General features: G+C 40.4%; 51 protein-coding genes and 1 riboswitch (1 of these 52 running past the window's edge). Of the genes, 45 read left to right on the top strand and 6 right to left on the bottom strand.

The annotated features are described in order from the left end of the window. The 7 genes from FC90_RS03280 to FC90_RS03250 form a co-directional block, all read left to right on the top strand. A protein-coding gene (locus tag FC90_RS03280; protein WP_057907883.1) for a ribonuclease J crosses the window boundary here: on the top strand, window positions 1-1,646 show its 3' portion. It extends 73 nt beyond the left edge of the window; 1,646 of the gene's 1,719 nt are visible here — the last part of the coding sequence; its start codon lies beyond the left edge, outside the window; it ends in the stop codon at window positions 1,644-1,646. A gap of 76 nt (window positions 1,647-1,722) precedes the next feature. Continuing rightward, on the top strand, window positions 1,723-2,667 hold the full coding sequence (locus tag FC90_RS03275; RefSeq protein WP_057907882.1) for a hypothetical protein: 945 nt from the start codon (window positions 1,723-1,725) through the stop codon (window positions 2,665-2,667). Between the two features lie 219 nt (window positions 2,668-2,886). After that, a complete protein-coding gene (tuf, locus tag FC90_RS03270; protein WP_057907881.1) occupies window positions 2,887-4,077 on the top strand; it encodes an elongation factor Tu in 1,191 nt (396 codons plus the stop codon). Between the two features lie 198 nt (window positions 4,078-4,275). After that, entirely contained in the window at window positions 4,276-5,571 is a 1,296-nt protein-coding gene (gene tig, locus FC90_RS03265) for a trigger factor (RefSeq protein ID WP_057907880.1), read from the top strand. 205 nt (window positions 5,572-5,776) lie between these two features. Further along, complete coding sequence (gene clpX / locus FC90_RS03260; RefSeq protein ID WP_057907879.1) at window positions 5,777-7,030, top strand: ATP-dependent Clp protease ATP-binding subunit ClpX; 1,254 nt, start codon at window positions 5,777-5,779, stop codon at window positions 7,028-7,030. Between the two features lie 198 nt (window positions 7,031-7,228). Continuing rightward, window positions 7,229-7,828, top strand: coding sequence for a ribosome biogenesis GTP-binding protein YihA/YsxC (gene yihA, locus FC90_RS03255; protein WP_057907878.1), 600 nt, complete (start codon window positions 7,229-7,231; stop codon window positions 7,826-7,828). Then, the gene (locus FC90_RS03250) at window positions 7,828-8,121 is read left to right on the top strand and encodes a nucleoside triphosphate pyrophosphohydrolase family protein (RefSeq protein ID WP_057907877.1); all 294 of its coding nucleotides are present in this window, start codon (window positions 7,828-7,830) and stop codon (window positions 8,119-8,121) included. Before yihA ends, FC90_RS03250 begins: the two co-directional genes overlap by 1 nt. A 57-nt stretch (window positions 8,122-8,178) precedes the next feature. Here the strand turns inward: FC90_RS03250 and FC90_RS09410 are convergent, their stop codons facing one another. Next, the gene (locus FC90_RS09410; RefSeq protein WP_164477408.1) at window positions 8,179-8,331 is read right to left on the bottom strand and encodes an SPJ_0845 family protein; all 153 of its coding nucleotides are present in this window, start codon (window positions 8,329-8,331) and stop codon (window positions 8,179-8,181) included. 135 nt (window positions 8,332-8,466) lie between these two features. On the opposite strand from FC90_RS09410, the gene FC90_RS03245 reads away from it, so the two are divergent. The 7 genes from FC90_RS03245 (at window position 8,467) to FC90_RS03215 (ending at window position 18,063) form a co-directional block, all read left to right on the top strand. Then, on the top strand, window positions 8,467-9,930 hold the full coding sequence (locus tag FC90_RS03245; protein WP_057907876.1) for an ABC transporter substrate-binding protein/permease: 1,464 nt from the start codon (window positions 8,467-8,469) through the stop codon (window positions 9,928-9,930). Next, the gene (locus tag FC90_RS03240; RefSeq protein ID WP_057907875.1) at window positions 9,923-10,654 is read left to right on the top strand and encodes an amino acid ABC transporter ATP-binding protein; all 732 of its coding nucleotides are present in this window, start codon (window positions 9,923-9,925) and stop codon (window positions 10,652-10,654) included. Before FC90_RS03245 ends, FC90_RS03240 begins: the two co-directional genes overlap by 8 nt. A gap of 69 nt (window positions 10,655-10,723) precedes the next feature. After that, window positions 10,724-12,502, top strand: coding sequence for an excinuclease ABC subunit UvrC (gene uvrC, locus FC90_RS03235; protein WP_057907874.1), 1,779 nt, complete (start codon window positions 10,724-10,726; stop codon window positions 12,500-12,502). Window positions 12,503-12,675: 173 nt separating this feature from the next. Further along, window positions 12,676-13,515, top strand: coding sequence for a YitT family protein (locus FC90_RS03230; protein WP_057907873.1), 840 nt, complete (start codon window positions 12,676-12,678; stop codon window positions 13,513-13,515). A 198-nt stretch (window positions 13,516-13,713) separates the two neighbouring features. Then, the gene (locus FC90_RS03225) at window positions 13,714-14,214 is read left to right on the top strand and encodes a MarR family winged helix-turn-helix transcriptional regulator (protein WP_057907872.1); all 501 of its coding nucleotides are present in this window, start codon (window positions 13,714-13,716) and stop codon (window positions 14,212-14,214) included. After that, window positions 14,186-16,726: an AAA family ATPase gene (locus tag FC90_RS03220; RefSeq protein WP_057907871.1), complete on the top strand. Its 2,541-nt coding sequence runs from the start codon at window positions 14,186-14,188 to the stop codon at window positions 16,724-16,726. Before FC90_RS03225 ends, FC90_RS03220 begins: the two co-directional genes overlap by 29 nt. Then, a complete protein-coding gene (locus FC90_RS03215) occupies window positions 16,723-18,063 on the top strand; it encodes a replication-associated recombination protein A (RefSeq protein WP_057907870.1) in 1,341 nt (446 codons plus the stop codon). Before FC90_RS03220 ends, FC90_RS03215 begins: the two co-directional genes overlap by 4 nt. 38 nt (window positions 18,064-18,101) lie before the next feature. On the opposite strand, the gene FC90_RS03210 is transcribed toward FC90_RS03215, so the two are convergent. The 3 genes from FC90_RS03210 to FC90_RS03200 are packed head-to-tail and all read right to left on the bottom strand — an operon-like array spanning window position 18,102 to window position 21,733. Beyond that, window positions 18,102-20,039 (bottom strand): PTS fructose transporter subunit IIABC, encoded by a 1,938-nt coding sequence (locus tag FC90_RS03210; RefSeq protein ID WP_057907869.1) that lies wholly within the window; start codon window positions 20,037-20,039, stop codon window positions 18,102-18,104. 24 nt (window positions 20,040-20,063) lie between these two features. After that, window positions 20,064-20,981 (bottom strand): 1-phosphofructokinase, encoded by a 918-nt coding sequence (gene pfkB, locus FC90_RS03205; protein WP_057907868.1) that lies wholly within the window; start codon window positions 20,979-20,981, stop codon window positions 20,064-20,066. Next, window positions 20,978-21,733 carry a DeoR/GlpR family DNA-binding transcription regulator gene (locus FC90_RS03200; protein WP_057907867.1) on the bottom strand — a complete coding sequence of 252 codons (756 nt, stop codon included), beginning with the start codon at window positions 21,731-21,733 and terminating at the stop codon, window positions 20,978-20,980. Before FC90_RS03200 ends, pfkB begins: the two co-directional genes overlap by 4 nt. A 251-nt stretch (window positions 21,734-21,984) precedes the next feature. Between FC90_RS03200 and FC90_RS03195 the strand changes: the two genes are divergently transcribed. From FC90_RS03195 to FC90_RS03145, 11 genes are all read left to right on the top strand, one after another. Beyond that, window positions 21,985-23,079, top strand: a complete 1,095-nt coding sequence (locus FC90_RS03195; RefSeq protein WP_057907866.1) for a DUF871 domain-containing protein — start codon at window positions 21,985-21,987, stop codon at window positions 23,077-23,079. Window positions 23,080-23,231: 152 nt separating this feature from the next. Next, window positions 23,232-24,524 carry a GTPase ObgE gene (obgE, locus tag FC90_RS03190; RefSeq protein WP_057907865.1) on the top strand — a complete coding sequence of 431 codons (1,293 nt, stop codon included), beginning with the start codon at window positions 23,232-23,234 and terminating at the stop codon, window positions 24,522-24,524. Between the two features lie 141 nt (window positions 24,525-24,665). Next, window positions 24,666-26,597 carry an acyltransferase family protein gene (locus FC90_RS03185; protein ID WP_057907864.1) on the top strand — a complete coding sequence of 644 codons (1,932 nt, stop codon included), beginning with the start codon at window positions 24,666-24,668 and terminating at the stop codon, window positions 26,595-26,597. 33 nt (window positions 26,598-26,630) lie between these two features. Continuing rightward, a complete protein-coding gene (gene rnz, locus FC90_RS03180; RefSeq protein WP_057907863.1) occupies window positions 26,631-27,569 on the top strand; it encodes a ribonuclease Z in 939 nt (312 codons plus the stop codon). Between the two features lie 4 nt (window positions 27,570-27,573). After that, the gene (locus FC90_RS03175) at window positions 27,574-28,383 is read left to right on the top strand and encodes an SDR family NAD(P)-dependent oxidoreductase (RefSeq protein ID WP_057907862.1); all 810 of its coding nucleotides are present in this window, start codon (window positions 27,574-27,576) and stop codon (window positions 28,381-28,383) included. A 12-nt stretch (window positions 28,384-28,395) separates the two neighbouring features. Then, window positions 28,396-28,800, top strand: a complete 405-nt coding sequence (locus tag FC90_RS03170) for a LapA family protein (protein WP_057907861.1) — start codon at window positions 28,396-28,398, stop codon at window positions 28,798-28,800. 152 nt (window positions 28,801-28,952) lie between these two features. Beyond that, window positions 28,953-31,538 (top strand): ATP-dependent chaperone ClpB, encoded by a 2,586-nt coding sequence (clpB, locus tag FC90_RS03165; RefSeq protein ID WP_057907860.1) that lies wholly within the window; start codon window positions 28,953-28,955, stop codon window positions 31,536-31,538. A gap of 359 nt (window positions 31,539-31,897) precedes the next feature. Continuing rightward, window positions 31,898-32,080, top strand: coding sequence for a 50S ribosomal protein L32 (rpmF, locus tag FC90_RS03160; protein WP_057907859.1), 183 nt, complete (start codon window positions 31,898-31,900; stop codon window positions 32,078-32,080). Between the two features lie 107 nt (window positions 32,081-32,187). Then, complete coding sequence (locus FC90_RS03155; RefSeq protein ID WP_057907858.1) at window positions 32,188-32,724, top strand: DUF1836 domain-containing protein; 537 nt, start codon at window positions 32,188-32,190, stop codon at window positions 32,722-32,724. Between the two features lie 211 nt (window positions 32,725-32,935). Then, window positions 32,936-34,468: a glutamate/gamma-aminobutyrate family transporter YjeM gene (gene yjeM / locus FC90_RS03150; protein WP_057907857.1), complete on the top strand. Its 1,533-nt coding sequence runs from the start codon at window positions 32,936-32,938 to the stop codon at window positions 34,466-34,468. Window positions 34,469-34,610: 142 nt separating this feature from the next. Next, window positions 34,611-35,486, top strand: a complete 876-nt coding sequence (locus FC90_RS03145) for a hypothetical protein (protein WP_057907856.1) — start codon at window positions 34,611-34,613, stop codon at window positions 35,484-35,486. Between the two features lie 147 nt (window positions 35,487-35,633). Here FC90_RS03145 and FC90_RS09065 read toward each other — a convergent pair whose 3' ends face one another. Then, window positions 35,634-35,810 carry a YjzD family protein gene (locus tag FC90_RS09065; protein ID WP_083482001.1) on the bottom strand — a complete coding sequence of 59 codons (177 nt, stop codon included), beginning with the start codon at window positions 35,808-35,810 and terminating at the stop codon, window positions 35,634-35,636. A gap of 121 nt (window positions 35,811-35,931) precedes the next feature. Here FC90_RS09065 and dnaE point away from each other — a divergent pair, with 121 nt between their 5' ends. The 12 genes from dnaE (at window position 35,932) to FC90_RS03085 (ending at window position 48,683) form a co-directional block, all read left to right on the top strand. After that, window positions 35,932-39,267 (top strand): DNA polymerase III subunit alpha, encoded by a 3,336-nt coding sequence (dnaE, locus tag FC90_RS03140; protein WP_057907855.1) that lies wholly within the window; start codon window positions 35,932-35,934, stop codon window positions 39,265-39,267. 131 nt (window positions 39,268-39,398) lie between these two features. Then, on the top strand, window positions 39,399-40,358 hold the full coding sequence (pfkA, locus tag FC90_RS03135) for a 6-phosphofructokinase (RefSeq protein ID WP_057907854.1): 960 nt from the start codon (window positions 39,399-39,401) through the stop codon (window positions 40,356-40,358). Window positions 40,359-40,439: 81 nt separating this feature from the next. Then, window positions 40,440-42,200 (top strand): pyruvate kinase, encoded by a 1,761-nt coding sequence (pyk, locus tag FC90_RS03130; RefSeq protein ID WP_057907853.1) that lies wholly within the window; start codon window positions 40,440-40,442, stop codon window positions 42,198-42,200. A 162-nt stretch (window positions 42,201-42,362) separates the two neighbouring features. Then, a complete protein-coding gene (locus FC90_RS03125; protein ID WP_057907852.1) occupies window positions 42,363-42,824 on the top strand; it encodes a DUF441 domain-containing protein in 462 nt (153 codons plus the stop codon). Window positions 42,825-42,848: 24 nt separating this feature from the next. Further along, window positions 42,849-43,757 carry a CvfB family protein gene (locus FC90_RS03120; RefSeq protein ID WP_057907851.1) on the top strand — a complete coding sequence of 303 codons (909 nt, stop codon included), beginning with the start codon at window positions 42,849-42,851 and terminating at the stop codon, window positions 43,755-43,757. A 33-nt stretch (window positions 43,758-43,790) separates the two neighbouring features. Further along, the gene (locus tag FC90_RS03115) at window positions 43,791-44,306 is read left to right on the top strand and encodes a Fur family transcriptional regulator (RefSeq protein ID WP_057907850.1); all 516 of its coding nucleotides are present in this window, start codon (window positions 43,791-43,793) and stop codon (window positions 44,304-44,306) included. Between the two features lie 12 nt (window positions 44,307-44,318). After that, window positions 44,319-45,203: a site-specific tyrosine recombinase XerD gene (gene xerD, locus FC90_RS03110; RefSeq protein ID WP_057907849.1), complete on the top strand. Its 885-nt coding sequence runs from the start codon at window positions 44,319-44,321 to the stop codon at window positions 45,201-45,203. 74 nt (window positions 45,204-45,277) lie between these two features. After that, on the top strand, window positions 45,278-45,646 hold the full coding sequence (locus tag FC90_RS03105) for a hypothetical protein (RefSeq protein WP_057907848.1): 369 nt from the start codon (window positions 45,278-45,280) through the stop codon (window positions 45,644-45,646). A gap of 8 nt (window positions 45,647-45,654) precedes the next feature. Next, window positions 45,655-46,407: a segregation and condensation protein A gene (locus FC90_RS03100; protein ID WP_057907847.1), complete on the top strand. Its 753-nt coding sequence runs from the start codon at window positions 45,655-45,657 to the stop codon at window positions 46,405-46,407. Then, window positions 46,391-47,020, top strand: a complete 630-nt coding sequence (gene scpB, locus FC90_RS03095; RefSeq protein ID WP_057907846.1) for an SMC-Scp complex subunit ScpB — start codon at window positions 46,391-46,393, stop codon at window positions 47,018-47,020. The genes FC90_RS03100 and scpB overlap by 17 nt, the downstream gene beginning before the upstream one ends. Next, entirely contained in the window at window positions 47,021-47,785 is a 765-nt protein-coding gene (locus FC90_RS03090; protein ID WP_057907845.1) for a pseudouridine synthase, read from the top strand. A gap of 55 nt (window positions 47,786-47,840) precedes the next feature. Beyond that, a riboswitch (FMN riboswitch) is annotated at window positions 47,841-47,976 on the top strand. 125 nt (window positions 47,977-48,101) lie between these two features. Further along, window positions 48,102-48,683: an ECF transporter S component gene (locus FC90_RS03085; protein WP_057907844.1), complete on the top strand. Its 582-nt coding sequence runs from the start codon at window positions 48,102-48,104 to the stop codon at window positions 48,681-48,683. 60 nt (window positions 48,684-48,743) lie between these two features. Here FC90_RS03085 and FC90_RS03080 read toward each other — a convergent pair whose 3' ends face one another. After that, complete coding sequence (locus FC90_RS03080) at window positions 48,744-48,974, bottom strand: ferredoxin (protein ID WP_057907843.1); 231 nt, start codon at window positions 48,972-48,974, stop codon at window positions 48,744-48,746. A gap of 34 nt (window positions 48,975-49,008) precedes the next feature. Between FC90_RS03080 and FC90_RS03075 the strand changes: the two genes are divergently transcribed. From FC90_RS03075 to FC90_RS03040, 8 genes are all read left to right on the top strand, one after another. After that, window positions 49,009-50,040 (top strand): helix-turn-helix domain-containing protein, encoded by a 1,032-nt coding sequence (locus FC90_RS03075; RefSeq protein WP_057907842.1) that lies wholly within the window; start codon window positions 49,009-49,011, stop codon window positions 50,038-50,040. Next, window positions 50,037-51,482: a RecQ family ATP-dependent DNA helicase gene (locus FC90_RS03070; RefSeq protein ID WP_057907841.1), complete on the top strand. Its 1,446-nt coding sequence runs from the start codon at window positions 50,037-50,039 to the stop codon at window positions 51,480-51,482. Before FC90_RS03075 ends, FC90_RS03070 begins: the two co-directional genes overlap by 4 nt. Window positions 51,483-51,550: 68 nt before the next feature. Continuing rightward, entirely contained in the window at window positions 51,551-52,216 is a 666-nt protein-coding gene (locus FC90_RS03065; RefSeq protein WP_057907840.1) for a LysM peptidoglycan-binding domain-containing protein, read from the top strand. 69 nt (window positions 52,217-52,285) lie between these two features. After that, window positions 52,286-52,945, top strand: a complete 660-nt coding sequence (cmk, locus tag FC90_RS03060; protein ID WP_057907839.1) for a (d)CMP kinase — start codon at window positions 52,286-52,288, stop codon at window positions 52,943-52,945. Between the two features lie 94 nt (window positions 52,946-53,039). Next, entirely contained in the window at window positions 53,040-54,251 is a 1,212-nt protein-coding gene (gene rpsA / locus FC90_RS03055) for a 30S ribosomal protein S1 (RefSeq protein ID WP_057907838.1), read from the top strand. A 186-nt stretch (window positions 54,252-54,437) separates the two neighbouring features. Then, window positions 54,438-55,748, top strand: a complete 1,311-nt coding sequence (der, locus tag FC90_RS03050; protein WP_057907837.1) for a ribosome biogenesis GTPase Der — start codon at window positions 54,438-54,440, stop codon at window positions 55,746-55,748. Between the two features lie 206 nt (window positions 55,749-55,954). Continuing rightward, entirely contained in the window at window positions 55,955-56,230 is a 276-nt protein-coding gene (locus FC90_RS03045) for an HU family DNA-binding protein (RefSeq protein ID WP_057907836.1), read from the top strand. 94 nt (window positions 56,231-56,324) lie between these two features. Continuing rightward, window positions 56,325-57,590: a tetratricopeptide repeat protein gene (locus tag FC90_RS03040; protein ID WP_057907835.1), complete on the top strand. Its 1,266-nt coding sequence runs from the start codon at window positions 56,325-56,327 to the stop codon at window positions 57,588-57,590. The last annotated feature ends 81 nt before the right edge of the window (window positions 57,591-57,671 follow it).

The following is a 57,671-nucleotide window of genomic DNA, read 5'->3' as shown; positions in this document are numbered from 1 at the left end:
ACGACGAAATTTACGTATTAGATTGCGGGTTGAAATACCCTGAAACGGAGTTGTTAGGAATAGACATTGTGATTCCAGATATGACCTATTTAGCAGAGAATGCTGACCGTGTTGCTGGGATTTTCTTAACGCATGGTCACGCAGATGCGATTGGTGCGCTTCCATATTTCTTAAAAGAACATGATGTGCCAGTTTTCGGTTCTGAATTAACCATTGCATTGGCTAAGATCACGGTTAGTAGCGAACCTAAACTACGTAATTTTCAAAACTTCCATGTAATCGATGCGAATACTGCTATTGATTTTGAGCGGGCCACTGTTTCTTTTTTCAAAACGACGCATACCATCCCAGGCTCATTAGGAATTGTAGTTAAGACTGATGAAGGGCAAATTGTGTATACTGGCGACTTTAAATTCGATCAATCAGCGATGCCGATGTACCAAACTGACTATGCCCGGTTAGCCGAAATTGGAAAGCAAGGTGTTTTAGCACTTTTAAGTGATTCTGCAAATGCCGAATCACCATTTGCAACGGTTAATGAACGCGACATTGCTGAATCGATTTTGGAAAATTTCAAATATCAAACTGGTCGGATTATTGTCGCTTCGGTGGCTTCGAACATTATGCGAATTCAACAAGTCATTGATGCTGCATATAAGACGGGGCGCAAAGTGGTCCTAACTGGCCACGATTTAGAAAAAATTGTACGCACGGCAATGAAATTATCCATGATTATCTTGCCGGATGATGCTATTTTAGTGCAACCTAAAGACTTAAATACCCTTGCACCAGAGCAAACAGTTATCTTAGAAACTGGGCGAATGGGCGAACCGATTAAAGCACTTCAAAAAATGGCTACGAGCCATCATCGCTTGATTCACATTGAGCAAGGCGATTTTGTCTACTTAACAACATCACCTTCGCATGCAATGGAAACCATTTTAGCCAAGACAAAAGATATGATTTATCGAGCTGGGGCTGAGGTAAAAACAATTGGCGATGAGTTACATGCATCTGGACATGCTAACAAGAATGATTTGCAGTTAATGTTAAACTTGATGCAGCCGCAATTCTTGATGCCAGTTCAAGGTGAATATCGTCAATTAGCAGCACATGCAGATATTGCCCATGAAACAGGGATGGATTACAAAAATATTTTTATTGTTGGAAAAGGCGATATTGTTGCTTACGAAAAGGGTAAGATGCATGTTGGTGGTCAAGTTGATGCGACTGATGTGATGATTGACGGAAGTGGTGTCGGTGATATTGGTAATATCGTACTGCGTGATCGAAAATTATTGTCTGAAGATGGAATTTTTATTGCAGTAGTGACGATTGATCGCAAGAATAAACAGATTATTGCTGAACCTAAAGTAACGGCCCGTGGTTTTGTTTATGTAAAAACCAGCAAAGATTTAATGACTGAAAGTGCTGAAATTATCAAAAAGGCCGTCCAGAATAATTTAGATAATAAAGAATTTGATTGGAGCCATTTAAAACAAGATGTTCGGGAAAATCTAAGTCATTATTTGTATGAACAAACCAAGCGGCGTCCGGTTATTCTACCAGTAATTATGGAAATTAATCAAAATCACCGGCGACAAAGAAAAGATAATAAAGCGAAGACTGAAAAAACCGTTAAATAATAGCGAAATAAATGGCGTCTGGATCATATTAGTTGATTCTTGACGCTATTATTTTGTTAAGCGAGGATGTGATAGAATGGGCGAAATTAGGCAGTTTCCCAATCAATATGAACGACTGATTCGTTTGGGAAAAGCGGCTTTAAATCAACGAGATTGGCAACAAGCAAGTACCTGCTTTGAAGCCGCTTATCAATTAGATCAGACAATGACCGCCAACTTATTATGGGTTAGCGCGCTCATTGAAGCACGAGATAATCAGACAGCACTCGCAATTGTCGAGGAGCAACAGGATGCCTATTTACAACAGACTGATTTGGCACAGTTTTATTTAGCACTTTTGCTCAACAATCATCACTTTATTACAGCTAATCAAATTTTGGTTGTTTTAAATCATGCAAAAATTGCACCAGAAATGATTAAGATGTTTAGACTGATGATTACGACTGCCGAGCTCGCATATCAGACAAATTACCAAACCACGATTCAAAAAAAGGCACAACGGCTATATAACTTGACAGCATATCCGCTATCTGAACAACTTACTTTATTAAACCAAGCACAGCAATTGCCACGTAATGATTATGTGGACAGTGTAATGCCAATTTTAACGAATCCATATAGTCATGCTTTTGTAAAAACTACTGTAATTGAAACGCTGGTACAGCTCAATCTGAACCAAACAGTTCAAGTCAGTTGGTTTGATCAGGAAAAATCTTTTGTGCCCGCGCAGAGTCATTTGATGGGCGATAGTGTGCTGTTTAACGCGGTGCTTCAAGCATTAAATACACAATTAGCAGCAGAAGATCCGATTTTATTAGCACAAGTAACAGCAGATATTGAGATGGGGTTTGCATATTTATACCCCTTTGAAGCTGAAATCATGTATAATCCAATGGAATGGGCGCAAGCGTGGCTGAAACAGTTACTCGGTTCCGACTATAAGCCAACAATTGTAATTTCAGAAAAGATCCAAGATTGGGTTGAAAAGTTACAAAAAAAGACGGAAAAACTTGATTTTTAGGCTAGAAAATAACTAATTATTGCTTCAATTCTAGTTTTTTTTAAGGATTAAGTGTTTACAAACGCGCTCAGAGCAGATATAATCATTTTTGAATTCTTCAAGTGTAAAAAAACACTTTGATTTTGGCACTTGAAGTATTATAATATTACGTAAAGGATTATCAGTTTAGTAAATCTAAACACTGATTTTTTCTTGCGAAAATACAGGAGGTTCGTTTTAATGGCAGAAAAAGCACATTACGAAAGAACAAAACCCCACGTTAACATTGGTACTATTGGACATGTTGATCATGGGAAAACAACTTTAACAGCAGCAATCACAAAGATGTTGGCAGACAAAGGCTTGGCTGAAGCTCAAGACTATGCAAACATTGATGCTGCTCCAGAAGAAAGAGAACGTGGTATTACTATTAACACAGCCCACGTTGAATATGAAACAGAAAACCGTCACTATGCACATATTGACGCCCCAGGACATGCTGATTACGTTAAAAACATGATTACTGGTGCTGCTCAAATGGATGGTGCTATCTTAGTTGTCGCTGCAACTGATGGTCCTATGCCACAAACACGTGAACATATCTTGCTTGCTCACCAAGTTGGTGTTGACTACATCATCGTCTTCTTAAACAAGACTGATTTAGTTGATGATGATGAATTAACGGACTTAGTTGAAATGGAAGTTCGTGAATTATTATCTGAATACGATTTCCCTGGTGATGATATTCCAGTTATTCGTGGTTCAGCACTTGGTGCATTGAACGGCAATCCTGATGACGTTAAAGCTGTTGAAGAATTAATGGCTACTGTTGATGAATATATCCCAACACCAGAACGTGATACAGACAAACCATTCTTGATGCCTGTTGAAGATGTATTTACGATTACTGGTCGTGGTACTGTTGCTTCAGGTCGTATCGACCGTGGTCAAGTTACTGTCGGTGATGAAGTTGAAATCATTGGGTTAAAAGAAGAAGTTGCTAAGACAACTGTTACTGGTTTGGAAATGTTCCGTAAGACCTTGGATCAAGGACAAGCTGGCGATAACATTGGTGCTTTATTACGTGGTGTTGATCGTGAAAACATCGAACGTGGCCAAGTTTTAGCTAAACCAGGTTCAATCCAAACTCACAAGAAGTTCAAGGGTGAAGTTTATATCTTGAGCAAGGATGAAGGTGGCCGTCATACACCATTCTTCTCAAATTACCGTCCTCAATTCTTCTTCCATACAACTGATGTAACAGGTGTTATCGAATTGCCAGAAGGTGTAGAAATGGTTATGCCTGGTGATAACGTAACATTTACTGTTGAATTAATCTCACCAGTTGCTATTGAAAAGGGTCTTAAGTTTACTGTTCGTGAAGGTGGCCGTACTGTTGGTGCCGGTGTCGTTAGTGAAATCTTAGACTAATTTTCAGTTAGTTGAATATCCGAAAATCCGCTGTCAATTTTGACGGCGGTTTTTTTTGACTAAAAACATCATGGAATCTTAAAAAAATCGCGTTTTATCCGTTTTTGGACCGATAAATATTTACAATTTCATGCAAATAGTTTATGCTAATTAAGTATGCAATTGATAGATTGTGAATATAACTGTCGGAGGGAAATTATGTCAGCAAAATGGGAAAAAAAGGGCGCCAATGATGGTGAACTAACCTTTGAAATTGATTTAAATAAAATTAGTGAAGGTTTGGACATAGCGTTCAAACGTGTTCGTAAAAATATTAACACACCTGGTTTCCGTAAAGGAAAAATGCCACGTCAAATTTTTAACAAGATGTACGGTGAAGAAGCCCTTTATGAAGACGCTTTGAATGCGATTTTACCAGATGCTTATGATGCAGCTGTCAAAGAAGCGGCTATTCAACCAGTGGATCAACCACAAATTAACGTTGAAAAAATGGAAAAGGGCGAACCTTGGTTAATTACTGCACAAGTTACTGTTAAACCAGAAGTGACTTTAGGGGATTATAAAGGTTTAGAAGTACCAAAACAAAGCCGGCGTGTAACAATCAAAGACGTCGATCAAGAAATCGAAAGCCGGCGTGAACGTCAAGCAGAGTTAGTGCTCAAAGAAGACACAGCAGCTGAAAACGGCGATACAGTTGTGATTGATTATGCAGGTTCTGTTGATGGCGTACCTTTTGATGGTGGTCAAGCAGACAACTATTCATTAGAACTTGGCTCAAATTCATTCATCCCTGGTTTTGAGGATCAATTAGTAGGACACAAGGCAGATGATAACGTTGATGTGAAAGTTACTTTCCCTAAAGATTATCAAGCAGAAGAATTAGCTGGTAAGGAAGCAATTTTCAAGGTAACCATTCATGAAGTAAAGGCTAAAGAACTACCTGAATTGGATGATGAATTTGCCAAGGATATTGATGAAAGTGTTGATACACTCGATGAATTAAAAGAAAAAATTCGTGAAGAGTTAAAACAACAAAAAAATGATGCTGCCGATACAGCTATCCAAGATACAGCAGTTGCTAAAGCAACAGAAAATGCAACAATTGCTGATTTACCACAAGCAATGATTGATGAAGAAATCAATAATCAATTACAACAATACTTGGGTAACATGCAGCAACAAGGGATTAATCCTGAGATGTACTATCAAATCACTGGGACAACTGAAGATGATTTGAAAAAGCAATTCGCTAGTGATGCTGATAAACGGGTTAAGACAAGTCTTGTCCTCGAAGCCGTTGTTGAAGCTGAAAACATCGAAGCAACTGAAGAAGAAGTTGCTGCAGAACTTAAGAGCTTAGCTGAACAATACAACATGGAAGAATCTGCCGTTCGCAGTGTCTTGTCAGACGACATGTTAAAGCATGATATTGGTGTTAAAAAAGCCATCGATATCATTGCTGATTCAGCTGTTGAAGTTAAAGACGCTAAGTAAGTTGGTCTAATGAATACAAGCTTTAAATGATGCGAAAAGCGGGTTCAAGGTATTTACTTTGGACCCGCTTTTGTGCCATCTGTAGTGGGTGAGTAACTTTACTTTATTCTAAACTGTAGTTATGCTATAGTCTGAGTTACGTTGTTCGGGGCCATTTTTGGAGTCCCACGACGGAGCGTATATCGAGAAAGGGGAGAATCCCAATATGCTAGATGATACAGAAATAACTAATGGACCCGTTACGTGTTCATTTTGTGGGAAGTCACAAGATCAAGTGAAGAAGATTGTGGCTGGCCCTGGGGTTTATATTTGTAATGAATGTATCGACCTGTGCAAAGAAATTATTGATGAAGAATTTAAAGACGAGGCCTTTAGCGACTTATTAGAAGTGCCTAAGCCACAAGAAATTCTAGCCATTTTGAACGACTATGTGATTGGTCAAACAGAAGCTAAAAAGGCTTTATCAGTTGCTGTTTATAACCACTACAAACGGGTTAACCAAATGTCGGTAGCCGAAGAAGGCGACACAGAATTACAAAAGAGTAATATTGCTTTAATTGGACCAACTGGTTCAGGGAAGACCTTCCTGGCACAAACCTTAGCACGAATTTTAAACGTCCCATTTGCGATTGCTGATGCGACGACTTTAACCGAAGCGGGTTACGTTGGAGAAGATGTTGAAAATATTCTTTTAAAATTATTACAAAATGCAGATTTTGATGTAGACCGTGCTGAACGCGGGATTATTTATATCGATGAGATTGATAAGATTGCTAAGAAGAGCGAAAACGTTTCGATAACGCGTGATGTGTCTGGTGAAGGGGTCCAACAAGCCCTCTTGAAGATTCTTGAAGGAACGATTGCTAGTGTGCCACCGCAAGGCGGACGAAAACATCCACAACAAGAGTTAATCCAAATTGATACCACCAATATCCTATTCATTATCGGTGGGGCTTTTGATGGCATCGAAACGATTGTCAAAAACCGAATAGGTGAAAAGACAATTGGTTTTGGAAGTAACAATGAGCAAATAACTAATGAAGATCAAAGCTTGATGCAACAAATTGTAACCGAAGATTTAATGCAATTTGGGATTATTCCTGAATTTATTGGGCGGATTCCAATTACTGCTGCTTTGGAAAAATTAACTGAAGATGATTTAGTACGCATTTTGACAGAACCTAAAAATGCACTGGTTAAACAATATAGCAAGTTGATGGCTTTAGATAATGTTGAACTTGAATTTACGCCGGAAGCATTGCATGCAATTGCGCATTTAGCAATTGAACGCAACACTGGTGCGCGTGGGTTACGTTCAATTATCGAAGAAGTTATGATGGACATGATGTTTGATATTCCAAGTCGTGAAGATGTCGCTAAAGTTTTAGTGACTAAAGAAGCGGTGGCTGGTACAACCAAACCACAACTCTTTTTAACGGATGGTCAAGAAGCATCGTAAGAATTTATGGAAACTGTCGAGGCAAAGTTACATTTGTTTTGGCAGTTTTTTTGTGATATAAACCATTAAGACGTTGTGATAACACGAATTCATTAATAATATATAGGCGAGTAACCATGAATTTTGAAATATGTCAACGGCGCAATAATAATTTATTTATGCTAAACTAACAGTCGAAGGAAATAATCGGAGGTTATTATGGAAGTACATGATGTTGAAATGGTGATGAGTGCGGTAGCTGCTTCACAGTACCCCACTGATCAATTACCTGAAATCGCGTTATCTGGCCGTTCAAATGTTGGTAAATCGTCATTGATTAATAAATTAATCAATCGTAAGAGTTACGCACGGACCTCTAGTAAGCCGGGGAAGACGCAGACGTTGAACTTTTATCGAGTTGAAAATGAATTATACTTTGTCGACGTTCCAGGTTACGGTTATGCGAAAGTATCTAAAAAACAACGCGAAAAGTTTGGTCAGATTATTGAAGCTTACCTGACTAGCCGCTCAAATCTAAAGGGCCTAATCTCACTAATCGATGGCCGTCATGAACCAACTGATGATGATATCGCGATGTATGTTTTTGCGAAGTATTATGAGATTCCAGTTTTAGTTGTTGCAACTAAGATGGACAAAATTTCAACAGGTAAATGGAATCGTCAAGAAAAGATTATTAAAGAGGTACTTGATTTTAATCCAGTTGATCAATTTGTCTGTTTCAGTGCCCTCACAGGGGCTGGTAAAGACATTGTCTGGGAATGGATAGAAAAGCAATGTGATTTAGGGGGACATGCATAATGGAATTTAATGAGTATCAAAAGTTAGCCAATCGAACGTTATATGGTAATGAACAAGTATTGACTAATTTAGCCTTGGGTTTGGCAAGTGAAAGCGGTGAAGTGGTTGATATCGTTAAAAAATATGCGTTTCAAGGCCATGCACTAGATGAAAAGATGATGTCTAAAAAAATTGGCGATGTTCTATGGTACCTTTCACAAATTGCGGAATGGAACAATGTTGATTTTGATACAGTTGCCCAGGAAAATATTGAACAATTAAAGCAACGATATCCAGAAAAACATGTTGAATAGTGATCATCAAAAAAGGGATTGGACAAAAATCAATTTGTTCAATCCCTTTTTAGGTGCTTATTTTTTATCTTTTTTGGCAGTGTTCGCCTTTTTTAATCTGTCGGCGGTTTCGTTAACCTTTTCTTGAACGGCTTCACGTTCACTTGGTAATGAAGCAAATTTATCGAATAGACCAGTGAGGTCGGTTTTATTAGTTACTTTTAAGCCCATTGTTATCCCCCTTTTCTAACTTATATCCATCATACCAAATAATAACAGTTTCGCCAATTATTCATAATTTATAAATAAATATTGAATAATTATGTAACAAGATGTATTATGGTACTAATTACAGGAGGAGTTAATATGAAGATCAAAAAATTACTCATACTCGTTGGTATTCCATGCATGTTATTAACTATGTATTTTATAAATCATCAACAATCGGTTTTGGCTGCTGGACAAACCGTTAGTCAGGTACAAGCAAAAAAAACATTGATTTTAGGGACTAGTCCGGATTATGCACCATATGAATTTTTAGTGAATAAAAAGGGTAAGAATCAAGTGGTTGGTATGGACATTCAGGTCGCACAGAAATTGGCGCATGATTTAGGGGTTAAATTAGTGGTTAAGTCGATGGATTTCGATGCGTTATTAGTTGGTTTAGAAACTGGGAAAGTCGATATGGTTATTTCGGCGATGTCGCCAACTGATGAACGGCGTAAAAGTGTTGATTTTTCAGACGTCTATTATCTTGGCGGACAGTCAATCTTAATCAATCAGACAGATACGCGGGATTATCATTCCAAAAATAGTTTTATCGGTAAAAAAATCGGCGTTCAAACTGGTAGCTTACAACAAGCATTAACTAAGAAACAAATTAAAGGGGCTCAAATTACGGGGTTAGCTAAAGTCCCGGATTTGGTCCTGGCTTTGAAGAGTCATAAGATTGATGGCATCGTTGCTGAAGAGCCAGTTGCAACTGCCTATGCAAGCAATGATCCAGAGCTTGTTCAAATTGATGGAAAATTTGATTTAGGCACAGATATGCAAGGCTCAGCAATTGCCTTTCCAAAGGATTCGCCAACCTTGGTCGCAGCCGCTAATAAAAGTATCGATCAAATAAAAAAACAAAAATTAATTCCCCAATATTTAAAAAATGCGGGTCAACTCATGAAAATCAACACGCACAACACCAGCATGTGGCATTATTGGGCATACTTCGCTAAAGGAATTGGCTACACACTATTCATCACCATCGTTTCAATTGCGATTGGAATCTTGATTGGTGGCCTTTTGGCATTTGGTCGATTGGCTAAGAATAAGGTAGTGCGGGGGTTGGCACTAGTATATATCGAATTTGTACGCGGGACGCCATTGATGATTCAAATCATGTTCGTTTACTTCGGGATTGGCTTATGGGTTAATATTCCAGCCCTTGTAGCAGGGGTCATCGCCGTTTCTTTAAATAGTGCAGCATATGTTGCCGAGATTATTCGTTCGGGGCTCAATGCGATTGACGCTGGCCAAACGGAGGCTTCAAGGAGTCTGGGTTTGTCACAACGGGATACAATGCGCTATATTGTCTTACCACAGGCACTGAAGAATATCTGGCCAGCTTTGGGGAATGAATTTATTTCCTTAATTAAAGAAAGCTCAATCGTTTCAATTATCGGTGTCACTGATTTAATATATCAGCTAAAGGTGGTTCAATCGGCAACTTATAAAGGGGTTGCACCAATTTTTGTTGCAATGGTGATTTATTTCATCATGACCTTTAGTCTCTCTAAACTTTTGAACTACGTAGAAAGGAAGATGCAACATGCTTAAGATTAATCAATTGGTTAAAAAATACGGTGATAATCTTGTTTTAAACGGTGTCAGTGGTGAAGTTAAAGATGGTCAAGTGATTGTTGTCATCGGGCCTTCAGGTGGTGGTAAAAGCACGTTGCTGCGGTGTTTAAATCGATTAGAAGATCCAACAAGTGGTCAAATTCTCTTTGAAGGGACAGACTTAATGACGTTGTCTGAAAAACAACTTGATCAAATTCGGACGAAGATGGGGATGGTTTTCCAAAACTTTAACCTGTTTCCTAATTTAACAGTACTCGAGAACTTAACGTTGGCACCACAAAAAGTTAAAAAAGAATCACTCGATCAAACAATCGCGAAGGCCAAGGTTCTTCTTGCGCGGGTCGGCTTGGCGAATAAGGCGGATGCTTATAGTGAGCAGCTTTCTGGTGGCCAAAAACAGCGAATTGCGATTGCGCGCGCGCTAGCCATGTCGCCTGATGTTTTATTATTTGATGAACCTACTTCGGCCCTTGATCCAGAAATGGTTGGTGAAGTACTCAAAGTTATGCAGGATTTAGCGCAAGAAGGGATGACAATGGTAATTGTTACCCATGAAATGGGGTTTGCTCGTAAAGTAGCTGATGAAGTTTGGTTCATGGCTGATAGTCAGATTGTTGAAAAAGGGACTCCGGAAGCGATTTTTGATCATCCGCAAGAGCCACGGACCAAACAATTCTTAGCCCAGGTCTTAGCACAATAGTTGCAATTTAACCAAAAACACGTAGAATATAAAAACGAACACTTGTTTTGAATTAAGGGAGTGGTGTTTTTGGCAAGTGAGCACATTGAACATAAATTAGCACTTTTACCCGCATTACCTGGCTGTTATATCATGAAGGATATTAATGCTAAGATTATTTATGTGGGCAAAGCAAAAAATCTAAAAAATCGCGTGCGTTCTTATTTTAAGAGTAGCCATGAAGGAAAAACGGCCAAATTGGTCTCTGAAATTGTCGATTTTGAAACGATTATTACCTCGACAAATAAAGAGGCCTTTTTATTGGAAATTACGTTAATCCAGAAACACCAGCCTTATTTTAATATTAAGCTTAAGCGAGGAACTGGTTATCCATATATTAAAATTACTAATGAGCGTGATCCACGGTTGCTGATTACTGGGGATGTCAAAAAAGATGGTGGTTTTTATTTTGGACCGTATCCTGATGTTTATGCTGCTCAAGAAACGTTACGCTTTTTGCAGCGGGTATATCCATTGCGACGTTGTCAGGGCCATCAAGGCCGGCCTTGCCTGTACTACCATATGGGGCAGTGTTTAGGGGCTTGCTTCAAAGAAGTACCTGAGAGCGTCTATACAGCCCAAATCAAAGAGATCAAACGCTTTTTGAATGGTCAAGTGGATCCAGTTAAAAAAGAATTGACTGCTAAGATGACAATTGCCGCAGAAGCGATGCAATTTGAACGTGCTGCGGAATTACGCGATCAACTGCACTATATTGAAACAACGGTTGAAAAACAAAAGATTATTTCGAATGATAATACGCCGCGCGACTTATTTGCATTTTATTTGGATAAGGGCTGGTTATCGATTCAAATTTTCTTTATTCGCCAAGCACGATTAATTCGGCGCGAAAAGCGTCTCTTTCCATGTGTTAACACACCCGAAGAAGAATTGGCAACTTTTATCCTTCAATGGTATAACCGGAAGAATAACGTGTTACCTCGTGAAATCTTGGTTCCTGAAGGCGTTGAAAAAAAGGTCCTCACCGAAATTTTAGGCATTCCGATCCGGACTCCCCAACGTGGGGAAAAGAAGGCGTTGTTGGAAATGGCACAAAAAAATAGTCGCTTGGTACTGGAAGAGAAGTTCCGGTTATTAGAACTCGACAATCGCAAGACAGTCGGTGCCCAAGACGAAATCATGGATGCACTTGGATTGCCACATGGTCATGTTATTGAAGCCTTTGATCATTCGCATATTCAAGGAACCGATCCAGTTTCGGCAATGGTCGTCTTTGTTGATGGCCGTGCAGAAAAGAAACGTTATCGTAAGTACAAATTAACACAGACTGCACAACGGTCAGGAGCTAATGAAGATGCCAATACCCGTGAAGTTATTTTTAGACGGTATTCACGATTGCTTAAAGAAGATAAACCATTGCCAGATTTAATTTTGATGGATGGTGGGATTGTTGAACTGAATGCAGCGAAGGATGTCTTAGAAAATGAATTAGGGCTTTCGATTCCAGTGGCCGGAATGGTTAAGGATAATCATCATAAAACTGCTTCTTTGTTGTATGGGGCAGTTGAACAAACAATTCAATTAGATCCTAAGAGTCAGGGCTTTTATCTATTGACGCGGATTCAAGATGAAGTTCATCGCTTTGCGATTAGCTTCCATCGTCAATTGCGAGGAAAAAATTCATTAAGCTCAAAATTAGATGATATTAAGGGGGTTGGCCCTAGGACCCGGACGAAATTATTGAAAAATTTTGGCTCAATGAAACACATCAAAGCAGCTTCTCTTGAAGAATTACAAGCACTTGGAATTTCGAAAACAGTCGCACAGACGATTAAATTATCCCTCTAAAAGATGTTCGGCAAGCCAAATACGATTTGGTTTACCGAACGTTTTTTTCGGTAATGATTGATAGAAGGTGAGTGTTTATCTTAGGGGAAATGATGCTGCACTTTAAATTGCACTTTTAGCTAGCAGTTTAAATATGGTACGCTTGTGTTAGTTTGATTGGAGATGTGATCGGCATGCGAAGAGAAATAATTTTTAAAAACGGTTTGGGGATTGTTGTTGGTGCATTAATTTATGCGGTGGCTATTAACGATTTTTTGATTCCGCATCAAATTGGTGAAGGTGGTGTGACCGGTTTAACAGCGCTTGGATATTATACGCTAGCTATTCCACCGGCCATAACGAATTTAGTTTTAAATGGGTTGTTGATTGCGGTTGGCTATCGGTATTTAGAGCGACAGACGATTGGGTATTCGATATGGGCGATACTGTGGATTTCTTTATTTTTACGATTACCGCATATTGTACATTATCAAACAACCCAGACGCTGATTCCAGCTGTTATCGGGGGTGTCTTGATGGGGATTGCCATGGCAACTATCATTCACTGTCAAGGGACGATTGCCGGCAGTACGATTTTGGCAAAGATTGTTAATCGTTATTTAGGGATCCCCAACGGATCGGCAATGCTCTTTTTTGATCTAATTGTGGCCATTCCGTCAGGGGTGATTATCGGCTTTCAAAATATGTTACTAACGATTATTGAACTGTACTTATCAGCTGTTGTTTTGAATAAATTGTTAGCAAAGTTTGGTGCAAAACGTGCTGTAACAATTATTTCAAATCAGTATGCGACCATTGCTACCACACTTTCAGAACAGTTTAACCAAGGAATTACACTAATCAAGGCGCAGGGCTATTACCGTCAAAAAGCGCAACCAATGTTATATGTTATTTGTACTGCCAAACAATTAGCGACCTTGGTCCCGGTCGTATCACAAATTGATGAGAAAGCCTTGGTAGTTGTCGAAGAGGTGCGTAGTGTACAGGCCGCACAGTTGAAACAATTGTTGTAAAAATACTACAACCAGAAATGGCTAAAAATATCGGTTTTTAATTAGAGTGAGTTAAAATAAAGTAAGGTCCTAGATGGCGGTGCTGAATCGGGGACCTTATTTTTTTTAGAATAGCAAGGGATAGCTTAATTAGCCAAAATTAGTTTTATATAGTAATATATAGTTGGCATTATTATTAAATAAACGGGTGGTTATGAAATGAAAACTAAAAGAGGTGGTTACTTAACGCTAAAGATTCGGCTGTTTAATACGCGATTATTTAATCGTTATTTACTAGCTGATCCACGGGCTCAGTATAATGCGGAGCAAGGGAAAATTTTGTCAGCATTATGGGATAACCATCCGCAAACAGCTACTGAATTGGCGCAAGTTACTGGACTAGCTAATAGTAGTTTGTCGTTGATGTTGCACCGGCTCGAAGACCAGCAATTATTAGTGAGTGAGCAATCTCTAATTGATAAGCGCAAGCGGGTTTTTGATTTAACGCCCTTGGGTGCTAGCCAACAAGAAGTTGGTGAGTATATCAGTAAACGATTGAGTGCAGTTTTCTACAAGGGTTTTTCAGACGCGGAGGTTATCGCCGTTGATGAATATTTAGAGCGGATTTTAGCAAATTTAGAAGCAGAAGCGGGTCTATTTAACCGTCAAGTAAAAGATGAGAAGGTAAATAATGATAGTCAAACAACCAACAAAAATTGAAGTACGTGGTGGAAACGTCAATAATTTAAAAAATATTAACGTTGATATTCCACTAAACCAATTTGTCGCGATATCAGGTCCCTCAGGATCAGGAAAAAGTTCGTTAGCAATGGGAATTTTATATGCCGAAGGATCACGCCGTTATTTAGAAGCATTGTCGACGTATACTCGGCGTCGAATTAGTCAGAATAAACGTTCACAAGTACAAGAAGTGCGGCATATTCCATCAGCAATCGCGCTCCGACAGCGACCAAGTATGCCGTCGGAACGTTCAACAGTTGGTTCAATGAGTGAGATTTTCAATGTTGTTCGGTTAATTTTTTCAAGGTTGGGTACAACTCGCTGTCCCAATGGGCATGTTGTTCAACCAAGCTTACAGATTGCCCAGGCGATGGATTTAGCTGGTGATAAAATGGGGATGATTACCTGTCCGACATGCCAAGTGCAATTCATGGCTAAATCAGCCGAAGATTTCGCCTTTAATTCGGGCGGTGCCTGTCCAGAGTGTCATGGAACAGGCCAGATTCAAACCTTAGATGACCGTAAAATTATTGCGGATGAAAACCTCAGTATCGAAGATGGTGCGATTGCGTCTTGGCGCTTACCAGGACGTAACTTTATGCCAACGGTAGCAGCACACCTCGGGGTTCGGATCGATATACCATACAAAGATTTAACGGCCAAGGAAAAAGCAACCGTCTTACATGGCAAGCGTGGCAAATATGCTGTTGATTTTCACACCTCAACGGGGCGGGTTTTTAGTACAGAAAACACACTTTACGAAAATGCTTATGACGCAGTTTATGCGTCGTTAAAATCGGTAAAAAGTGATCGGGCGATGACTAAGGTCAATTCCTTTTTTCACTTTTCAACCTGTCCGACATGTCATGGGACGCGATTAAATCCACAATTGTTAACCCAATTGGTCGGTGGTCAAAATATCGCGGAGGTTGCTGATTTAACATTGGGGGCTTTAGCAGATTGGATGACAGTTACTAAAGCTGGTTTACCAGAAGAAATGCAACAAATGGCGACGATTCTCTTTAAAAATTTATCAGAAACACTACAACCTCTATTAGAACTAGGATTAGATTATTTAACGCTAGCCCGTAATGGGAATACGTTATCAACTGGAGAGTTGCAGCGGATTCAATTAGCAAGAACGTTGCGGACCGCAACAACCGGGGTATTATATGTGTTAGATGAACCGTCGATTGGATTACATCCGGATAACGTTGAAGGTTTAATCCATATTTTTCGCCAATTAGTAGCACAAGGTAATTCATTAGTGGTTGTGGATCATGAAGTCAATATCATCAGCCAGGCTGATTGGGTAATTGAGATTGGACCAGAAGCCGGCCGTAAAGGCGGTCAAATTATTGCACAGGGTAAACCAGCTGATTTAATGCAGAATCCGCAGTCGCTAATTGGACCATATATTGCAGGTCGCGCTAATATTTTGTATCCCAAGGTATCGTCGCAAACTAGTATGCATGCTACAACCTTGACGGTCGATAACTATTTTAATTTACATGATGTGACGATTCAGGTGCCAGATAATCAAATCACCGCAATTTCAGGTTTTTCAGGTGCCGGTAAAACAAGTTTGATCTTAGATAGCTTAGTGCCTGCAATTGAAGCTAAGCATCAACATCAGTCTTTGCCGCAACAAGTCTCACAATTGACGACGGATCTAACCGCAGTTGTCAGTATTGATGCCAAACCAGTCGGGAAAAATACGCGTTCAACTTTAGCAACCTATACCAGTATCATGACTAACCTACGCAAATTGTTTGCGCGTTTACCGGAGTCACAAGCACATAATTACGGGATTGCACATTTTTCCTATAACAATAAAGAAGGGGCTTGTCCCAATTGTGGTGGGCTAGGTAGCATTATCTTGGATATTCAATATTTACCCGACATGGAAGAAATTTGTCCAGAATGTCATGGTAAGCGTTATAAACCGGAAATTCAAGCAATCAAGTGGCATGGCTATAGCATCGTTGATTGCTTAGATTTGTCCGTTGAAGAAGCATTACCTGTATTTGCAGAGGTCCCTAATATTTTGAAAGAACTCAAAACTCTCAAGGAAATTGGGTTAGCTTATCTCCATCTCGGTGAGAGTACCCCGAGTTTATCAGGTGGTGAAGCACAACGTTTAAAATTAGCCACACACTTAAATAAAAAACGCAATGGAACGTTGTTTGTGTTCGATGAACCATCGATTGGCTTACACCCACGGGATGTCGAGACATTGATGGGCGTGATTAATCAATTAAAGGCTAAGGGGGCCACGATTATCATGATTACCCACGATCTTGATCTGATGACAAACGCCGATTATCTGATTGATTTAGGCCCGAAAGGCGGTAGCCAAGGTGGACAATTAATGGCAATGGGAAATCCATTTGAGCTGGTGACTACTAATCAGCAGAGTTTAACCTTGAATTACTTACGTGCGCATTTTAAAAAGTACAATCTATTAGCGACCAAGGGGACGGTGAAATGACGCAAACTTCTTTATTTGACCAAGAAATGGCAATGAATGCGCCGTTGGCTAATCGCGTACGACCGACCGATTTAGATAGCTTTGTGGGGCAAAAACATTTAGTTGGACCAGGCAAATTTTTACGTGAAATGATTGATAAAGACCAAGTAACGTCAATGATCTTTTGGGGACCGCCAGGGGTTGGCAAGACTACTCTAGCAGAAATCATTGCGCGCAAAACAGCTTCAAAGTTTATGACGTTCAGTGCTGCAATGAATGGGATTAAAGAAATCCGCAAGATCATGAATGAAGCTGAAACTAACCGCCAACTTGGTGAACGGACAATTGTCTTTATTGATGAAATTCATCGCTTCAATAAGGCCCAACAGGATGCATTTTTACCGTATGTTGAAAAGGGGAGTATCACGTTAATTGGAGCGACTACCGAAAATCCTTCATTTGAAATTAATTCAGCCCTACTTTCAAGAACGCGGGTTTTCGTCTTAAAGCAGCTTACCGAGACGGATATTATAGAATTATTACAGCATGTCTTGCAAGCGCCCACGGCATTTCCTGAGTTGACAGTATACATTAGTGATGATTTAATAAAACAAATTGCTATTTTTTCCAACGGAGATGCGCGGACTGCATTGAATATTTTGGAAATGTTAGTGATTAATAGTGATGTGCAAGACCATCAAGTGACTGTCAACAGTGATCTACTAGGGGAACTACTGAATAAGAAAACCGCCTATTATGATAAGGACGGTGAGGAACACTATAATATTATTTCGGCGTTGCATAAATCGATGCGTAATAGTGACGTCGACTCAGCAATTTATTGGTTAGGACGGATGATAGACGGTGGCGAAGATCCGCTTTATATCGCTCGGCGGCTTGTCCGTTTTGCAAGTGAGGACATTGGTCTGGCCGATAACAATGCGTTGAATTTAGCGATGAACGTCTTTCAAGCTTGTCAGGCTATTGGGTTACCGGAATGCGACGTTCATTTAACGCAGTGCGTGATTTATCTGGCACTCGCGCCTAAATCAAATGCAACTTATAAAGCGCGGACTGCCGTTCAAAAAGATATTAAAAAGACCATTGATGAACCAGTGCCATTGCACTTGCGCAATGCAGCTACTAAATTGATGAAGGAAGTCGGCTACGGTAAAGGCTATCAACTCGCACATTTCTATGATGATAAGTTGACAACGATGCCAACGCGCCCCGAAAGCATTGCCGAACACATCTATTACCGGCCAACTGAGCAAGGTAATGAAACTCGCATGAAACAACGTTTGGATTACATCAACAAATGGAAGCAAACACATAATACAGATTTTCAAAACAAATAAAGAGCTGCAGTCATTTGACTGAAGCTCTTTATTTGTGATTATAATGCTTCTTTAGCAACTGGCCGCCAGAGCCCTAAAATTAAGGCACTGACAAATGTTCCGATTAACACGGCAAACACAAAGAGTAGACCGTGGTTGGCAAGTGGTGCCACGAAGATCCCACCATGTGGTGCAGGGACAGTGATTTGCCATAATTGGGTTAAACCACCACCGATTGCTGAACCGATCACACTTGAAACAATGACATGTAGTGGATCTGATGCTGCAAAGGGGATTGCCCCTTCAGTAATGAAGGAAATCCCTAAGACATAGTTAGCCAGTGCTTGTTTACGTTCGTTACCAGTAAATTTATTTTTGAACAATGAAGCAGCAACTGCGATCGCCAATGGTGGGACCATCCCACCAGCCATGACAGCGGCCATCAATGAACCATCTTTAGTTGTTGTGAAGACACCGATTGCGAAGGTATAAGCAGCCTTGTTGAAAGGACCACCCATATCAACGGACATCATCCCACCTAAAATGGCGCCAAGTAATAACGCATTACCAGCCCCTAAGTGGGTGAGGAAAGTACTCAACCAGAGGTTAATTTGAGCAAAGACTGGGTTGATCATGAAGTACATAATAAAGCCAACAATCAATAGTCCTAATACGGGGAAAATTAAGATTGGTTTTAAACCATCAAGGGTTTGTGGTAAGTTCTTGAAGACTTTCTTCAAACCAACGATGACCCAACCAGCGATGAACCCAGCAGCTAAACCGCCAAGGAATCCGGCTGGACTCTTTGAAGCGAGGACACTCGCTGTTGCTTGACTGGCCATGTAGCCCCCGACAAATCCGGGCATTAAGGCCGGACGATCGCCGATTGAAATCGCAATGTACGCAGCAAGGACAGGAATTAAGAAGTTAAAGGCATTATTCCCTAATGAGTTCAAGAAAATAAAAGTGGTTGAGTGTGCGCCAACGGTTTGTTCTAAAAGGAATGAGATGGCCATCAAGATCCCACCACCGACAACGAATGGTAACATGTTTGAAACACCATTCATTAAATCTTGGTAGATGCGACTCCAAAGGGTTTTCTTGTCAGCTGAAGCTTCTTCGCTTGATTGGCTTTCAGTTGCGTGATAGATTGAGCCTTCTTCATCCAATGTTTTTTGAATCAATTCAGCTGGTTTCTTGATCCCGTCGATAACGGGACGGTTCAAGAGATGTTTACCATCAAAACGAGGCATGTCGACTTTCTTGTCGGCAGCGATGATGACACCCGTTGCACGCTTGATATCGTCGGCAGTCAATTGATGCTTAACGCCTTCAGAACCGTTTGTTTCAACTTTGATGTCGATGCCCATTTTAACAGCGGTTTCTTTCAAAGCCGCTTCGGCCATGTAAGTGTGGGCAATCCCAGTTGGGCAGGCTGTGACAGCAACGATGAATGGTTTTTGATCATTAGCTGGCGTTGCGGCTGCGGCTTGTGCTTTAGCGGCTTCTTCAGCTTCTTCCTTAGCATCTTTGGCATCTTTAACTGCTTGGGCATTAGCAAAAAGGGTTTGCACGTCTTCTGGTGTTTGGGCTTGTTTCAAATCAGCCACTAACTGTGGATTGATTAAAAGGGATGAAAGACCAGCTAGAGCTTGTAAATGGGTATCATTGGCCCCTTCTGGCGCAGCAATCATGAAGAACAGGTAAACGGGTTGGCCGTCTAGTGCGTCATATGCAACACCGTTTTGGCTTTTAGCAAATAGAACCGTTGCGCGTTGAACGGCACTGTCTTTTGCATGGGGCATTGCAATCCCTTCGCCAATCCCGGTTGAAGATTGGGCTTCACGGGCCAAAATATCTTTACGATAGAGGGCATCATCTGTGATAACACCAATCTCTTTGTAGCGGGCAACCATTTCATCAACGGCGGCTTCTTTAGTCGTTGCTTGTAAATCCATGATCATCGCATCTTTTAAGAGTAAATCTTGGATGTTCATAATAAGTCTCCTTTGTATTTAAAATTAATCAACTTGTGTGATTTCAATTTGGGGTAAGAGTTCGTTAATCTTAGTGGTAGTGGCTAAATCTTCTGAAAAGGCAGTCGCACTGCCACAAGCAAGACTTGTTTTGAAGGCCGCTAGTGCATCGTGATGTTGCGCGAATGTTCCGACAAAGCCGGCAATCATTGAATCGCCAGACCCAACGGAATTAATGACTGTGCCTTTTGGGGTACCACCGAGGTAAGCATGATCTTGGGTGATTAAGAGTGCGCCATCACCGGCCATTGAGACCAAAACGTGTTGGGCGCCTTGGTCTAATAATTTGCGACCAGCGGTAATGATTTCACTTTGATTGGCAAAATGTGTGTCGAATAGTTCTGCTAATTCGTGATGGTTGGGTTTGATGACTAGCGGTTTTTCAGCCAATGTGTCTAATAAAGCTTGACCAGTCGTATCGATCACAAATTCAGCATTGTGGGCTTGAATCAATGGGATTAAATCTTTATAGAAACTAGCAGGTAAATTAGGTGGCAAGCTCCCTGACATAAAGACAATATCACCAGCTTCAAGTTGCGCCAGTTGATTTTTTAAATGATCAATTGCAACGGCTGAAATATGGGGCCCTTGACCATTGATTTCAGTTTCTTCGGAGTTAGTCTTTAATTTGACGTTAATACGTGTGTCTTCTGGAACTTCTGTAAAACGACAGTCAATGGCTGCGTTGTTGAGCTTGTTTTGGATGAATTGGCCAGTGAAGCCCCCAACAAAGCCTAAAGCAACACTTGGCAAGGCTAATTCAGCTAGAATTCGCGAAACGTTAATGCCTTTACCACCCGGTAATTTGACGTCTGATTGGACGCGATTGACATTACCAATGTTCAAATTATCAAGTTGAATGACGTAATCAATTGAGGGATTCGCCGTAATCGTATAAATCAAGATAAAACCTCCTGGAGTTCTGTGGATGAATAATATTGTTTGTGCGTGTTGGCTGTCAGTCGATCAGTAACCAGTTGAACTTGTGACAGCGGAGCAAATTTACTGAATGAAATAGTATTGAATTTGGTATGATCCGCTAAAACCAATGTTTGATTGGCTTGTTGAATTGCAAAGCGCTTTAATGTTGCTTCTTCAGGATCAGGGGTGGTTAGCCCTGCTTGGTTATCAATACCATTGGTGCCAAGAATTGCTTGATTAAATTGGAATCGCAACAGGGTTTCTAAAGCAGCCGCACCAACCATTGCTTTGGTTTTACTCTTAATGCGCCCTCCTAAAAGAAAGGTTTGAATCTGGTGGTCTGCTAAAAGGGAAGCCGTATCAACGCCATTGGTAACAACCGTTAGATTCATTTCCGGTCTTAAATAGGGGATGATAGCTTGCGTAGTGGTTCCAGCATCTAAATAAATCACGCAATTTGGTTGAATTTTAGCAGCCGTAAACCGAGCAATAACATCTTTTTCGTGAACATTTTTACCGGTTTTTTCAGTCTGCCCAAGTTCGTCTTGGAGCGTATTGACTCGTTTGGCACCACCGTGAATCCGTGTAGCAAGACCTTGTTCTTCGAGCAATTGTAGGTCTCGGCGCACAGTCGATTCCGAGGTATTCAATAAACGGCATAGAGATTGCATTTTAACAACGTCTTGCTGCTTTAAAAGTTGTAATATCACTTGATGACGCTCTTCTGTTAACATCGCCAAAACCTCCGTAATTTTATTATGGCATCGTTTCCAAAATAAATCAATCAAAATATTCCAAAAACATTCAAAATCCATCAAAAATTGATATAGACCGAAAAAAAGATAGGCATAGTCGTCAGTAAGAAATAAACATTGCGAGCGATAGACCAGTTTAAAGACAATGTAGGGGTTTTCAAAAGTAAAAAAATTATGCTAGACTAATAAGTTATAGGGCGGTATAGCCCAATTATTAGGAGGCATAATCCATGGGAAAATTAGGCGTTTCAATTTATCCAGAACGATCAACTTTTGAAGAAGATGCGGCGTATTTAGATTTGGCCCGGCATTACGGATTTCAACGGGTATTTACATCACTATTGGAAGTTTCTGGCGATCAAGAAGCTGTGTTAAGTAACTTTAAACGGGTCGTCGCACATGCCAATCAGCTTGGCATGCAAGTTATGATTGATATTAATCCAGGTTTGTTTAAACAACTGGGAATTTCATATGATGATTTAAGTTTTTTCCATCAGCTTGGTGCTTGGGGTATCCGGTTGGATAATGGTTTTACCGGCCAAGAAGAAGCACAGATGACCCGAAACCCTTATGATTTAAAAATTGAAATAAATATGAGTCAAGGGACGAGCTATGTGGATAATATTATGAGTTATTCACCTAAACGGGCCAACTTACTGGGGTGTCATAACTTCTATCCACATCGTTTCTCTGGATTAGGCGAAACTTTCTTCAAACAATGTACGGCGCAATTTGCTCAATACCAGTTAAATACGGCCGCATTTGTTAATTCACACGAAGCGACTTTCGGACCATGGCCAACTCAAGATGGATTACCAACCATGGAAGTCGATCGTGATTTGCCATTAGCGACACAGATGAAACACTATATTTTAATGGATAACATTGATGACTTGATTGTTGGGAACGCTTACGCTTCGGAAGCTGAATTGAAGACTATGCACGATGTCTTTACCGCGGAATTTCCAGAAGTATCGATTGAAGTCGCTGCCGATATTACAGCCGATGAACGTCAAGTGCTTTTTGAGAGTTTACACAGTTATCGTGGAGATCGCTCAGACTACATTTTACGTTCAACTATGACCCGGGTAACATACAAGGATTTACCGTTTCCAGCACACAATACTATCGATATCCAACGTGGCGACATCTTAATTGATAATGAAGGGTACGGTCAATATAAGGGTGAAACACAAATTGCCTTACAAGCCATGCCAAATGATGGACGCGTGAATGTTGTCGGGCATATTGCTCCAACAGAACAATTCCTATTGAGTCACTTAAAACCATGGAGTCAATTCAAATTGGTCCCAGCAAGTAACTAAAACGGCTTGATGAGCATTGATTTAGTTCATGGATCAGTGCTTTTTTGGTAGCTATCAGGTTATTTCAATTGTCCGACTAGGTATTTGTTTACTTTTAGTTTTTTTTTCGTTATTATAGAAGGTACTGTTTAACGATGAGAAGGAGTCTATATATGTTTGTAGATCAAGTTAAAATTGATGTGAAGGCCGGTAAGGGCGGCGACGGTGCAGTTGCATTTCGGCGTGAAAAGTTTGTTCCGCTTGGTGGACCAGCCGGCGGCGACGGTGGTCACGGTGGAAGTGTCATTTTAGTTGTTGATGAAGGTCTGCGGACGTTGATGGATTTCCGTTACCGGCATCACTTTAAAGCTAATAGTGGCGGGAATGGTCAAAATAAACAAATGTATGGTCACGGGGCTGAGGACACATTTGTGCAAGTACCACCTGGTACAACAGTACGAGATGCTGATACTAATGAGTTACTCGGAGATTTAACCGAAGATGGGCAACAATTAGTGATTGCTAAGGGGGGCCGTGGTGGTCGTGGCAACATGCATTTTGCTAATGCCCGCAATAGTGCTCCAGAAGTTGCCGAAAATGGTGAACCTGGTGAAGAGCGGAGTATTCAACTCGAATTAAAAGTACTCGCAGATGTTGGACTTGTTGGCTTTCCATCAGTCGGGAAGTCGACACTCTTATCAGTCGTGACAAGTGCCAAACCCAAAATTGCCAGTTATCAATTCACAACTTTGGTCCCTAATTTGGGGATGGTGCAGCTTGATGATGGGCGTGACTTTGTCTTAGCTGATTTACCTGGCTTAATTGAAGGAGCTTCAGATGGTGTCGGTTTGGGAATTCAATTCTTGCGACATGTTGAACGGACCCGCGTTGTTTTACATTTAGTTGAAATGGATGAACAAACGGGGCGTAATCCGTTTGAGGATTATCAACAGATTAATCACGAATTAGAATCATATGATGCCAAAATTTTAGAACGGCCACAAATCATTGTGGCGACTAAGATGGACTTACCAGGCTCAACTGAATTATTAGCTGAATTTAAGCAAAAATTAGCTGCGATTGGCGATACGCATGAGATTTTTGAGATTTCAAGTATTACACATCAAGGGGTTCAACCATTGATGAATAAAACTGCCGATTTATTGGCGGCAACCCCTGAGTTTCCAATGGGTGATGTTGAAGAAGTTCAAACGCATAAGCGTTATCAATATCAAGCAGAAGAACCAGCCTTTAGTATTGAGCAAGATGAATACGGGACTTTCGTTATTTCTGGTGAAAAAATTGAAAAGCGCTTCAAGATGAGCAATTTAGATCATCAAGATGGAGTGATGCGCTTTGCCCGTCAATTACGTTCAATGGGGATTGATGCTGCTTTACGCGAAGCAGGTGCTCACAACGGTGATTTAGTTGCGATTGATAATTTCACATTTGAATTTGTCGAATAATAGATCTGCAAAAAGGAAGCCATTCAATTTTGAATGCTTCCTTTTTCGATAGTGCTGCTCAAATCAACGTGTTTTAGGATAGGCACATCATTAAAAAATTGTTATAATGACAGTTATTAGAATGTAGAGTGGGTTGGAAAAATGGTGGTCAAAAAGCGTTTAAAGAATAGTCGTTATATAACTGGTTTTGATGGGCTGCGAGCCATTGGTGTCATTGGCGTTATTTTATATCATTTAATGCCATATACTTTTACCGGTGGTTATCTGGGTGTACCAATATTCATGGTGGTTTCAGGCTATTTGATTACCGATTTGTTAGTGCAAGAATGGGAACAGAATCAGTGGATTAATTTAAAGAGTTTTTATGTCCGGCGTGTGAAACGGTTATACCCAGGATTAATTACGATGTTGTTTGCAACGGGTGCTTATATTACGCTCTTTAAGCGGGAGATGCTACATCAGCTTAATCAGATTATTGTAACCAATCTTTTGTACATCTACAACTGGTGGCAAATTGGACATGGCCAATCTTATTTTGACCGCTTTGCCAATAGTGAATCACCGTTTACCCATTTATGGACTTTATCGATTGAGGGACAGTTCTATCTCGTATGGCCGTTTGTCATTGTTGCATTAATCGTTGGAGTTAAAAATAAGCGCCGGATTGCCCAATTATTATTGGGACTAAGTGTTATTTCAGCGATTTGGATGGCCATTTTATATCAGCCCAATGCTGACCCCAGTCGGTTATATTATGGTACTGATACGCGGGTCTTTTCGATCTTGATGGGGGCTGCCATGGCATTTATCTGGCCGTCAACAGCACTTAAACAAAAGATTGTACTTAAACAACGTCTCGTACTCGATGGGATTGGGGTAGTGAGTGTGGTTGCTTTGGTTTGGCTAATGGTTAAGTTGAACGCCGAAAGTAGCCTCACTTATCGTGGTGGTTTATTCCTATTTAGCGGATTAGCTTGTATCCTAGTTGCTGTGGTAGCTCATCCAGGTGCTGACGGTAATCGGTTGTTAACGAACCCAGTTTTTAGTTGGTTAGGGAAACGTAGTTATGGCATTTACTTGTATCAATTCCCCGTTATGATTTTCTTTGAGGGGTTGTTTAGAAATGTGGCGGATCATCCGATTTTGTATCCGGTAATTGAAGTTATCGTTATCTTTGGGTTAACTGAGTTATCTTATCGTTTTATCGAACAGCCGCTGGCTCATTATCATTATCAGCAGTTGTGGTCACAAATGAAGCAATTCATGCAACGTCCCCATTGGAATCATGTAGTAGGGCGAATTGTGGGATTGACACTGGTTTTTTTGGTTGGGTTAATTGGGGTCTTTCAAGCGCCGTTTCAACCGGCACCTGATACCCATCGATCAGCATTGGCAATCAATATTAATCAAAATCAAAAGGCTAATCAAAAGCGCAAAGCTGCTTTAATGGACAAAGCTCAAGCACAGAATAAGATTGAAAAAGCCAAAGAGCCAGCAAGCAATAAAACTGAAAAAAATGCGGCAGGCACTGTACAAAGCCAGCCACATAATCAGGTACTAGAAAAATATGGTTTGGATCAAGCAACATTACAACAGGCACAGAATGTTTCAGTTACAGCTATTGGTGATTCTGTATTACTTGATGGTAGCCAAGCATTGCAAAAGATATTTCCCAATATGCTGGTGGATGCGGCGGTTGGGCGCCAACTCTATCAAAGTATTCAAATTATTAAAGATTACAATCAAAAACAAGCACTTAGTGATCGTATTTTAGTTAGTTTAGGAACCAATGGCGCCTTTACTCAGGATCAAATGGCCCAATTTATGACGGCAATTGGACCTAAGCGAAAAGTTTACTGGTTAAATGTATTTGTTCCAACGCGGCCTTGGCAAAATGATGTTAATCAAACGCTTAAGTCAGCAGCAAAAAGGTATCCAAATTTGACAATTATTGATTGGCATGCAAAAGCAGCCAAGCATAATAATTGGTTTTATCAAGATCAAGTTCACCCCAACCCAGCTGGGGTAAACGAATATGCAGCAATCATTGCTAAAGCCATGTTGGCAAAATAAAGTGTTGAATTTAAGACAGATTGGAAGAGCTAAATGGAATTAGAATTTTTAGGAACAGGTGCTGGCGTACCGGCCCGACAACGAAACGTGACAAGTATCGCATTAAAATTATTGGATGAACGTAATGAAGTTTGGCTATTTGATGTTGGTGAAGCAACACAACATCAAATCTTAAAAACGACTTTAAAACCGCGAAAGGTTAAGAAAATTTTCCTAACGCACTTACATGGTGATCATTTATTTGGACTACCTGGTTTTTTATCAAGCCGTTCTTTTCAAGGTGGGGATGAGCCATTAACCATTTACGGGCCCAAAGGAACCGAAGAATATGTGCGGACGAGTTTAAAAATCTCTGAGAGTCATTTAACATACGCACTGCATTTTGTAACGCTCCCTGAAGAGGGGGTTGTGCTTGATGATGGGACGTTCCACGTCGAATGCGCAAAATTGGATCACCGGATTGCAAGTTACGGTTTCCGGATTGTTGAAAAGGATCATCCAGGTGAATTGCAAGTTGAAAAATTACATGCAGCTGGCATTCCAGCTGGCCCAGTATATGCGAAGATTAAAAACGGTGAAGTGGTCACATTGGCGGATGGCCGCCAAATTGATGGCAAAGATTACATTGGACATGCTCAAAAAGGACGGATTGTTACCATTATTGGGGATACCCGTCAATGTCCACCAATCGAACGATTAGCGATGAATGCGGATGTTTTAGTCCATGAGGGGACATTTGGCAAACAAGAACAAAAAATAGCACATCAATATTTTCATTCAACGAATATTAATGCCGCTAAAGTAGCTAAAGCAGCTCATGTTAAGCGCTTGTTGTTGACCCATATTTCAGCACGTTATCTTGGTCAAGCTGTGCGTGAGTTACAAAATGATGCCCGCAATATTTTTAAAAACACTAAAGTTGTTAGTGATCTAGATATTTATGATATTCCATTTCATGGGCGAAAGGATTGAGCAGATGACTAAATTAAGGACATTACGCGATTTAAACCAGAAAATTGTAGTGATTACTGGTGGTTCGTCTGGTTTGGGGCGCGCCATTGCTTATGAAGCCGCTAGTAAGGGAGCTATTATTGTCGTTTTGGCTCGTCGAACAGCTGAACTAGCGGCTGTCCGTGAACAGGTACAGCGTCTTTCAGGTCGACCGGCCTATGCCTATCGATTGGATGTCAGTGATCCAACAGCGATTGAGACGATTGTGGCGCAGATTCGTGCAGAAGTTGGTATCCCGGATGTTTTAGTGAATGCAGCCGGTTTTGGGCATTTTGAAAATGCCCTGGACACCTCGATGACGATTGTCGAACAGATGTTTCGGGTCAATGTACTTGGCTTGATGTATATAACACGTGCTTTCGGCCGTATGATGATTGAGCAAGGTGGTGGTCATATTATTAACATTGCTTCAATGGCTGGTAAAATGGCAACCCCGAAGTCGGCAATCTATTCGGCAACTAAGTTTGCGGTGGTCGGGTATTCGAATGGGTTACGCTTAGAATTAAAACCGTTTGGAATTCAAGTAACGACGGTTAATCCCGGACCAATTGACACAGACTTTTTCGCGATTGCAGATAAAACAGGCAACTATTTAAAATCAGTCGATTGGGTTGTCTTAGATCCAGATCAATTAGCCCAACGAATTGTCAATGCAATTGGCCATACCAGACGTGAAATTAATGCACCGTGGTTGATGACTGTTGGGGCACAGCTATACCAACTGGCACCACATCTTGGCGATTATGTTGCTGGTCATGTATTAAATAAAAAGTAGGAGGTTGGTCAAATGAAAAAGCAAGGACGATTAATTACAGTATTAATATTGGCACTAATTATCGTAGTTTTTGCCATTTTAAACGTTGAACCAGTTGCAATCAACTTTGGATTTACGCACGTTAAGTGGCCATTAATTATTGTGATTTTGGTATCGCTATTGATTGGTGCAATTATTACTTTTTTGGCAGCGACTGGCAGCTCGTTGAGCCAACGAAAAGCGCAAAAAGAAATGGCTAAAGAAGTAACTGACTTGCGTGACCAACAGGCGACTGCGATTAAAACGGCCGTTGAAGCAGAAAAAGTTAAGCATCAAAAAGCAGTTGATAAGCTTTTAGCGGAAAAGGAAGCTCAGATACATGAATTACACGCTAAAATTAATCAGATTACACAAACAAGTGATCATCACAATGCCTGAAATTAAAGCGTGCACGAGCAAATTTGTTCGTGCACTTTTTTTATGGAGTGAATAGGCGAATTACTTGAAAGTTTGACCTATTTTGACTATTATAGAGATAGTCAGAGTGATCTGATGATTCATTAAAAATAACCAGTAAAGGAATGACGTCTATGAATCCAGAACAAATGACACAAGCTGTCCAAGATGCGTTGGCAGAAGCGCAAAAAATTGCGATGACGCGTCATCAAACTGAAATTGATATTCCACATCTCTTCAAATATTTAGTTCAACCACAACAACTCGGTCGCCAGATTTATGAAGAAGTTGGTGTCAATATCAATGCGCTTGAGGCTGAGATTGATCGCGAAATTGATACGATTCCAACCGTGGAAGGCCAAACGAACTATGGGCAAAATATCTCACAGAATTTATATCAGGTGTTTACAGCCGCTGAAAAATATAAAACAGAATTTCAAGATGAATTTTTATCAACTGAGGCAGTTATTCTCGGGTTGATGAGCTTAAAATATCAAGCATTAGTTCAATATTTACAAAAACAAAATGTCACTGAACAAAAATTAATGAAAGTGGTTACTGATTTACGTGGCGGTGAGCGCGTGACGTCTAAAAATCAAGAAGATAATTATCAAGCGCTTGAGAAATATGGCACGGATTTAATTAAGGCTGTCCGTTCTGGTGAAATGGATCCCGTTATTGGTCGGGATGAAGAAATTCGTAATGTTATCCGAATTTTATCGCGTAAGACCAAGAATAATCCGGTTTTAATTGGAGAGCCCGGGGTTGGTAAAACGGCAATTGTCGAGGGACTAGCTCAGCGAATTGTTCGTAAGGATGTTCCTGATAACTTGAAAGATAAAACAATTATCTCTCTTGATATGGGAACCTTAATTGCAGGTGCTAAATACCGGGGTGAGTTTGAAGAACGGCTCAAGGCTGTTTTGAAAGAAGTAAAGAAAAGTGAAGGTCGGATCCTGGTCTTTATCGATGAAATTCATACGATTGTTGGCGCTGGTAAGACTGAAGGCAGTATGGATGCAGGTAATCTTTTGAAGCCAATGTTGGCACGTGGTGAACTCCATATGATTGGGGCCACGACGCTTGATGAATATCGCCAGAATATTGAAAAAGATAAAGCCCTTGAGCGGCGTTTTCAAAAAGTTTTGGTGGAAGAGCCATCCGTGGAAGATACCATTAGCATTTTGCGGGGGTTAAAGGAGCGCTTTGAAATTTTCCATGGTGTTCGCATTCACGACAATGCTTTAGTCGCAGCGGCGACGCTATCTAATCGGTACATTACTGATCGTTTCTTGCCGGATAAGGCAATTGATTTGGTTGATGAGGCAAGTGCCAATATTAATGTTGAGATGAATTCACAACCAACAGAATTAGATCAAGCAACGCGTCAATTGATGCAACTGGAGATTGAAGAAGCAGCCTTAAAGAAAGAAACTGATCCTGCCTCACAAAAGCGTTTAGCAGAGACGCAAAAGCAATTGGCTGATTTACGTGAAACAACCAACAGCTTAAAGCTACGTTGGGAAACTGAAAAAGAAGATCTTAACCATATTAATGATAAGAAAGCTGAAATTGATGCTGCTAAACGGCAATTAGAAGAAGCGCAAGGTAATTATGACTTAGAAACTGCGGCAAAATTACAACATGGAACGATTCCACAGTTAGAAGAAGATCTCGCTAATCTTGAAAAAGCGGAGAAACCTGAAGACTGGATGGTTCAAGAATCCGTAACTGAAAATGAAATTGCGACCGTTGTTAGTTCACAAACCGGAATTCCGGTCGCGAAATTAGTGGCTGGTGATCGGCAAAAATTACTGCAACTAGCAGATGTTTTGCACGAACGGGTTATTGGTCAAGATCAGGCAGTAAATGCAGTGACAGACGCTGTTCTACGTTCAAGAGCAGGACTCCAAAATCCCGATCGGCCATTAGGGTCATTTCTTTTCTTGGGGCCTACGGGGGTCGGTAAAACCGAATTAGCAAAAGCCTTAGCGGAGAACCTCTTTGATTCTGAAAAGCACATGGTACGCATTGATATGAGTGAATATATGGAGAAATACTCTGTTTCGCGATTAGTCGGGGCTGCTCCAGGCTATGTTGGTTATGAAGAGGGCGGTCAGTTAACTGAAGCTGTGCGGCGCAATCCATATACGATTGTTTTACTAGACGAAATTGAAAAAGCGCATCCAGATGTTTTTAACATCTTATTACAAGTGTTGGATGACGGCCGTCTAACGGATTCGCAAGGCCGGACCGTTGATTTCAAAAATACGATCATTATTATGACCTCTAACTTAGGCTCAGAAATCCTACTTGATGGGGTTGATGAACAAGGCCAAGTTTCCCAAGAGGCTAAGGAAAATGTGCAAGCTTTGATTCAAACGAAATTTAAACCAGAATTTTTGAATCGAATTGATGATACGATTATGTTCTCACCATTGAGTTTGAATGATATTCAAACGATTGTAGTCAAGATGCTCCAAGATTTGTCGAATCGTTTAACAAATCAAGAACTAACCTTGTCAATTTCGGATTCTGCCAAACAATGGGTGGCACAAGAAGGTTATGATCCTGCATTTGGGGCTCGGCCATTGCGGCGGTTTATTACCAGTCACATTGAAACGCCATTAGCCAAAGAAATTATTGCAGGGCATATCTTACCAGGGACAACGGTTGAAATTAACTTAAAAGATCAACAACTTGTTTTTGAAAATCGATAACCTTTAAAAACGGGACAAATTAGATTTTGGCCCGCTTTTTTTATAGCCACTATGCTGAAAATTACTGTTAACTTAGTTATTATATGTTACAATAATCCTTGATAAGCAGTCGGTTGGCAGTATCGGTGCGTGACGATTTCATTGTTAGGGTGGTGCTGCTTAAATGATTTAATCGATTGTTTTTCTGTAATTGACTTGCTCTTAGCCGATAAACATAGTATTATAGAAGTCGCGGACAAAAGTAGCGGGATATGTGATGATTTAAAAGTCAATTTGAATGGGATTGAGATAATCCTTGCCAAATTCCCCGAGTTCGGTATATCATTAATGAATCTAAGATATAAAGGAGTCTGAAAATAATGGCAGTTCCAGCAAGAAGAACATCAAAAGCAAAGAAACGTATGCGTCGTGGACATATTAAATTGAACACACCAAACGTCCAATTTGATGCAACTAATGGCGAATATCGGGTAAGTCACCGTGTCTCACCAAAAGGTTTCTACAAGGGCGAACAAGTTGTTACACCAAAAGCTAACGACTAATTGTCAAGGTGGGCTTCTGAATAAGAAGCTCTTTTTTTATGTTTTTTAATAGTTTTGAAAACTAGATAATGCTATAATTATCACTAGATAAAAGGAGCTTGATTATCATGAAAAACGAAATGTTAAAGCAGAAACTAGATCGTTTACAAATTACTCGTCTGCCACGGTGGACGGACTTACCCGATTTAGCATTGTATATGGATCAAGTGGTCAGCTATATTAATCAATACTTAGACGGTTTAAATCTTGATGAAATTACGGCTGCAATGATCAATAATTATGTTAAAAAAGGGATTGTCACGGCCCCTAGTAAAAAACGTTATACGAAATCGCAAATTGCTCAAGTGTTAATTATTGCGTTACTAAAAACTAGTTTTTCGATTGAAGAAATTAAACAACTAATCATTGCGGAATCACCACGGCGTAATGAAAAACAACTTTATGATTACTTTATCCTAACCTTTTTAGCGGCGATTCATCAACTTGATGCAGATTACAGTCCTTACGAAAAAAGTAAAAATCCAGCGGGAATTTTAGTAACAGAAACTGAACAGACGCTATTAAAATTAGCTTGTCAGAGTGTTGTCTACAAAATTGCGATTCGAGTCACCTTGAAAAAAACGAACACTAATTCTCGAGAATAGGCGTGAGATGATAAACTTAGCATAGATGAAAAAAAGATTAAATTTAAAAGATAATTTAATTATAAAATATGTGAATTCGTTTACCAATTCTTTTTTACGCCGTAAAATAAAGATAACTATTAGTTTATTAACACTGCTTAATAAACTAATTTTTCTTCAGAGTTAATCATCATGAGTAGCTCTGAAGAAAAATATGAAAGAGGTGTTTTGGGTGACAGAAAAGAAAAAAACTAGTAAGTTAACATTAGGCGCACTAATTCTGATGATTTTTACGTCCGTCTTTGGGTTTACAAATATTCCACGTGCGTTCTATTTGATGGGATATGCATCAATTTTTTGGTATGTTTTAGCAGCTGTTACCTTCTTCATACCTTATGCATTTATGTTGGGGGAAATGGGGGCTGCCTTCGGCGAAGCTAAGGGCGGTATTTACTCTTGGATGGAAAGAGCCGTTAATCCCAAATTTGCTTTCGTGGGGACGTTTATGTGGTTTGCTTCATACATTATCTGGATGGTTAACGTTGGCAATGGAATCTGGATTCCACTTTCAAATGCAATTTTTGGGGTTGATAAAACCCAAAGTTGGTCAATTTTCGGTTTGACCAATGGTGTGCAAACATTAGGTATTTTAGCAATTATCTGGATTATCGTGATTACCTTTGTGACGTCTAAGGGGCTTGATAAAATCAAAAAAATTACGAGTATTGGCGGTTCAGCAATTACCTTGATTAATGTGCTTTTATTCTTAGGCGGGTTATTAATTCTGGTCTTGAACAAGGGGGTCATGGCGCAACCAATAACGACCCATGCATTCTTCCAATCACCTAATCAAAGTTATACATCAATGATCCAAGTTTTTAGTTTTGTAGTATTTGCCATTTTTGCTTATGGTGGTCTTGAAGTGGTTGGCGGTTTAGTTGATGAAACTGAAAATGCCAAAGTGAACTTTCCGAAGGGATTAGCAATCTCAGCAATCGTGATTGCGGTTGGGTATGCAATTGGAATTTTCATGATGGGAACTTTTACTAACTGGGACTTTGTCTTCAAAAATGGTGGTGGGTTCGCTAAGGCAACTGGTTCAAATGCGACTGTTACTTTAGGCAATGTAGCTTATATTGCAATGAATAATATGGGCTACCAACTCGGCTTAGCAATGCACTTAAGTGAGCATGTTGCCATTCAAGTTGGTATTTGGCTCAGTCGTTATATGGGGATTTCAATGTTCTTGGCACTTACGGGCGCCTTTTTCACACTCATTTTTTCACCGTTAAAGACGATTATCGAAGGTACACCAGCGCAATTATGGCCTAAGTCATTTGCTAAAAAAAATGCACATAATATGCCAGTAAATGCCATGAAAGTGCAAGCTGCAATTGTAATTGTAATTATTGCGTTCGTTGCTTTCGGTGGTAAGAGTGCCGCTAAGTTTTTCGATATCTTAACGGCGATGACCAACGTTTCAATGACGTTGCCATACATGTTTGTGGCCTATGCGTTCTTTGGCTTCAAGAAAGATGATAGTATTGAAAAGCCATTTACAATTTATAAGGGAAAAACCTTCTATAAGTTCTGTGTCTGCATGGTGATGTTTACGGTTGGTTTTGCGAATGTATTCACAGTTATTCAGCCAGCAATTGATGGTAATTTAAGTCAAACAATTTGGTCAATTGCCGGCCCGGCATTCTTTACAGTAGTAGCGTTAGTAATGTTTAATCGTTACGAAAAGAAAATGAATTTAAAATAGTCTTTTGAAAGGGCAACCGTTACGCGGTTGCCCTTGATTATTTTAAAAAAAGCGACACTTCGTCGTTTATGCTTGAAATGTGATTCTAAAAGGGTTAAGCTATTATTTTAATCAGTTAAATTACAATGAAAAGGTGATCAACATGAAAAAAATAGTGGTTAGTTTGATAACTAGCTTAGGATTAATCAGTCTGTTGGCAGGCTGTGGTACGACTAAGCTAACGACGACTAAAACAAATTATCGACAAAATGGAATGGTAGCGGTTGTGAAAGGAACTGCGGCTAAACAGGCAGATTTAAAATACCGGATTAATCAAGAACGCTTTAAAAAGGTCACGGTTAAGGGTGGCACTTATGTGATTCAAGTACCTACTACAACTAATACACAAACTGTAACCGTTCGGGCCAAGGCAAACGGTAAAACAAGCACCAAACAAGTGACGATAGCTGCAGCAACAGCGGTTGGCCAATATGCAAAGATTGCTAATCAATATAATCAGGCTTTAGTTGGGATGGCGTTATCCAAGGCCGATCAGACAAAGGCCCAAGAATTACAAAAACAAGCTGCCGCAGCTAAAGCAGGTCAATTAACGGCAACTGAGTTAGGGGCCCTCAAGCAAACACAACAGGTAGTTCAAGATGCCATGCAACAAGCACACCAAACACAAAAAGAGCGCTTATTGCCAACTACTCCTAAAAATGGGGTTAGTGAATGGACGGCCAATCAACATGTCACAATTCGCGGCTCGGTCGATAATCAGGACGTTATGGGAATTACATTGATCACACCAGTTAATGCATTGAAGAATAAGGCTGCGCTCAAAGATTTTGGGACAAGCTTTGCTTTAATTGCGCAAGCAACTGGGGCTGATTCAAAAAAAGTGATGTCTGAGTTTAGCGATTACACAAAAAATAATAAAAAAGGTAGTCAAACAACCATGAAAACAATTAAATCACATGGTGTAAAATTTAATACTGGTTTTTCAGCAAGTCATCTGTATATTTATATTACGAAATAAATCTAATGTAGGTTGCCAAGGGGAACCTCGTTATCCAAATCAAAAAAGGCGACCAACGCAGTTAACATTTTGCTAACTGCGTTGGTCGCCTTTTTGATTGATTTTTGGCGCGCATGCTAGCTTGATAAAGCTTACACGACGCCTGTTTTATTTAGCAGGATCTTTTGGTAAAACCAATGGTAAGAAGTTGAGTAAGAGTCCAAAAATCACTGAGACCGTAATCGTAGTTTGAATATTAAAACCTGTTTTGGTGAGTTTAGAACCGATAAATCCAATGACAAATCCAAAAATCACTGTCCAAAGTAAATTTACGACGTATTTCATAATTGGCCTTCTTTCTTTGATTCAATTCTCTGATATTGTAACACGTTTTCTAAAGAGAATCATTTGAAATAATTTGTTATACTAAGAGTAATCGAGTTAACGAAGAAAGAAGGGGCGTTGCTTGCCATTTGTTCAACTACAGGTTAAGAGTACCTATACGCTCTTGGAAAGTACCACTAAAATTGATGCACTGATTAAAAGTGCTAAGGCGCGTGGTTATCAAAGCATTGCACTGACGGATAAAAACGTGACTTATGGACTGGTTGATTTTTACAAGGCGGCCAAGGCAGCCGAGTTACATCCAATCTTGGGTTTAACGCTTGAAATTGGCGGATTACTTCAAACCGATGAACGGTTTCCGCTAATTGTATTGGCGAAAGATTTAGTTGGCTATCAGAATCTTTTGAAGCTCTCTTCTAAAGTGATGACGCAAACTGATCTAGTTTCATTTGCTGATATTACGCAGTGGTTCAGCCATTTAGTAGTGATCACGCCGGCTCAAGCTGGTGAATTAGTCCGCTTACTTTTGCAAGCGGAGGAGCAAACAACGGCATATTTGACGCAACTCCAGGCGGCAGTTGATCCGGGGAGCTTGTACTTAGGAATCAGTGCCAAGCAAGCAGCAGCCCCCCAACGTAGCGGGTTAATTGCATTGAGTCAGACGACCGGAGTTCCGCTGGTTGCGTTGGGTGATGTTCGTTATCTAGAACCAGATGATGCTTTTTCAGTGCAAGTCTTACAACATATTAAAGCTGGTACGCAAGTTAATCTCCATAGTGGTGATCAGACAACTCCAGGCGGCTATTATTTACAAGCTGCTGATCAGATTACGGCCGAGTTTGAAGCATTGCAGTTGGTCGAGGCCGTGCACAATACGGATAAGATTGCCCAACTCTGTCAAGTTGAGTTGACCTTTAAGCGGGCCCAATTACCACGCTTTGAAACACCGCATCAAGAGTCGGCAACGGCATATCTAGAACAGTTAAGTCAGCAAGGCTTACAAGCTCGGTTTGCCAATCAAGCGATTCCGCAACAATATCAAGAACGCTTGCAGTATGAATTGCGAGTGATCAGCGAGATGGGCTTTGCCGATTATTTCTTAATCGTTGCCGATGTCATGCGGCATGCCCATGAACAACATATCATGACGGGCCCAGGGCGAGGATCTGCGGCGGGGTCGTTGGTGGCCTATGCTTTAATGATTACTGATGTGGACCCGATTCAATATCAATTGTTGTTTGAGCGGTTTTTGAACCCTAATCGGGCGAATATGCCAGATATTGATTTGGATATTCCAGATAATCGCCGGGATGAAGTCTTAGCCTATGTTTATCAAAAATATGGGCGCAATCATATGGCACAGATTATCACCTTTGGCACACTGGCAGCTAAAATGGCGTTACGTGATGTGGGGCGTGTGTTTGGCTTAAGTCAGTTTGAAATGAATGATTGGGCTAAGGCAATTCCGGACGTGCTGAAAATCACGTTAAAAGAAGCTTATCAACAATCACAACCATTGAAAAATTTGGTGGCTGATTCCACTCAAAATCGATTACTATTCGAGACAGCACAGAAACTTGAAGGACTGCCACGGCACTACTCAACGCATGCGGCTGGGATTGTGTTAAGCCAAGCACCGTTAACTGATACGGTTGCATTACAAAGTGGCGGTGAAGAGATTGAACTTACACAATTGCCAATGGGCAACGTGGAAGAACTGGGCCTACTGAAGATTGACTTTTTAGGGTTACGTAATTTAGGGATTCTTGCTAATATTGTAAAGCTTGTTGGACAGCAAACGGGACAGCCGTTTGACCCACACTCAATTCCGTTGGATGATCCTAAAACACTTGCACTATTCCAACAAGGTGATACTAATGGTATTTTTCAATTTGAATCGGCTGGGATTAAAAACGTATTGCGACGGCTAGCACCAAATTCATTTGAAGATGTGGTCGCAACCGATGCACTATATCGGCCAGGTCCAATGGAAAATATCGACGCGTTTATTGCTCGGAAGAACGGACAAGAACCAGTTACTTACCCTGATGCTTCGTTAGCGGATATTTTGGCGCCAACCTATGGTGTTTTGGTCTATCAAGAACAAGTTATGCAAGCTGCTTCAAAGATGGGCGGGTTCAGTCTGGGTGAAGCGGATTTATTACGGCGTGCAATGAGTAAGAAGAAAAAGGCCGTCATCGACGCTAGTCGAACCCAGTTTATTCAAGGTGCTCTGGAACGTGGTCATACAAAAAGTGCGGCAATAACTGTTTATGATTATATTGAAAGGTTTGCTAACTATGGTTTTAATCGTTCACATGCAGTAGCTTATAGTAAAATTGCTTTTTGGTTGGCTTATTTGAAGGTCCACTATCCGGCTGCTTTTTTTGCCGCTTTGTTAAATGCTGTCTTAAATAACCCTACCAAGACGAAAACTTATCTCGCAGAAGCGAAGAAACGGCAGATTAAAGTACTACCACCAGATATTAATTTAAGTCAAAGCTATTTTAGACTAGTTGATAAAGGAATTGTTTTTGGCTTGTTCAGTGTAAAAAAGGTGCGCCGCGACTTTGTGACGGCGATTATTCAAGAGCGAACCGCTAATGGGCCCTTTAAGTCATTATTAACTTTTTTACAGCGAATGGACACAAAATTTTTGAAGCAAGAAGCGTTAACCGCCTTAATTTATAGTGGGGCTTTCGATCAATTCAATCCGAATCGAAATGCACTTTTGACCAACTTAGCAGATTTACTTGATAGCGTAAAATTAGCAGGGAATAACGTTGATTTATTCACCGTTTTAGCACCTAAGGAGCGGCTTGTTCCGAATTTAACTTTAACTGAACGTTTGGATAAAGAATCTGAATATCTAGGGGCTTATGTCTCGGGCCATCCAGTCGAAAAATATGATCGGATGCGGCGGTATTATCATGTTCCAGATATTAGTGATCTTGTCCCTGAACAAAATGTGCATCTTGTTTTATTCATTCGCCGAATTAAAGTCATTCGGACCAAAAAAGGTGATCAAATGGCATTTGTAACTGGTCAAGATGCAACTGGTGAAATTAGTATTACACTCTTTACTGGTGTTTATCAGCGGATTAGTGAGTGGCTGCAAGTTGGCCAAGTTGTTCTAGTGATGGGGAAGGTTGAACGACGTCGTGATTTACAAGTAGTCGCTAACCAGCTTCAATTGGCACAAGATGCCCAAAAAGCGCTACCTCAAGCGACACTTTATCTAAGAGTTCAAGTGCCATTGACTGTTCAAAAGCAACAACAATTGCATCAAATATTACGGCAAAATCATGGGACGACGCCCGTTATTTTATACAGTGCAGCCGATAAGCAGTCAATTCTATTAAATGAAAACTATTGGGTTGCCGGTAATGCCCAAACGACGACTGCGCTTACAAATATTTTAGGAACTGGCAATGTTATTTTAAAAGAACACAATTAATAAACAAATTGAGGGTTCTTTGCGAAAAAATTCGCAAAAGACAAGACTTATTTTCTGAAAAGTGATAATATGTTAGTGACTTTGAAAGACCAAAAGGTTTTTTAAGTAAAATATTTGCCTGGGGTGAAAAGATGAAACGCATAGGTATTTTGACAAGTGGTGGGGATGCACCTGGTATGAACGCTGCCATCCGTGCCGTTGCAAGAAAAGCAATGCATGAAGGCCTTGAAGTCTACGGGATTAATTATGGATATGCTGGTTTAGTTGCTGGTGATATCTTCAAGATGGATCCAATTACGGTTGGTGACAAGATACAACGTGGTGGGACGTTCTTGTACTCTGCACGTTATCCGGAATTTGCACAAGTTGAAGGGCAATTGAAGGGGATTGAACAACTTAAGAAATTCGGCATCGAGGCTTTAGTAGTAATTGGTGGCGATGGTTCTTATCATGGTGCACTTCGGTTAACTGAACATGGTTATAATGCAATTGGTCTTCCAGGAACAATTGATAACGATATCCCATTTACAGATCAAACAATTGGGTTCGATACCGCTGTTAATACAGTGCTCGAGTCAATTGACCGGATCCGTGATACAGCTGCTAGTCACGAAAGAACTTTCGTTGTGGAAGTAATGGGCCGCGGTGCTGGTGATATCGCGCTTTGGGCTGGTGTTGCCGGTGGCGCCCAAGATATTATTATCCCTGAACATGATTTTGACGTTAAGGCCGTTGCTGATAAGTTACGCGCTTCACGTGAACATGGTCAAAAACATGCTGTCATCGTATTGGCTGAAGGGGTTATGCACGCTGATGAATTCTCAGAAAAACTTTCTGAATATGGCGATTTCCACTTACGTTCAACTGTTTTAGGACACGTTGTTCGTGGTGGGGCACCAACCGCTAGTGACCGTGTGTTAGCAAGTCGTTTGGGCTCAAAAGCAGTTGAATTATTGCTTGAAGGCAAAGGCGGCGTTGCCCTTGGAATTGAAAAGAATGAAATTATCGCACATGATATGTTAGACTTATTTAATCATAAGCATCACGCAATGTTAGATCTTTATGATTTAAACGAAGACTTAGCATACTAGATTTATCGTTTCACATTTAAATTCGTTAAAATGACTGAAAAGTCTTTTAAAAAAACAGACATAAAAGGAGAGATTCCACTTATGAAAAAAACCAAAATCGTAAGTACACTTGGACCCGCAAGTAATAATGTTGACACAATTGCAAAATTAATCGAAGCAGGTGCTAATGTATTCCGCTTTAACTTCTCTCATGGTGACCATGAAGAACATTTGGGCCGGATGAATATGGTTCATGAAGCTGAAAAAATCACTGGTAAAACAGTTGGTATCATGTTAGATACCAAAGGTGCTGAGATTCGAACAACTGTTCAACAAGGTAAGAAATTTGAATTACACACTGGTGAAGTGGTACGTATTTCAATGGACGATACGCTTGAAGGAACGCCTGAAAAGATTGCCGTTACTTATCCTGGTCTATACGACGATACACACGTTGGTGGACACGTTTTAATCGATGATGGTTTAGTGGATCTTAAAATTATTGAAAAAGACGAAGCAAACAAAGAACTTGTGACTGAAGTTCAAAACGATGGGATGGTTGGCTCACGTAAGGGTGTTAACGCACCTGGTGTTTCAATCAACTTGCCTGGTATCACTGAAAAAGATGCTAGTGACATCCGTTTTGGTTTGGACCACGAAATTAACTTTATCGCAGCTAGTTTTGTTCGTAAACCTCAAGATGTTTTAGATATCCGTGAATTATTAGAAGAAAAACACATGGAACACGTTCAAATCTTCCCTAAGATTGAATCACAAGAAGGAATTGACAACATTGATGATATCATGAAAGTTTCCGATGGTTTGATGATTGCTCGTGGTGACATGGGGGTTGAAATTCCATTTGAAAACGTACCTTTCGTTCAAAAGAGCTTGATTAAGAAATGTAATGCAATTGGCAAACCAGTTATCACAGCTACCCAAATGTTGGATTCAATGCAAGAAAATCCACGTCCTACACGTGCTGAAGTTAACGACGTTGCTAATGCTGTAATTGATGGCACTGATGCAACCATGCTTTCAGGCGAAAGTGCTAACGGTGACTACCCAGTAGAAGCTGTTGCAACAATGGCCCGCATTGATGAAAGAACTGAAAAATCATTAACAGATCGCGATGCATACGCATTGAAAACGTACAGCAAGACTAACTTAACAGAATCAATTGGCCAAGCTGTTGCACATACTGCACGTAATTTAGGAATCAAAACAATCGTCGCTGCTACCGAATCTGGTTCGACAGCACGGATGATTTCTAAATACCGCCCACAAGCTGATATCTTAGCCGTTACATTCGACGAACGGACACGTCGTGGCTTGACAGTTAACTATGGTGTATATCCAGTTATTGCTAAGAAACCTGCTAATACAGATGATATGTTCAACTTAGCAACCCAAACAGCTCAAGAACATGGCTTTGCTAAAGAAGGCGACCTAATCTTGATTACTGCTGGTGTGCCAGTCGGCGAACGTGGCACAACAAACGTGATGAAAATCCAATTAATTGGCTCAAAATTAACGCAAGGTCAAGGTGTTGGTGATGAAACAATCGTTGGTAAGGCAGTGGTTGCTACTAACGCTAAAGAAGCTGCTGAAAAGGCAATCGATGGCGGCATCTTAGTGGTTAAATCAACTGATAAAGATTATTTACCAGCGATTGAAAAATCAAGTGCGATCGTTGTCGAAAATGGTGGATTAACATCACACGCGGCAGTGGTTGGGATTGCTATGGGAATTCCAGTGGTTGTTGGTGCTAAAGATGCAACGGATGCTATCAAAGATGGCGAAGTTGTGACAGTTGATTCACGTCGTGGGATTGTTTACCGCGGTGCTACTAATGCACTTTAAGCACTAACTAATAATGAATGAAAAAACCGCCTCGTTTTTTGAGGCGGTTTTTTTGGTTAAAGCGGTGTTTAAAACGGTGATTTATTGAATTACTTTTCTGAAAATACTGACAAACAGACGATTTATCGGTACAATGGTAGGGAGACTTTAGTGGAGGTTCACATGGAAAGTTGGGTATTTTTAGCGGCAATTTTAGTTGTCGCCCTATTAGCAAAAAATCAATCTTTAATAATTGCAACTGCGGTTGTATTAGTGTTGAAATTATTTCCCGTTTCAAATAAAATATTACCAATCGTTCAAGCAAAAGGCATTAATTGGGGTGTAACGGTCATTTCTGTCGCCATTTTGGTGCCAATTGCGACGGGGCAGATTGGCATCAAAGACTTAATTAGTGCTTTTAAAACACCAGCAGGGTTCATTGCGGTTGGCTGTGGGGTGTTAGTGGCTGTTTTATCGGCCAAAGGGGTTGGCTTATTAGCTGCTAGTCCAGAAATGACAGTTGCTTTAGTTTTTGGGACGATTATGGGAGTTGTTTTTTTAAAGGGGGTTGCTGCTGGACCGGTAATTGCAGCGGGGATTACATACACAATTTTAACAGTTTTTAATTTAGTGCCATTGCATTAATTAATACGAAAAAAGAGGTCAGTTATGAACGAATTAATCGGACAAGTGATTACAGCTTTAGTCACGGATGAAGATGAAACAACATTCTTCGCCCAAAAAGAGGGTGTCACATTTGAATTAAAAAAAGAAAATTTAACAACGGAACTGATAATCGGAGAAACAGTTACCGGTTTTGCTTATGAAAATTCTAGTCGAGAATTAATTTTATCGACATTGATTCCTAAATCACGAGTGGGACATTATGCCTTTGGTGAAGTGGTTGAAACACGTCGTGACTTAGGCGTTTTCGTCAATATTGGTTTACCAGATAAGGATATTGTGGTTTCCTTAGATATTCTGCCGACTATCACGAAATTGTGGCCAAAACCAGGTGATCATTTAATGATTGCAATCGAAGTTGATCAAAAAGGACGGATGTGGGGCCAGTTGGCTGATGAAAGCATCTTTCGCTCCATTTCAAAAAGTGCCAAACCCGAGATGAAAAATCAAGATATTATGGGGATGGTTTATCGGTTGAAACTAGCTGGGACGTTTATTTTGACGGATGATTTTTACATTGGCTTTATTCATCCGTCAGAACGAGAAGCTGAACCACGTTTGGGTCAGCAAGTTAAAGGTCGGGTCATTGGGGTCCGTCCTGAGGGTAGCTTGAATGTTAGTTTGAAGCCACGGGCGTATGAAGAAATTGGTGATGATGCCGAAATGATTATGGCGGTTTTGAAACGTCAACCAGATTATACGATGCCATACACAGACCGGAGTGATCCAGATGCAATTAAGCGTTACTTTGGGATTAGTAAAGGAAGTTTTAAACGAGCATTGGGTCGACTAATGAAGAATGGTTTGATTCTACAAGCTGAAGGCCAAACAACTTTAACTGCCAAAGGTCAAGCTGAGATTACCCCGATTACAGGTGACCAGACGCAAGACTAGTCTTTTGTGAATGATTGAAAAGGAAGTTGCTAAATGGATAAAGCTGAGCAATTAGACCGAATAGCTGAACAGTTACAAGCAGCCGGCTATAAAATAACGGCACAGCGGACAGCAACGATCGCGGTTATTTTAGATCAAGTGCAAGCCCATTTGAGTGCTGAACAGATTTTTATAGCGACTAAAGCAGTTGTTCCAGAAATTGGATTGGCTACTGTATATCGGACTCTTGAAATGTTGACGGAATTACACGTATTGGATAAAGTGCAGTTCATCGAAGATGGAATGATGCACTACGACTTATGTGAGAGCAATCATCAGCATTTTCACCACCATTTATTATGTCTGCAATGTGGCGTGGTTGAGGAGATTCACATGGACTTGTTGATCGCTGTTGAACAACAGGTACGTGTAGGTTATGCATTTTCGGTGTTAGATCACCGGTTAACGTTTCATGGCATCTGTGCGCGATGTCAGCAATTAAATCAGCAAAATGGATTGCCAGATAATCAGCTTGATACTAGTCGTCAAATTGATTTGACACAGTTGTAAAAGAGGAAACACATGAACGATTTAATTCAAGATTATTTACACTATTTAAAAGTTGAACGGGGGCTTTCCGAGAATACACGGCAGAGTTATCGGCAAGATTTACAGCAGTTTGCAGTATTTTTACAAGCGCAGCAGGTGACAACTTTTACAGAAGATCGGTTTCTTATTATGAATTACTTACAGGCCCAAACAAATGCGCATAAGGCGCAAAGTAGTATAACCCGTAGTGTTTCAACTTTGCGCAAATTCTATCAGTATCTAGCTCGTGAAAAAAAGATTACGCAAAATCCGATGCTCCAGATCGATTCTCCCAAACAAGGCCGTCACCTACCAGCTGTCTTATCATCGGCTGAAATTGAGCGACTATTGGCAGCCCCGGATACGAGTACGGTACTTGGATTACGCGATCGAGCAATTCTAGAGGTTTTATATGCAACGGGGTTACGAGTTAGCGAGTTGATTCATCTGAAGATGGCTGATTTGCATTTGTCACTAGGCTTAATTCAGACACTAGGTAAAGGGAATAAGGAACGAATTATTCCCATTGGCGATATGGCAATTGAGTGGATTAATCAATACCTTGAACATAGCCGTAACCAATTGACTAAGGGGCGTTTGACACCTTATTTATTTGTTAATTTTCATGGTCACGGGCTAACTCGTCAAGGAATTTGGAAGAAACTTAAGGAACACGTGCGCGCAGCGGGCATTGAAAAAGATGTTACACCGCATACGTTACGCCATTCATTTGCCACGGTATTATTAGAAAACGGCGCTGATTTACGAGTTGTCCAAGAATTATTGGGGCATGCCGATATTTCAACCACGCAAATATATACACATATCAGCAAAAAGCATTTAACAGAAGTATACCAACGGAGTCATCCGCGCGATTAATTTGGATTTGTCGCGCCCTATAAACTATGGTAGAGTAATGCTATTAGAATTTTGTTTGATCAATGGAGGTCAACATGTTATTCAAGTATAAAAATGATTATGAAAAAATTGCGATGGGCTTTTTATCATTCATTCCTGATTTAAAGGAAGTTAGTCATGTCCAAGCTGAATTGGCCCTTTATGCGTCAGATGAACAACGTAATTTATATTTATGGCGTAATGAAGCTGGTGATTTTGCGGGAATTGTAGGAATTGAACTTGGTACGGATTATATCTTAGTGCGACACATTTCACTTAATCCGTCTGAACGGAGCGCTGAGAACTATTTTGTCGTTCTAGATGAATTAGCGGCGCTTTATCCCGAAAATCGGGTGATGGGGTCTTTAGAGACCGCACCATTGATTGCCAAGTGGGAACATCAGCAGAATAAAGAAACGGACTAGATTAATCAATGGCTGAACAATTAACATTGGTCTTAACTGATTTTGAAGGACCACTCGATTTATTACTACATTTAATTAAGCAAACTAAGATTGATATATATGATATTCCGATTGCTGAAATCACCGCGCAGTATCTTGATTACTTGCACCAAATGCAAGTAATGAAACTCGATATTGCGGGTGATTATTTAGTAATGGCAGCAACGCTAATGAAGATTAAAAGTAAGTTACTTTTACCAAAATCGCCGGAAATAGCTGAAGAAGTCATTGAAACGTATGTCGACCCTCGTCAAGAATTGGTGGATCAATTATTAACTTATCAGGCTTTTCAAAAGGTTGCCACGGTTTTACAAGAACGGGAATTGCAACGGCAACAGTTGTTTGCCAAGCCGGCTAGCAGCAATCCCACTGAAGAGTTCGTTCCACTAGCGCGGGGAGTTATTAAGCCCCGTGATTTAGCGCTTGTTGTTTCTAAAATGCTAATGGCAGCACAGGTAAAACGACCGGTTTTTAAAACGGTCCAAAATGATGAAATTTCGATCACGGATAAGATGACTTGGATTGTTGCCCATTTGGCAGCACAACCGGTACCATTTGAAGCATTGGTGTTAAACCATAATGATCGTGATGAGATTGTGACCACCTTTTTAGCCGTATTGGAATTGATGAAGGATCGAAAAATTATTTGCGAACAAACCAACTATGATGCGCCAATGATGGTTGGGTTGAAGGAGGGCATTTCAGTTGAATCATCTCGCTGAAATTGAAAGTTTATTATACGTTGCTGGAGATGAAGGCATTGCACTGAAGCAAATCGCCCAGCTAATTCATCTTGATGAACCAGCAGTGCGGCAATTATTGGAAAAATTAGCCAATCGTTACCGCGGTAATATCGAATCAGGTTTGAACCTGATTCAAGCTGAAGAAATCTATAAGTTAGTGACTAAGAAAGAATACGCAACATTATTGAAGAGCTATTTTGATGGGCCGGTATCAACTAGTATCAGCCAAGCAGCACTTGAGGTATTGGCAATTATTGTCTATCGACAACCGACGACACGAATTGAAATTGATGAAGTGCGTGGGGTTCAAAGTAGTGGTGCTATTCAAACATTATTAGCGCGCCGGTTAGTCGACGAGAAGGGTCGAAAAGAAGCGCCTGGTCGGCCAATTTTATATGGAACCAGTGCCTATTTTTTAGATTACTTTGGCCTTAAGTCACTTAATGAATTGCCACCACTTGAGCAACTAGCACTGGATGCTCAAGTGGATACCACGGTCAATGATTCAGCCGACTTGTACTATCGTCAGTTCGAAAAGACGTTAAATGAAGCAGAAACGACGTCACAAGAGACGTCCAAAGGAGAACAATAAATGGAACGATTACAAAAAGTGATTGCAAACGCAGGCGTTGCTTCCAGACGAAAAGCAGAAACGCTAATTGCAACGGGCCACGTGACTTTAAATGGAGAAGTAGTGAAGGAAATGGGGATTAAAGTCGATAGTACTAGTGACCATATTGAAGTCGATGGGGTGCCGTTAACGCGCGAACGCAAAGTTTACTATGTTTTGTATAAACCAAGACAAGTAATTTCTGCAGTTACTGATGATAAAAAACGGCGGGTTGTGACTGAATATCTTGATGATATTGTTGAACGGGTTTATCCAATTGGTCGTCTAGATTATGATACATCGGGTTTGTTACTATTAACTAATGATGGCGATTTTGCCAACATGATGATGCATCCTAAATATAAAGTGGACAAGACGTACATTGCTAAAGTTGGTGGGTTACCAACGACTGATATGTTACGCCAATTACGTAAAGGTATTGTTTTAGAAAAACGTAAAACGGCTCCTGCGAAAGTAAAAGTGATTTCCACTGACCGGCGTAAGAACACCGCAATTTTAAGTGTAACGATTCATGAAGGGATGAATCATCAAGTTAAAAATATGCTTGCAGCTGTTGGGCTACCCGTAACAAAATTAAAACGGGAAACATACGGCTTTTTAACGTTAGATGGGCTAGTTTCAGGCGAATATCGTGCTTTGAAACCGATTGAAGTTGCTGAGTTCAAGAAAATTGCGGAGCAAAATGAAAAACCAACCCATAAAAATAAACCTAAACGCCGTTACTAATTAGTTGCTTTTGGAATGTCGATTTGCTATGATAATTGCGAGTTAAATATTAATGGTTCGTCTTCAGGGGCAGGGTGTAATTCCCGACCGGCGGTAAAAGTCCGCGACCTGCTGCAATGTTGATGCTTGTGGTGGCTGAACTGGTGTAATCCCAGTACCGATAGTGAAAGTCTAGATGGAAGAAGATAGGGCTTATTTGGGTATGAATGTATGCAAGTAAGGTCTGTTAATCAACCCTGGTTAACAGACCTTTTTTATGCAATCAAACTTGGTGAAGCCCGCTGATGAAGGCAACCTCATTTGGAGGGTGTTATTGATGCAAGTTTCAAAAGTTCGGATGATGATTGGTGTCGCCATGCTGGGCGCAATTTCGTTTGTTGTCATGTTTTTTGAATTTCCGATTATTCTCGCGTTCCCATTTTTAAAGATTGATTTTAGTGACGTGCTTGTCCTATTAGGCGCGTTTGTCTATGGTCCAGTTGGTGGTATTGGGGTCGCGTTGATTCGCTCAATGCTTCATTTCATCATGACCGGCGCCAGCTTACCTAGTTTAGTTGGTGACTTTGCCGGTGTCTTGGCATCGATCTGTTACATGTTCCCATTTTATTATTTATTTAAACGACAATCGAACGTGTTGGCTGGCCAAGTACTTGCTGGGGGTGCCGGTGCTGTTAGTATGGCGACTTTCATGTCATTTGCTAATTGGCTGTTCATCCTACCACTTTATATTAAATTGATGGGTTTAAATCTGGGGATGTCGACAACCAAATACATTTTATTTGGATTGATTCCGTTTAATTTAATAAAAGGTGCGCTAGTAACGGTGGTATTTGCTGTTTTGTATTTACGGATTCTACCGTGGTTAAAGCAGCACATGCAAAAACCGCTTACCAAATAGACAATATCAAAAAAGGTTGCACCCGTTAGGGTACAACCTTTTTTGTAGGGCATAAATATGCTACGATAAAAATGGCACTGATTGACGGACAATTGCACCAGTCGGACAAGCGGTGTAGGCAGTTTTAAATGCTATTCTTTCTTTTGGATCTTCAATCGGGATACAACCTCGATTATGATCAGGTTTAAAAAAAGCAATACCTTCTTGATCGTAATCAAAGAGATCTGGAGCTTTAAGCTGGCAAAGACCGCAGGCAATGCAACGTTCTGAGATAACTTTACTGTAGAGCATTGAATTCACACTTTCTTAATAAAGGACTTAATTGATGATGTTAATGGCGTATCTATTATGCTTATTGACGCCTGAAAAACGACGTTACCAAGCAATCTATTATACTTTAATCGGTAAACGGACCACTTCGAACCTGTATGCTGGTTTAGCATATGGGTTGTTAAAGTGGCTACAAATTTATCCTAATCTAGAACAGACACAATTTCAAGTAGAATTAAAACGACTGCAAACAGGTGGTTTGGTCGAAATCGATGCGCGTTACGTATGGCTGACGACTGCCGGTCGGCAAAAAAAAGCTGAATGGCAACCGCAGTTATTTTGGCCAACGCATTATATGGGGCCGCAAATGGGACATCTGGCCCAATTTACCGCCCGATTTTTATTAGCAATTCAAATTGTTTCAGAATATCAACATCAAAATACGCAATATTATCCGTTAGCAACCAGTATGAAAGATCGCGTTTGGGTAGCGAGCTGGTTTAAACGCCATAAAAGTGTGCCTAATTTTAGCACACAATTGCAAACTGAATTAACTCAGTTGTTAGCACAGTTAGACACAAAACAAGCTGATTTGCTCGTCAACCAGTTTATTGGGCACCACATTCTGGGTAAGAGCCAACAACAACTTGCTTGGGCTTTAGACAGCTCGCCATTGACAATTCGGGTGCGAACGCTCGATGCTTTTGCTCAAATATTAGGTCTTTTATTGACATCTGAATTAGGCTATCCATTATTGACTGAACTGGTTGAACATCATGGAAGTCAACTCAGTCAGAGTACTTTACAAACGTGGCAACTGATTCAACATGGTGCAACCATTGAACAAATCAGTCAACAACGGCACGTTAAGGTCGGTACAATTAAGGAACATCTCTTAGAAGCGGCAATCCTTTTGCCTCAGTTTCCATTTACTCAATTTTTAATTCCAGGTATTACACAAAAGTTAGCGGTAATGATGGCTGAAAAACCAACATTGAGTTTTAACGAGGCACAAGCTGCGTTACCACAACTTGACTTTTTTGTATATCGACTCTATCAAATACAAAGGCAGGTAAGTACCGGATGATCACGGACGAACTGATTTATAAGACGTTAAAGGACCGTTTTGGTTATGACACGTTTAAACCAGGACAACTGGCAGTGATTCGGTCTGTTCTGGCGGGTCAAGCAACATTAGCGGTTTTACCAACTGGTACGGGAAAATCGTTGTGTTATCAATTACCAGTTTATCTACTAGGCCACACAACTGTTATTGTTTCACCGTTGATTGCCTTGATGCAAGATCAAGTTGCTCAATTGAATTATCAAGGTGAAAAAAGAGCAGTTGCCATTAATTCCAGCCTGGAACCACGACAAAAGCAATTAATATTAGGCCAATTATCACAATACCGATTCGTTTTTATGGCGCCGGAGACAATTAGTCAACCAACGGTTATTCAAGCGCTACAACAGTGTCAGATTGATTTACTCGTGATTGACGAAGCACATTGTATTTCACAATGGGGCATCGATTTTCGTCCGGATTATTTGGTCTTGGCTACCATTAAACGTCAACTGAAACCTAGGGCCACATTAGCATTAACGGCGACAGCCAATGCGCAAGTTCGGCATGATATTCTAACCAAGCTTGATATGCAGTCAGCTAATAGTGTTATTACCTCGGTTGATCGGCCCAATATTTACTTAGGTGTTAGCCAGCAAGTTGATGAAGCAAGTAAGAATCGCTTCTTAAAGCAATTGGTAATGGAAAGTCAGGGACCGGGGATTATTTATTTTTCTAGTCGGCAAAAGACTGTCGAGATTGCAACCCTACTACAGGAAACAACGACGCTGAAAGTAGCCTATTATCACGCAGCGCTATCGACCAAGGAACGATTTACAATTCAGCAGCAGTTTATGCAGGGCCACTTAGACGTGATTTGCGCGACAAATGCATTTGGAATGGGCATTAACAAGGCTGATATTCGCTATGTCATCCACTACCATCTACCACAAAATATTGAAAGTTATCTGCAGGAAGTGGGGCGTGCCGGACGTGACGGGAAACCGGCCTATGCATTGTTGCTAGCAACAGCGCAAGATATGTATCTTCAGCAAGCGTTAATTTCATTTGGTATTCCTGAAGTAGGGCTCATTCAGCGATTTTATCAGGATCCTAATTTGTTTAAGGGGAGTCAAGGCAATGAGTTTGAATTATTACGACGTTATCAACAAATTGGTATGGAAGAGCAAGCGGTTAGTGAACTATTGAAAAATCGGCAAAAAGAAAAACAGTTTGCCTTACAAACAATGCTTGATTTTTTAAATTTGCATGGGTGTCGACGACAATTTATTGTAAATTATTTTGATGAAGACCCACGGCAGATAGAACATGATGACCAATGTTGTGGGGAGCCAAATTCAACGGCTTTTTTAGAAAAACTTAATTTAAAAAAGATAACGAATGATAAAGCCCCTAAAACAGCAGGTTTAGACCATTGGAACGGTATTCTAAAGCAATTGTTTTAGAGATTTTCTGGGTATTTTAAAAGGGTCTATGGTACAATATCAAAGAAAACCAATAGGGAGGGCCGTCAATGCTCAAAGATGATAAGAAAAAATTAGACAATCAGACGGAAGACAAACCCTGGGAAAGCCAGTTTGATGATGATCGTGATGATCGTGGGAATTTATCGCGTGTTGCTTCCAAGAGTAAGGAAAAAGGAAATACATATTTTGCCATTATTCTCGGTGTGTTACTTGTTTTAATAATTGCATTTCCGATTATTGCATATACCATTCATTCCAGCCGGGCTAATCGCCCAGTCGAGTCAAGTAAGATTGTCGTTAATAGTTCTGATAGTGATCGTACTTCTAAACAGGAAGCTAAAAAGGCAAAAGCGGCTAGTGAAAGTGCTGCTAAGGCAGCCAGTGCAAGTAAAGCTAAGCAAGCTGAGGCTAAAAAAGCAGCTAGTGAAAGTCAATTAGCAGCAAGTAGTCAAAAGGCCGCAGACGATGCGGCAAAAGCGGCTAGTGAAAGTCAGGCACAAGCGGCCGCAAATGCCCAAAGTAGTAGTGCGGTAACTGCTGAAAGTAGTAGTTCAAATGAAACTATTGGTGGGACTTATACATTGAAATCCGGTGAAGGGTTGTATCGTGCAGCTGTCAATAATGGCTTAACCTTAGATCAGTTATTAGCTTTAAATCCTGGACTGACAGCTAGTTCCCAAGTGGCACCCGGAACAGCGTTAAGAATTAAATAATTGGCGTAAGTCAAAAAGGCCTGGAGGTGACTCCCAGCCTTTTTTAATGAATTTTTCAGGAGGCATAACATGCAAATTGCAATTGATGGCCCAGCATCGTCTGGGAAAAGTACGGTCGCTAAAATTGTGGCGACTAAATTAGGCTTTATTTACGTAGATACTGGTGCGATGTATCGCGTAGCAACTGTGCTTACTCAAAAATTAGGCTTGGATTATAGTGATGAACAAGGTATTTTAGCAGCTTTAAAACAAGCTGATATTCAATTTAAACCGGATCAAGCGGGGCAAAAAGTATTTTTAGATAACGAAGATATTACCTTGATGATTCGGACTCCAGAAATTACAAATAATGTCTCACAAGTTTCGGCATTGGCAGGAGTGCGCACTGAAATGGTTGCTCGGCAACGTAAAATTGCCGCCCAAGGACAAGTCGTAATGGACGGCCGTGATATCGGGACAACGGTTCTACCAACCGCAGAGGTCAAGATTTTTATGGTGGCTAGCGCACAAGAACGAGCTAAACGGCGATATGCTGAAAATACGGCCAAAGGGATTATGACACCGCTCGCAACCTTACAAGCGGAAATTGAATTACGGGATCAAAAAGATAGTACCCGCGTCGTTTCTCCACTGAAAAAGGCGGATGATGCGATTGAAATTGATACAACACAGTTAACAATTAATGAAGTCGTTGAGGCAATCTTAGTCATTGTAAAGCAAAATATGTAATTTTCGCTTTGAACTAGGTAAAATAACTGGTAATCCGAAGGGATATCAACTAAAATGGTAACTGTATAGATAGTCGTTAAGGAGGATTTTAGCTATGAGTGAAGCTAATGTGAATAACACCCAGAGTAGTGATGCAATGGCAGCTGCTTTAGACAGTGTCCACGAAGTTAAAATTGGAGACGTTGTTAAGGGTGAAGTTTTAGCAATTGAAGATCGACAAGCCATTGTCGGCATTGAAGGAACCGGTGTTGAAGGGGTTGTGCCACAAAAAGAATTATCAAGTCAACCGGTTGAAAATATTGCTGAAATTATTAAAGTGGGGGATCAACTAGATTTAGTGGTTATCTCAACAATTGGTAATGACAAAGAAAATGGCAGTTACTTGTTATCCAAACGTCGCTTAGAAGCGCGTAAAGTTTGGACTGAAATCGAAGAAAAATTTGCTAACCAAGAGACAATCACAGCTAAAGTAATTAACGTGGTTAAAGGCGGCTTAGTCGTCGATGCTGGTGTTCGTGGTTTTATTCCAGCTTCAATGGTCGCTGATCGTTTCGTACGTGATTTAAGTAGCTTCAAGGGTCAAGAATTAACTTTAAAAATTATTGAAATTGAACCAAGCGAAAACCGCTTAATTCTCTCGCGTAAAGCTTTATTGGAACAAGATCGGCAAGCTAAGTTACAGGCGATTTTTGAAAAAGTATTACCTGGAGATATTGTAGAAGGCGAAGTTGATCGCTTGACAAATTTCGGTGCATTCATTGATTTAGGTGGCGTAGATGGCTTAGTCCACGTTTCTGAAATTTCATATGATCACATTAATCAACCATCAGATGTTTTAGAAGTTGGTCAAAAAATACAAGTTAAAGTCTTGAGTATGGATCAAGAAAAGGGCCGGATTTCATTATCCATTAAAGATACGCAACCTGGACCGTGGGATGATATTGCTGATAAAGCACCAGTTGGTAGTACTTTAGAAGGGGTTGTTAAACGTTTAACGACGTTTGGGGCTTTTGTTGAAGTCTTCCCAGGGGTTGAAGGCTTAGTGCATATTTCACAAATCGCACATCAACACATCGCCACCCCTAACGATGTCTTAGAAGAAGGTCAAACGGTTCAAGTCAAGGTCCTATCAGTTGATCCTGAACAACAACGTTTAGGCTTATCAATCAAAGCACTTCAGGAAAAACCTGCTGGCGCTAAAGAGACAGAACACGATGATATTGCTCCTTCTGACTATGTGATGCCAGAAGAAGAAACCGGCTTTAGCATTGGTGATATGCTTGGCAAAACATTGGAAGATAAATAATTTTATATAAGTGATATGCAAAAGGTAGGGTCTGGGACAAAGCTAGGTTTTGTCCCAGACCCTACCTTTGTGTCAGTGATTGCTTAGTACGACGCAGAGGAAGCGACAGTTTAGCGAACTTTGTCGGAGTGACCTTGTCAGTTTGACTCAGACAGGGTACACTGAACTACGAAGGGAATGAATACAATGACAAAACCAGTTATCGCCATTGTTGGTCGACCTAATGTCGGTAAATCGACGATTTTTAATCGTATTGCCGGTGAGCGGATCTCGATTGTTGAAGATACGCCAGGGGTTACGCGTGATCGCATTTATACCACAAGTGAATGGTTAGGGCATGAATTTAGCCTAATCGATACCGGTGGGATTGAAATTAGTGACGCACCATTTATGGAACAGATTAAACAACAAGCAGAAATTGCAATTGATGAAGCAGACGTTATTATCTTTTTAGTCAGCGCTCGTGAAGGAGTTACTGATGCTGATGAACGGGTGGCACAGATTTTATATCGCGCCGATACACCGATCTTATTAGGAGTGAATAAAGCGGATAACCCAGAACAACGACAAGATATTTTTGATTTTTATAGTCTTGGTTTTGGTGAGCCAATTGCTGTTTCAGGAGCGCATGGTCAGGGTCTGGGGGATCTTTTGGATGCCGCAGTGGCCAAGTTTCCGATGGAAGACGAAGATGACGAAGATGACAGTATCAAGTTTAGTTTGATTGGCCGGCCTAATGTCGGTAAATCATCGTTGGTTAACGCGATGCTAAAAGAAGAACGGGTGATTGTGTCCCAGATTGAAGGGACGACACGGGATGCAATTGATACGAAGTTTACGGCTGAAGATAATCAAGAATTTACGATGATTGATACAGCTGGGATTCGTAAACGTGGCAAGGTCTATGAAAATACAGAAAAATATGCTGTAATGCGAGCATTACGGGCAATTGATCGATCTGATGTTGTGTTAGTTGTTTTGAATGCTGAAGAAGGCATTCGTGAACAGGATAAAAAAGTTGCGGGCTACGCGCATGAAGCTGGGCGGGGCATTATTATCGTGGTTAATAAGTGGGATACACTAAAAAAAGACAATCACACAATGCAGGAATTTGAAAACCATATACGCGATCAATTCCAATACTTAGATTATGCACCAATTGTCTTTGTGTCGGCTAAAACCGGCGTTCGTTTGCAAAACTTGCCAGCAATGATTGAACAAGTTAGTGAAAACCAAAATAGACGGATTCAATCAGCACTTTTAAATGAGGTTTTGATTGATGCGACAACTGTCACGCCAACGCCCGCCATTAACGGGAAACGATTACGGATATACTACATGACACAAGTCGCGGTACAACCACCAACATTTGTAGTGTTTGTAAACGATGTTAACCTACTTCATTTTTCATATCAACGCTTTTTAAAAAATCAATTGCGGAAAACCTTTGATTTTACCGGTACACCAATTCATTTGATTCCGCGGCAGCGAAAATAGCTTTTCTTCAAAAAAATCAGCTAATATGATTAACTAATTTGCTTAGAATGCCGTTTTTTTAGTAAAATACCTTGCTATCACTAGGTTTGTGTGATAAATTAAAAAATGAAATGGTGATCAAATCATTGTTTCGTCATTTTTGACCACTCAAAAATGGTTTCGGTAATTAATTACTGATTATCTGTGATGAGCAGGAGGTGAAAAACATGGCAAACAAAGCACAATTGATCGAAGGCGTAGCATCAAAGACTGGTTTAACTAAGAAGGATGCAACTGCTGCAGTTGATGCAGTATTTGGTTCAATCCAAGACACTTTGAAGCAAGGTGACAAAGTTCAACTAATCGGCTTTGGTACTTTTGAAGTACGTGAACGTGCGGCTCGTAAGGGTCGTAACCCACAAACTGGTGCAGAAATTAAAATTCCTGCAAGCAAGGTACCTGCATTCAAGCCAGGTAAAGCATTAAAGGATTCTGTAAAATAAGAATTCAATCCATAGACTGGGATTTTCCCAGTCTTTTTTTATTGGCAAACCGTCTGAATGTGTTAGAATAAAGCAATCGAAAAAGGGTGGTTAAATGACGAATTCAGAACAAATGCTCACAGCACTAGAAGATAATAATTTAGAACAAGCGGAAACCTACTTTCAACAAGCTCTAGTAGCTGATGAACCGGACACATTATATAGCTTAGCTGAAGAACTTTATGCGCTTGGGTTTCTATCACAATCCGAAACCATCTATCGTCAGTTGTTGGCTAAATTTCCAGAAGAAGATCAAATTAGAACCACACTGGCAGATATTGCGGTTAGTAATGGGCAATACGATGATGCACTGAATTTACTGGCAGATATCACACCAGAATCTAATGCGTATGCTGAAAGTCTACTAACAGCAGCAGATGTTTATCAAACCATGGGACTCCCCGAAGTCAGTGAACAAAAATTATTGACGGCCTTACGAATATATCCTGATGAACCCGTGATGCAATTTGCACTTGCTGAATTGTATTTCGAAATGGGCGAATACGGAAAAGCGGCCAATTACTACGAAGCGCTAATTGATCAAGACATTGTTGAGTTGGGTCAAGTTAATATTCAAAAACGCTTGGCAACAAGCTACGCAAGTAGTGGTGCATTTGAAGAAGCCTTACAAATTTATGAAGGACTCGCACCAGAATTCTTGACAGAAGATGATCAATTTCAGATGGGCTTTTTATATTTACAAATTAAGGATTATCAAAAAGCAATTGTGATTCTAACACAGTTGCAAATAACTGATCCGCAATATACATCGCTCTATGTTCCTTTAGCAACGGCCCAAGCAGCCCAAAACCAATTAGAAGCGGCCTTAACGACCGTTCAGACCGGAATTGGGTATGATACCTATAATGAGGTGCTTTATCAAAAGGGGAGCGATCTGGCGCTTCAATTGGGTAATAACGAGATTGCTGAACAGATGCTAAACGAGGCACTGAAGATTGATCCTGATAATATGGGTGAAATTAGTGCCTTGAGTCAAGTTTATCGCCGTCAGGGGCGCCATATTGAAAATATTGCCTTCTTACAAGACGCAATTGAAAATCATAAACCAACGGCTGATTTATATTGGTCACTAGCGCAATCACAGAAGGCGGTTGATGATGTCGATCAAGCGCGCGAAAATTATCTGTTAGCTTATCCGGATTTAAAAGATAATTCGGATTTCTTACATGATTTAATTTTATTCTTCCATGAAATGGCGCAGGTACCAGAAATGTTAGCGGCCCTCAAACAATATTTAAAACGCGTCCCAAACGATATGGATATGCAAGCACTCTATGATGATTACCAAGCAATGCAATAATCAATAAAACACCCGACTATATTTTATGTAATAATCCCTTTATGGTTGTCAGATGAAATAATATAATTTCATTTGATAATT

Source organism: Latilactobacillus graminis DSM 20719, assembly GCF_001436415.1.
In the GTDB taxonomy this organism is placed as follows: Bacteria; Bacillota; Bacilli; order Lactobacillales; family Lactobacillaceae; genus Latilactobacillus; species Latilactobacillus graminis.
This window is presented reverse-complemented; position numbering and strand designations above follow the sequence as displayed.

Coding starts and splice junctions, on each gene's coding strand:
- FC90_RS03075 (WP_057907842.1), top strand. CDS start 49,009: ATGATGTTAATGGCGTATCTATTATGCTTATTGACGCCTGAAAAACGA.
- clpX (WP_057907879.1), top strand. CDS start 5,777: ATGCTAGATGATACAGAAATAACTAATGGACCCGTTACGTGTTCATTT.
- obgE (WP_057907865.1), top strand. CDS start 23,232: ATGTTTGTAGATCAAGTTAAAATTGATGTGAAGGCCGGTAAGGGCGGC.
- FC90_RS03240 (WP_057907875.1), top strand. CDS start 9,923: ATGCTTAAGATTAATCAATTGGTTAAAAAATACGGTGATAATCTTGTT.
- FC90_RS03070 (WP_057907841.1), top strand. CDS start 50,037: ATGATCACGGACGAACTGATTTATAAGACGTTAAAGGACCGTTTTGGT.
- FC90_RS03210 (WP_057907869.1), bottom strand. CDS start 20,039: ATGAACATCCAAGATTTACTCTTAAAAGATGCGATGATCATGGATTTA.
- der (WP_057907837.1), top strand. CDS start 54,438: ATGACAAAACCAGTTATCGCCATTGTTGGTCGACCTAATGTCGGTAAA.
- FC90_RS03105 (WP_057907848.1), top strand. CDS start 45,278: ATGTTATTCAAGTATAAAAATGATTATGAAAAAATTGCGATGGGCTTT.
- rpsA (WP_057907838.1), top strand. CDS start 53,040: ATGAGTGAAGCTAATGTGAATAACACCCAGAGTAGTGATGCAATGGCA.
- FC90_RS03120 (WP_057907851.1), top strand. CDS start 42,849: ATGAACGAATTAATCGGACAAGTGATTACAGCTTTAGTCACGGATGAA.
- rpmF (WP_057907859.1), top strand. CDS start 31,898: ATGGCAGTTCCAGCAAGAAGAACATCAAAAGCAAAGAAACGTATGCGT.
- yihA (WP_057907878.1), top strand. CDS start 7,229: ATGGAAGTACATGATGTTGAAATGGTGATGAGTGCGGTAGCTGCTTCA.
- FC90_RS03090 (WP_057907845.1), top strand. CDS start 47,021: ATGGAACGATTACAAAAAGTGATTGCAAACGCAGGCGTTGCTTCCAGA.
- FC90_RS03065 (WP_057907840.1), top strand. CDS start 51,551: ATGCTCAAAGATGATAAGAAAAAATTAGACAATCAGACGGAAGACAAA.
- FC90_RS03215 (WP_057907870.1), top strand. CDS start 16,723: ATGACGCAAACTTCTTTATTTGACCAAGAAATGGCAATGAATGCGCCG.
- FC90_RS03045 (WP_057907836.1), top strand. CDS start 55,955: ATGGCAAACAAAGCACAATTGATCGAAGGCGTAGCATCAAAGACTGGT.
- FC90_RS03170 (WP_057907861.1), top strand. CDS start 28,396: ATGAAAAAGCAAGGACGATTAATTACAGTATTAATATTGGCACTAATT.
- FC90_RS09065 (WP_083482001.1), bottom strand. CDS start 35,810: ATGAAATACGTCGTAAATTTACTTTGGACAGTGATTTTTGGATTTGTC.
- FC90_RS03185 (WP_057907864.1), top strand. CDS start 24,666: ATGGTGGTCAAAAAGCGTTTAAAGAATAGTCGTTATATAACTGGTTTT.
- FC90_RS03175 (WP_057907862.1), top strand. CDS start 27,574: ATGACTAAATTAAGGACATTACGCGATTTAAACCAGAAAATTGTAGTG.
- pyk (WP_057907853.1), top strand. CDS start 40,440: ATGAAAAAAACCAAAATCGTAAGTACACTTGGACCCGCAAGTAATAAT.
- FC90_RS03145 (WP_057907856.1), top strand. CDS start 34,611: ATGAAAAAAATAGTGGTTAGTTTGATAACTAGCTTAGGATTAATCAGT.
- FC90_RS03230 (WP_057907873.1), top strand. CDS start 12,676: ATGCGAAGAGAAATAATTTTTAAAAACGGTTTGGGGATTGTTGTTGGT.
- FC90_RS03245 (WP_057907876.1), top strand. CDS start 8,467: ATGAAGATCAAAAAATTACTCATACTCGTTGGTATTCCATGCATGTTA.
- tuf (WP_057907881.1), top strand. CDS start 2,887: ATGGCAGAAAAAGCACATTACGAAAGAACAAAACCCCACGTTAACATT.
- FC90_RS03250 (WP_057907877.1), top strand. CDS start 7,828: ATGGAATTTAATGAGTATCAAAAGTTAGCCAATCGAACGTTATATGGT.
- FC90_RS03155 (WP_057907858.1), top strand. CDS start 32,188: ATGAAAAACGAAATGTTAAAGCAGAAACTAGATCGTTTACAAATTACT.
- cmk (WP_057907839.1), top strand. CDS start 52,286: ATGCAAATTGCAATTGATGGCCCAGCATCGTCTGGGAAAAGTACGGTC.
- FC90_RS03100 (WP_057907847.1), top strand. CDS start 45,655: ATGGCTGAACAATTAACATTGGTCTTAACTGATTTTGAAGGACCACTC.
- tig (WP_057907880.1), top strand. CDS start 4,276: ATGTCAGCAAAATGGGAAAAAAAGGGCGCCAATGATGGTGAACTAACC.
- clpB (WP_057907860.1), top strand. CDS start 28,953: ATGAATCCAGAACAAATGACACAAGCTGTCCAAGATGCGTTGGCAGAA.
- FC90_RS03200 (WP_057907867.1), bottom strand. CDS start 21,733: ATGTTAACAGAAGAGCGTCATCAAGTGATATTACAACTTTTAAAGCAG.
- FC90_RS03125 (WP_057907852.1), top strand. CDS start 42,363: ATGGAAAGTTGGGTATTTTTAGCGGCAATTTTAGTTGTCGCCCTATTA.
- FC90_RS03085 (WP_057907844.1), top strand. CDS start 48,102: ATGCAAGTTTCAAAAGTTCGGATGATGATTGGTGTCGCCATGCTGGGC.
- FC90_RS03080 (WP_057907843.1), bottom strand. CDS start 48,974: ATGCTCTACAGTAAAGTTATCTCAGAACGTTGCATTGCCTGCGGTCTT.
- FC90_RS09410 (WP_164477408.1), bottom strand. CDS start 8,331: ATGGGCTTAAAAGTAACTAATAAAACCGACCTCACTGGTCTATTCGAT.
- rnz (WP_057907863.1), top strand. CDS start 26,631: ATGGAATTAGAATTTTTAGGAACAGGTGCTGGCGTACCGGCCCGACAA.
- FC90_RS03225 (WP_057907872.1), top strand. CDS start 13,714: ATGAAAACTAAAAGAGGTGGTTACTTAACGCTAAAGATTCGGCTGTTT.
- xerD (WP_057907849.1), top strand. CDS start 44,319: ATGAACGATTTAATTCAAGATTATTTACACTATTTAAAAGTTGAACGG.
- FC90_RS03220 (WP_057907871.1), top strand. CDS start 14,186: ATGATAGTCAAACAACCAACAAAAATTGAAGTACGTGGTGGAAACGTC.
- pfkA (WP_057907854.1), top strand. CDS start 39,399: ATGAAACGCATAGGTATTTTGACAAGTGGTGGGGATGCACCTGGTATG.
- FC90_RS03115 (WP_057907850.1), top strand. CDS start 43,791: ATGGATAAAGCTGAGCAATTAGACCGAATAGCTGAACAGTTACAAGCA.
- FC90_RS03040 (WP_057907835.1), top strand. CDS start 56,325: ATGACGAATTCAGAACAAATGCTCACAGCACTAGAAGATAATAATTTA.
- FC90_RS03275 (WP_057907882.1), top strand. CDS start 1,723: ATGGGCGAAATTAGGCAGTTTCCCAATCAATATGAACGACTGATTCGT.
- FC90_RS03195 (WP_057907866.1), top strand. CDS start 21,985: ATGGGAAAATTAGGCGTTTCAATTTATCCAGAACGATCAACTTTTGAA.